Genomic DNA, 57,671 nt, shown 5'->3' with positions numbered 1-57,671 from the left:
CAAGCGCGATGCGACCGTGCTGGTCGCCGATTTCGGCGGCGGCACCAGCGACTTTTCGATCATGCGTTTCGAGCAGGTTGCCGGCCAGTTGAAGGCCGACCCCCTCGCCCATTCCGGCATCGGCATTGCCGGCGACGCCTTCGACTATTCGATCGTCGACCGCATCGTCTCGCCGCGCCTGGGCAAGGGCGGACTTTTCCGTTCCTTCGACAAGGAATTGGCGATCCCCAATCACTATTATGCCAACCTCGCCCGCTGGCATCAGCTCGCCATGATGAAGACCAATGGCGATCTCAAGGGCTTGCAGGACCTGGCCAAGGTCGCGGTGGAACCGGAAAAGCTCGAGAAATTCATCGAGATCGTCGAGTTCGATATGGGCTTTTCGCTCTACAGCGCGGTGTCCAGGGCCAAGATCGCCCTTTCCAGCCAGGACGAGACCGAGTTCCGCTTCGCCGGTGGCGACATCGAGATCTCGGCCGCGCTCAAGCGCCGCGATTTCGAGCGCTGGATCGCGGGAGATGTCGCCCGCATCGAGGCGAGCCTCGACGAAGGCCTGAAGCGCGCCAACACCAGGGCGGAGGAGATCGAGCGCGTCTTCCTCACCGGCGGCACTTCCTTCGTGCCCGCCATCCGCAAGCTCTTCGCCGAGCGCTTCGGCGAGGAGCGCCTGGTCTCAACGGACCAGTTCGAGTCGATCGCCTATGGCCTGGCCTTGATCGGCCAGGATGCGCAGAAGGAGCGCTGGGAAGTGAGGAAGGCGGCGTGACCCGACGTGCCGGTCTTCAGATCGGCACGGAGACACTGCGTGAGCAGGTCTATGGTTGACCTCGGCCTTGCTGCGCTTTCACGAATTGCTCCAGGTGGGGGAAATGCCATTTTACCATCATGGCCCCTTCCCAATTCTCGCCAGCGCGGGCCAATGCAAACAGCGTCGTTGCCCCGTCGACGGTGCAGTTGTCGCCGACCATCGTCACCCCAGGCAATAATGTCCCGGCGACAGGCCTGCGGATGACAGAGTCTGAGTAGCGGCGTTCGATAGGTCCGGGAACGCCGCATTGAAGGATCCAGGCCTTCACCGCCGTGATTTGACCGCGCTCGTCCTTGGAAAGTGGACGCAGACCAACATAGAGATATTTGGGGTTGCGCCTCAGATCGGCCATTTCGCGAGAACCCGCAGCCTCTCCAGGCTCCACCAGTAATCTTGCTTGAGCGACCAAAATACCACCATCGGCAATCTGATACCGAAAAGAGGGATTGGGGTGCCTGCTTCCGGGTTCTTCGACGATGAAATCCAGGCGCCTTCCGGCGATGCGGAAGATCCCTTGGCAGTCATGGCCCGAAAGAGTTCCGTTATGCAGCTGTCTGCAATTGTCGCCGCCAATCCAGATACCATCGCGCAGCCGCACGGAATTGGCATCGCCGGCCTTCGCATAGAGAGGCTTGTCGGTAATGACTTGATTGCCGCAACTGCCCAGCCCGATCAGCATCACAAGCATGCCCAGATAGAATCCGAACCGGTTCAGATCGGATCGACGTCTGGATGGCAACGCTGCATTTCCCACGACTGTCATTCCACGGTGGGAGCTCCGAAAGTAGGTCGACGCCAGACGATTCGATAGCGATGGCATGCAATCTCAATCCGCTTAGTCGAAAGCGGCTGCGGTCGCATGTGCCTGGGTTTTCGTCTGCCGGCGCGCCCAAATCGCGAAGAAAGGCAAGACGACGAGGAAGAAGGCAAAATAACAAGCGGCCAGTCCCCAGCTCATCCAGATGATGGGCTCTTCAGGCGGCTGGCCACCGAGCCAACCAAGGCCAAGCCAGCAGGTGATCAGCAATGCGCAGGCCAGTTGGAACCAGTGCCGCAAGGGGCGCAGGCGATTGCCGGCCGAGACGAGCCAGGGCACGGGCAATATCACGGCCATCGCCACCACCATGGCGAGCAATCCGGCAAGCTTATCGGGCGGGCTGCGCAGGATGGCGTAAAAGGGCAGGAAACTCCAAGGTGGCAGGATAGCGTAAGCGTCCGGCGAGGTTGCATTCCTCGCAGGCGCCGTCACCATTTCAATCACAAGCGCAGAGGCGGCTCCCAACGCCAAGGCAAGTGTCGCGATTGCGAGGCAGCCCGCACGCCCCTCCTTGCGCCGGCGCCATTGCCCCATTTCGTCGCGATTATGCATCAGCGCACCGTCAAGCATCAGCAGCAAGACCGGAAGCAAGATGATCGACACACGAAGCCCCAATCCAATATCGGAGGCGAAGAAAGCGACAAGCGTATCGAGCAGCGCCGCCCGCCATTCCGGGCTCACCGGCAATTGCGATACCAGATTGGCAAGAACCGTCGCGCTCCACCCCGCCATTTGGCCCCAGGGCAGGACGTAGGCGAGGATATCGGCGGCCAGAGCGCCGATCCAGGCGAAGCTCATGAGGAACCAGACGATGCGACGCTTCCTGTCGAAGATGCCGTCATAGATCGACACCCAGACATGAATGTAGAAACAGAGGAACAGACCACCCTGCCCTACCGGAAAACCGCGCAGTATCGCCACAAGGCTCTGGCTTCCTATGGCCAGGAAGAGCAACAGCCCGACGGCTCGCGCGACGATTGCCGGTGAACGGGACAATGCCATCGGCGTCTCCATGCTCGCCTCGGGGTCAAGGATGGCCTCCTGCCGAGCTTGATCGGCAGACCGCGAAAATACAACCTTCCGTCATTGCCTGACGTCGTGCCGGCAGTCCAGATGCTGCTTTCGCGATCGACGGCCAGGATTCAGCCAAGAGATCTCGGTCAGCGCTAGATTGCGTGCCTCCCAAAACGGCAAGAGGCGGGTCAGAAGACCCGCCCCCAAATGACTCGCAGCATCATGCGCAGAGGCAGATCGAGAGATCGGCCTGCGCGTTTTTAGCCCTTACCTCGAGAACTTCTTGTACTGAATGCGCTTGGGAATGGTGGAATCGATGCCGAGGCGGCGCTTCTTGTCTTCCTCGTAAGCCTCGAAGTTGCCTTCGAACCATTCGACATGGCTGTCGCCCTCGAAGGCGAGGATGTGGGTGGCGAGGCGGTCGAGGAAGAAGCGATCATGCGAGATGATCACGGCGCAGCCGGCATAGTTCTCCAGCGCCTCTTCCAGGGCCCGCAGCGTTTCCACGTCGAGGTCGTTGGTCGGTTCGTCGAGGAAGAGCACGTTGGAGCCTTCCTTCAGCATCTTGGCGAGCTGCACGCGGTTGCGTTCGCCGCCCGAGAGCACGCCGACCTTCTTTTGCTGGTCGCCGCCCTTGAAGTTGAAGGCGGAGGTGTAGCCGCGCGAATTCACCTCGCGCTTGCCGAGATAGAGGATCTCGTTGCCGCCAGAGATTTCCTGCCAGACCGTCTTGTTCGGGTCGAGCGCATCGCGCGACTGGTCGACATAGCCCGGCTGCACGGTGTCGCCGAAGGTGATGGTGCCCGCATCGGGCTTTTCCAGGCCGAGCAGCATGCGGAACAAGGTGGTCTTGCCGGCGCCGTTCGGGCCGATCACGCCGACGATGCCACCCGGCGGCAGGGAGAAGGAGAGATCGTCGATCAGGAGGCGATCGCCGAAGGCCTTGGAGATGCCCTCGACCTCGATGACCTTGCCACCCAGGCGCGGCCCGGTCTGGATCATGATCTGGGCCGTGGTCGGGCCCTTCTCGTTAGCCTTGGCGAGCAGATCCTCATAGGCGTTGATACGGGCCTTGGACTTGGCCTGGCGTGCCTTCGGGCTGGCGGCGATCCACTCCTGCTCGGCGGCGAGCTGTTTCTGGCGGCTCTCCTCCTCGCTCGATTCCTGGGCGAGGCGCTTCTGTTTCTGCACCAGCCAGGTCGAGTAATTGCCCTCATAGGGAATGCCGCGGCCGCGATCGAGCTCGAGGATCCAGCCGGTGACATTGTCGAGGAAGTAGCGGTCATGGGTGACGATCAGGATCGCGCCCGGATAGGTGCGCAGATGGCCTTCCAGCCACGCCACCGTCTCCGCGTCGAGATGGTTGGTCGGCTCGTCCAGCAGCAGCAGCTCGGGCTGTTCGAGCAACAGGCGGCAGAGCGCCACGCGGCGGCGTTCACCGCCGGAGAGATTGTCGACCGCGGCATCGTCGGGTGGGCAGATCAGCGCATCCATGGCCTGGTCGACCTGGCTGTCGAGATCCCACAGGTTCTTGGCGTCGATCTCGTCCTGCAGGCGGCTCATCTCATCCGCCGTCTCGTCCGAGTAATTCATGGCGAGTTCGTTGTAGCGGTCGAGCACGGCCTTCTTGGCCGCGACGCCGTCCATGACGTTCTCGCGAACGGTCTTGCTGGGATCAAGCTGCGGCTCCTGCGGCAGATAGCCCACGCGCGCGCCTTCGGCCACCCAACCGTCGCCGGTGAAGTCCTTGTCGATGCCGGCCATGATGCGCAGCAAGGTCGACTTACCCGAGCCGTTCACGCCGAGCACGCCGATCTTGGCGTCCGGGTAGAAGGACAGATGGATGTTGTCGAGGACCTTCTTGCCACCCGGATAGGTCTTGTTCAGACCCTGCATGTGGTAGACGAATTGATACGCGGCCATTGCTGCCTGCTCAAGCTTTCGTGGAAAGGGGATTTGGGGCGGTGTGTAGCCGAGCAGGCGCAACGGGGCAAGGGCGCAACTCCAAGCGCTGCCCTATTTTGCCGGTCTGCCCTGCCCGCGAATGGACTATCGCCAGAAGCGGAACAGGTAATAACCCAGCGCCACATAATTCGGATAAATGTCGAACAAGGCAGCGAGCCTGTAGACCGCGTTCCAGATGGCCCCGCTGACCTGGGTGGTGAACAACAGGAACAGGAAGCCCATCATCGCCAGGGGTGCGATGGCATTGGCCTGAGCCTGCATCTCATAGGGCAGATAGGGCCGGATGATCGCAAAGCCGTCGAAGCCGGGAACCGGCAGGAGGTTGAGCACCACGGCCGAGGCCTGCAGGGCAGCGAGGAATGCCACGCCCGCCCAAAGCTGTGGCGAGCCCATCGTCTCCGGCAGGCCGATGAGGAAGGGCAGCCCCAAAGCGATCAGGCAGACGAGATTGGCCATCGGCCCGGCCAGGGCCACGAAGGCATCCCAGTGTCGGTTCTTGAGCACGGCCCGGTTGATGTAGACGGCCCCGCCCGGCAGGCCGATGCCGCCCAGGATGAGGAAGAGCAGCGGAAAGCCGAAGCTGGTCAACGGGTCGGCATAGGCGAGCGGATTGAGGCTCAGATAGCCCTTTTCCACCACCGAACGGTCCCCGCCCCAATAGGCGGCGAGTGCATGGGCCCCTTCGTGCAGGCATAACGAGATCAGCCAGCCCGACACCACGAAGGCGAACACGGCAATGCCTGAATCGAACCAGCCGGTCGCCAGGCTGATGGCCGTCACCAGGAAGACGGCGAGGATTGGGAGGAAATTGGCGCTCAGGCGCCAGGGCATCGCCGCAACTCTGGACAAGGGGAACTCGTTCTCGAAAAAGGTTGCCCTATTGTGGGAAGTTGCGCCTCGTTTCGCAAGGGCAGCAAAGGCACTCAGATGCGCAGCCCCGCCCCGACGCGCCGCAAGATCCAGTAGAACAACGCCGTCGCCGCCGCGCCGATGAGAATCGCGAACCAGAAGCCCCCTTCCGTCTCGAGAAAAGGCAGATCCTTGGTGTTCATGCCGAAGATGCCGGCAACCAGGCTGCCAGGCAGCAGCAGCGCCGTCAGGATCGAGAGGGCACGCAGCGAGCGGTTGGTCTCTTCGGCCAGCCGGGCGCCCACCTCATCCTGCAGGAGCTTGGCCCGCTCCTGCAAAGTAAGGATGTCGTGGTCGAGCGATTCCAGCCGGTCGGCCAGGCGCTCGGCTGCTATAGGCAGGGCCGGCTTGTCAGCCTCGTCCGAACGTTCCTCCCAGTCGCGCAACACATGGCCAAGTGAGGAAAGCTGGCGGTGGACCCGGACCGTCATGCGGCGGACCTCGATCAGCCTGACCCGCTCGGTGGCGGCCATGTCCTCCACGACGCGGTCTTCGGCGGTATCGAGCTCGTCGGTCATGCCGGCCACGCGGCGGGCGACGGAATCGCAGAAACGGTCGATGATCGTCTCGATCAGGCGTCCGGCGGCAGGCAGGTTGAGGCCCTTCTGCACGGCGCGATGGATCTCCTCCACCGAGCGCAGCGGGTGCCGGCGCCCCGAAATCACCAGCCTCTCGTTGAGCGCGAAGCGCAGACGGCCAAGATGGTCGCTCTCCCCGCCAAGCTCGCTGTGGAAATCGGTGATGACGCCGAAGATGACATGGTCGATCGTGTGCAGGCCAAGCGGTTCGTCCTTGGCCAGGAACAGGGCCCGCACCTCTTCGGGAAGGTCTTCGAAGGAAGACAGCCAATCCCGGGCGAGCCGATCGGTCAGGCTGAAATGCAGCCAGAGCCAACCATCCTCCGCCGCCAGCGCTGCAGGGACGTCACGCGGATCGATCGCTTCGGGCTCGTAGCCCTCACGAAAGCGATAGGCCCAAATCAGGCCGGCGATCGCCGCCGGCACGAAATTGACGCCCGGCAGTTGGTGCTGCTGAATACTGTCCATGGCGCCTCCGCCAAGCGGCCCAGGCCTCCCCCACCCGAGGCCCGAATGCCGCATAGCTTCAAGTTCAGGCAACGCCCCGCCCCTGGGATAGCCGCCTGGAATGACGGGGCTAGATCAACCATGTGACAGTGGGATGACAGCCGCACGGGAGCTGTCATGCAGGGCTCGCGGCCTGCTCCAGCAAAGCGGACAGACCCGGCTCCTCGACCAGGAGAGCGGCATCCCCGGGCGTGAACCAGCGCACTTCGCGTTCGTTCATCTCACGCCAGACCGGCAGATGGCCGGTGACGTCGAGACGATAGACGAAGACGCGGACGAGATCGAAATGCAGATCGCGACGCTTCCAGTAAAGATATTCGCCAACCGGTTCCTTGCCGATCTTGCCGAGCAGCCCGGCTTCTTCCTCGGCCTCTATGGCGGCCGCCCGGCAGTCCTTGTGGTTCCTCATCGGCCATCCCTTGGGGATGGTCCAGCGCCGCGTCTCCCGCGTGGTCACCAGGCAAACCTCTATCTTGCTGCGCTGGATCCGCAAGGGCAATGCGCCGACCTGGCGAAGCTCCGTGGCTGTGACGGGCGACTTGAGAGGATATTTGTCGACTCTGGCCATGTAACGTGAGGAAACCCTAACACTGCACTCGGCAACACTATTCATACCGCGAATATATCAAATATTCCTTAGCATTCGTGTGCCTTTGCACACCAACTTTGTTCTACCCCTTTCGAACAAGCGCATCTCTTCAAATAGACGACAAGCTTGCGGGCAGCTTTCCATCCCTTCGCAGGAGGTCAGACATTCTGGCATGACAAGACACCACATACGTCTCTATGTTGTTATTTTTTTGTCGTATGCAACCCCCTTTCCTGCAGTGGTCTCGCTTTGTTGCATTGCAATACAGACTTCGAGAGATGCACGAATATCCGGCCCACTCTCCCTTGAGACATGTGCGTCATGTTGATGCAACTTTTTGGGATTCATTGTGAATAACCATCATATTACCGAACAGTACAGGGTCGAATGCGGCGGCATTGTGTTGAAACTCCTCATCGCTTCGCTTATGGCGAGTGGACTGGGTGGCTTTCGATTCGGGCGAGATGTGCACAAACGCACGTCGTGCGTGATCATGGCCGGCTAGGGGTTCGCCGCCGGTACATTCTCACCTGTGCCACGGCACCATGAAGTTTTGGGCGACCCAAAACCGACCTTCCACGGTGAGGAAAGGAAGCCCTATGAGAAAAATGTTGCTTGCCGCCGCTTTCAGCTCTCTCGCTCTCGCCCTCGCCTCCTGTGGCGGTGGCAGCTCGAGCTGCACGGTCGAGGCTATTACCCAGAAGGGCAAAGACCTGACGGAAGCCATGACCAACGCCATGAAGGATCCGGCCAAGGCTCAGGCGAACGCGCAGACCTGGGCTCAGAAGGCGCAGGAGCTGCTTACCAAGGCCCAGGCTGCCCAGTCCGCTGGCGGCAAGCCGACCGACGAACTCTGCAAGGCCTATGACGAGCTGATCGCGGCCGTCAAGAAGTAAGCCTTCGCCGGTCAGACCGGTTCGATATGGCTCCGGGGTCCGCCTCGGAGCCCTTTTTATTGGTCAGATGAAAACGTCTGGCTGCCTGTCGGCCCAAGCGATAGCTTGGTGACGGGAGGTTCGCCATGCTCACTGATATTTTCGACCTGACGGGACGGATCGGCCTCGTTACCGGCTCCAGCCAGGGAATCGGCCTGGCCATTGCCCGCGGACTTGCCGGCGCCGGTGCGACCGTCGTTCTCAACGGCCGCAACCAGGCCAAACTCGATGCCGCCGCCCGCCAACTCAGCGAAGAAGGCCTCGTCGTGGAGACGGCCGCCTTCGACGTCACCGATCGCGCCGGCGTGGAAACGACGATCTCGGCCATCGAAGCCCGCCATGGCCGCCTCGACATCCTGGTCAACAATGCCGGCATCCAGCGCCGGGCGGCCTTCGTGGATTTTTCGCTCGATACCTTCCGCGACGTGCAATCCACCAATGTCGAGGGTGTCTTCCTGGTGGCGCAAGCCGTGGCTCGCGGCATGATCGAGCGGCGTTCGGGCAAGATCATCAACATCTGCTCGGTGATGAGCGAACTCGGCCGCGCCAATATCGTGCCCTATGTCACAGCCAAGGGCGCCGTGCGCATGATGACCAAGGCCCTGTGCGCCGAACTCGCCCGGCACAACATCCAGGTCAACGGCATCGGTCCGGGCTATATCGAAACCGAGCTCAACACGGCGCTGATGCAGGACACCGCCTTCTCCGCCTGGGTCGAGGCCCGCACACCTGCCGGACGCTGGGGCAAGGTCGAGGAGCTGGCCGGAGCCGCCATCTTCCTCGCCGGCAATGCCTCCAATTTCGTCAATGGCCACATCCTCTATGTCGATGGCGGCCTCACGGCCTGCGTCTGACGACCCTTGCGGCCTCGTCGCCCCGACAGCACTGCGACATGCGCTATTTTCCGGGCTGGGAAGAGACTGGTGCGGCCTGCGACGCTGCGGCCTGCCATGCTGCGAGCAGGACTTTGAAGTTGGCCGCCGCTGCCGCCGCCTCGCGGCCGATCTGCGGCGTCACCGTCCGAAACTCCAGCCGCGCCCGCAAGCCCCCTTCGAGGCCAAGCGTGCCGACGCAATAATGCTGGCCCGTGACCGGCAGGCTGTCGACGTCGCAGGAAACCAGGAAGGGCGTAGCGGATTTGGCATCGCGTTCGAGCCAGATTCCGCCGGGATAGATGTCGTAATCGCCGTCCGGCTGGGTGGGAGGCGGCGTGCCGGCCTTGGTCAACCGGTCCTTCCAGGCCTTGAAATTGTCGAGGTCCGGAGCCTGCGTCTGGAACATGCTGTCGCCCTTAAAGGAAGCGGGTTCATAGAGCCCGATGGTGACCAGCGAACGCGGCGCCCCGCTCGGCCGTTCTTCGCCGCGACACAGGAGGAGTGTGGCGGTATCCCCGCCGTCCTTGCAAAACTCCGCCCGCCAGCTTGCTGCCACGCCGAAGGGCTTGTCCATCGCTTCAAGCGTGAGCACCAACGCCTTGGCCGTCACCTCGGGCTGCGAACAGGCTTTCTCCAATCCGGCCTTGGTAGAGAAATTGACCTCCTCGTCGGCTTTCTCTCCCGTCACCAGCGTCAGGGCCGGCGGTCCGGAAACGCGCAGGCCCGACTTGCCGATCTTTACGCCAATCCCCTTGCGCAGGCAGTCGGCATAGGGGGTGGGTTGCGCCGCGGGGATCGGTGCGGGAGCCTGGCCCGCCTTTAGCGCGGGCGCAGGCTGCGGGTTTGTCGTCTCCGCACCCGCCATCGCCGCTTCCGCCACGGCGGAATGCGGGCCCGGGCTATGCAGCACAAAACCGCCCACAGCCAACACCAGCCCGATCGTGCCAAGAGCCGCCAGGCCGATACGTTCGCGCGCTTCCATCGTCTCTCCTGAACCGAACGCCCCGCCGGGCTAGCTCATTACACCCCGCGCAATAAGGCAAAAGTGGGAGAAATGCCACCAAGGCGGCATCGCCACTCCCCATTGACGGTCGAAAGCGTAAACATCGCGTGGGAATATGGTGGAATGGGCGTTGCCAACCGCGCGGCAGCTTCTCAAATTCACCCGATGCGGCTTTTCCCCGGGCCGCGTCCGTTCGAGGATCCCGCACCGCCATGACGCTCAAGCGCCTCGTCCTCCTGCCGCTGCAGGTCCTCCTTGCGATCCTGGTGATCATCGACGAACTGGCCCGGCCGATCTACGGGCCGCTGATCCGTCGTTTTGCCGCCCTGCGCCTTGTCGAAATCGGGGAGCGCGCCGTCGCGGCCTTGCCGCGTTTCGTCATCCTCATTCTGCTGGCCGTGCCCCTCGCCGTCGCAGAACCCTTGAAGATCTACGGCCTTCTGCTCCTGGGCCAGGGCCGGTTGGTCCGAGGCCTGCTCATCCTCGCCGTCGCCTATCTCGCCAGCTTCCTGTTGATCGAGCGTATCTATGCTGCCGGCAAGCCCAAGCTGATGACCATAAGATGGTTCGCCTGGCTCATGGGGCTGATCGACTGGGTTCGCCGGACGCTGCTCGACTGGCTGAAACGAACGCCCGTCTGGGTGGCGGTGACCGCCGCCCGCAATTTTGCGGCCCGCGTCGTCGCCGTATTCCGGGCTGCCGTCTCGCAGAGGCGCGGGTAGTCTTCCGGCCAACCGGGCGAAAGAGATTCGCATTAACTTTGCCTGTTCACTCTTCGACAGGCCCGCCCTGGCGGTGCCATACGGCCTTGTCGACGAAAGGGGTCGTCAGTCGGCCTCTATTGCCGCCACCGCAACCTCCAACCCGGCCGGCCCCGGCGCACCATTCAGAGAAGACAGGGTTATTTACCCGCTTTGGAATAACTCTAAAAATAATTCCAGAATTGCACAATTTAGAATTACTATGAACTATAATTTAGAATTGCTCTTATCTTTGATCCGCAACGGTTTTCTGCGTCACAGCCCCTTGTTCATCAGAATTGAACGCGTGTAATAGCTTGCCGATTGTTAATCTTGCATCGGCTGTGGGGGCGCGCAGGAACGACACAATGCTCGTACCATTTCTCATCATGCTCAGGGAGGGCATCGAGGCAGCGCTGATCGTCGGCATTGTTGCGAGCTATCTGCGTGTCACCGGGCGAAGCGCCTGGATGCCGGCCGTGTGGTGCGGCATCATCCTGGCCGTCGGCCTCTCCTTCTCCGTGTTCGTCGCGCTACGCGTCGCCAGCGCCGAATTTCCCCAGCGCACCCAGGAGCTGTTCGAGGCCGTCGTCGGCCTGATCGCGGTCTGCCTGTTGACCGCCATGGTGTTCTGGATGGTGCGAGCCTCGCGCAGCATCAAAACCGAACTGCAGCACTCCGTCGATGCCGCCCTGGCTTCATCAGACCATCAGGGCCTTGCGCTGGTCGGCATGGTCTTCCTGGCGGTCGCGCGCGAGGGACTGGAGTCCGCCTTCTTCCTGCTGGCGACCTTCGAACAGAATGTCGGCTATGGCGCGCCGGTCGGCGCCGCGCTCGGCCTGGTCTGCGCAGCCGTCTTCGGCGTGGCGCTCTATTATGGCGGCGCCCGCCTCAACCTGCGCCTGTTCTTCCGCTGGACCAGCGTCCTGATCATCTTCGTGGCGGCCGGCCTGGTGGCAACCGCGGTCCGCTCGCTGCACGAGGCCGGCCTGTGGAACCATCTGCAGGGCATTGCCTTCGACATCTCCGGCATCCTGCCCGGCGACAGTGCGCTCGGCACCGTGCTCGGCGGCTTGTTCGGCTATCACGACACGCCGACCCATGGCGAAGTGATCGCCTATCTCCTCTATCTCATCCCGGCGCTGTTGCTCTTCCTGATGGCGCCAACCTCCACCTCCCCATCCAAATCGAAGGCCGCACGATCGTGACAGCCCCGCGTATCAATTATCCGGCTGTCGGGGCCGGCATGCTCGCACTCATCGTGGCGGTGGGCGTCGGCACCTATTTCCTGGTCGCCAAGCAACCCGGCGCCGACGGGCCCAAGAGCGGCGATACCGTCGCCATCGCCGTCACGGCGACAGCCTGTGAGCCGAACGAACTGACAGTGCCTGAAGGGCGCACCACCTTCGCCATCACCAACAAGAGCAACCGGGTGATGGAATGGGAAATCCTGCAGGGCGTGATGGTGGTGGAAGAGCGCGAGAACATCGCGCCGGGCTTCACCCAGAAGCTGACCGCCAGGCTCGAGCCGGGCGACTACGAGATCGCCTGCGGCCTGCTCACCAATCCCAGGGGCAAGCTCAAGGTTACCGCGCTCGCCAATGCCCCCAAGGAGGTCAAGCCGAGCCTGACGCAGTTGATCGGGCCGCTGGCCGAGTACAAGGTCTATGTCACCCTGGAGGTCGATGACCTCGTCGAAGCGACCAAGGCCTTTACCGACGCGATCAAGGCCGGCGACCTCGCCAAGGCCCGTGAACTCTATGCGCCGACCCGTCAATCCTATGAGCGCATCGAGCCCGTTGCCGAACTGTTTTCCGATCTCGACAAGTCGATCGACGCCCGCGCCGATGTTTTCGAGAAGCTGGAGGCAGATCCGGCCTTTACCGGCTTCCATCGCCTCGAATACGGCCTGTTCAAGCAGGGCAGTACCGAGGGACTCGCGCCCTTCGCCGACAAATTGCAAGCCGATATCACCGAGTTGCAGAACCGGGTCTCGACCCTGGTCGTACCGCCTTCCAAGATGGTCGGCGGCGCAGCCGTGCTGATCGAGGAAGTCGCCTCCAACAAGATCTCCGGGGAGGAAGACCGCTACAGCCGTACGGATCTGTGGGATTTCCAGGCCAATATCGACGGAGCCCGCAAGATCGTCGAGCTGCTCGCCCCCCTGACCACCAAGGCAGATGCGGCGCGCCAGAAGAGCATCGACGACAATTTCGCCGCCGTGAATGCCATCCTTGCCAAATACCGCACGCCCGATGGCGGCTTCAAATCCTATGACGCCTTGAGCCAGGACGATCGTGTGGCCCTGCAAAAACCGGTGACGACGCTGGCCGAAAGCCTGTCGACGCTGCGCGGCACGCTGGGCCTCGACTGAAGGGGACAAACCAATGACCGACAAGACCCCCTACCCGCCCCAATCCGACACCGACGCCCCGCGTTCTCCGGGCCGGCGCTCGATGCTGCTGGGCCTTGGCGCCGCCGGCGGCGGCGCGTTGCTGGCCACCCTGCCGGGCCAGCAGGCGGCCGCGGAGGAAGCCGGTTCCACCGGCCATCTCAGCGACCGCGTGACCTATCTCGGCACCCACCAGGCCGGCGTCACCACCGATCGCCCCCCGATGGGACTGGTGGTGGCCTTCAACATCCTCGCCACCAAACGCGGCGATCTCGAACGCCTGTTCCGCGTCCTCACCGATCGCATCGCTTTCCTCACCCAGGGCGGCACGCCGCCGGCGATCGATCCCAAGTTCCCCCCCCCCGATTCGGGACTGATGGGCCCCGTGGTCTCCCCGGACAATCTCACCATCACCGTGGGCGTGGGCGCCTCGCTGTTCGACCAGCGCTTCGGGCTCGCCGACAAGAAGCCGCGGCAGTTGATCAAGATGCCGCAATTCCCCAACGACGCGCTGTCGGCCGAACTCTGCCACGGCGATCTGATGATCCAGATCTGCTCCAACACCACCGACAGCAACCTGCATGCCCTGCGCGATATCGTGAAGAACACGCCGGATCTGCTGATGGTGCGCTGGAAGCAGGAAGGCTTCGTGCCGCCGCCGCGCGCCACCGGTGAAACCCAATCGGCACCGCGCAACCTGCTCGGCTTCAAGGACGGCACGGCCAATCCCGACCACAAGGACGAGGCCGAGATGAATCGCCTGGTCTGGGTGCAGCATGGCGCCGCCGAGCCCGCTTGGGCGACCGGCGGCAGCTACGGCGTGGTGCGCATCATCCGCAATTTCGTGGAGCGCTGGGACCGCACGCCGCTCGGCGAGCAGGAAGCCATCATGGGCCGGCACAAGCCAAACGGCGCTCCGCTCGGCATGAAGGTCGAAGCCGACATTCCCAGCTACCACGACGACCCGGAAGGCAAGCGCACGCCTTTGGACGCCCATATCCGCCTTGCCAATCCGCGTACGGCGGACTCAGGCAAGAATCTGATCCTGCGTCGTCCCTTCAACTATTCCAACGGCATCACCAAGTCGGGCCAGCTCGACATGGGCCTGCTCTTCATCTGCTTCCAGTCCGATCTGGATGCCGGCTTTGCCACGGTCCAGCAACGCCTGAACGGCGAACCGCTGGAGGAATACATCAAGCCGGTCGGCGGCGGCTATTTCTTCATCCTGCCCGGCATTACCGACAAGACAGCATTTCTCGGCCAGTCCCTGCTGGCGGAGACCGCCTGAACGATCCTTCAACCTTGAACTGAAGAGAGAGAGAACCCCATGACACATCTCAAATGGCGCATGCTGCTGGGCGCCGCGATCATCGGTCTTGCCACGACCGCCAGCGCCAACGCGCCGGCCGTCTCCCCGCTGGATCTGGTCCAGCCTGTGGCCGACTACAAGGTCTACATCAGCAAGGGTGTCAAGAAACTGGTGGAGGACACCGCCAAGTTCACGGCCGCGGTCAAGGCCGGCGATCTGAAGAAGGCCCAGGCCCTCTACGCCCCTACCCGCTTTCACTACGAAATGATCGAGCCGGTCGCCGAACTCTTCTCCGATCTCGACGGCAGCATCGATTCCCGCGCCGACGACCATGAGAAGAAGGAGGCCGATGACGGCTTCACCGGCTTCCATCGCCTCGAATACGGGCTGTTCGAAAAGAAGAGCACCGAGGGTCTCGCTACCTTCGCCGACAAGCTGAACACCGATGTCGCCGAACTGCAGAAGCGCATCGCCGGCCTCACCATTCCGCCCGAGAAGATGGTGGGCGGTGCCGCTGCGCTGATCGAGGAAGTCGGCGCCACCAAGATTACCGGTGAGGAAGATCGCTACAGCCACACCGACCTGTGGGACTTCAAGGCCAATATCGATGGCGCCCGGAAGATCGTCGATCTCCTGCATCCGCTCACGGTAAAGGCTGACAAGGACTTGTCGAAGAAGATCGGCACGAATTTCGAGACGGTCGAGAAGATCCTGGCCAAGTACAAGACCAAGGATGGCTACGAGACCTATGACAAGCTGACGCCGGAAGATCGCACGGCCCTGCAGGGCCCGATCACCACGCTGGCGGAAGATCTTTCCAAGCTGCGCGGTACGCTCGGCTTGAACTGAGATCCAGGGCGGAATGCACTGTCGGGTGGCGGGCCTTCGGGCCTGCCCTTCGCTCGCCGCCAGGTCCGACCGCGGGCCATGGCAGGCTCTCTATTTGTCGATCAGTTCGATCGAGCGGGTCAATGTGACCTTGCGGTCGCCGACATTGTCCTTGAGCAGCACGTCGATGCGATAAGGCCCCGGCTTGTCGTTCGGCTCGAAATGAACGGACAGGGTCGAGCGGCTGTCGACCACGTTGAAGCGGCCGCCAACCTTCTCCTTGAGCGCCGTCACGCCCTGCTGCGCCGAACGGGGATCGACCGAACCGTCGGGCCCGGTCACCTTGATATCGTAGCTCACATCCGCGGAAAGATCCTCCTGCAGGGCCATGCCGGAAAACAGCACGGTCACGCCGATGGTATCGCCGTGGCGCGCCTGCGGCATCGCGCCGGTCAGGGCCGTCGCCTCCGGAGCGCCACCATTCGTCGTTGGCTTATCCGGCAGTTTGAGCATGGCGATGCTGCCTGAAAAATCACCGTCCCGGTCGGGTGCGGGCCTGAAGGTCTGGCTTCTGACCGCCAGCAGGGCATCGAGCGCCTGCTTGTAAGGGCCGGAGGCCTCTGCGGCCCGGCGCCGCAGATAGCGTTCCAACACCTCATGCTGGCGCAGATTATAGGCGAGGCCTTGCGCAGCATTGATGCGGATCGACTTGTCGAGCTCGTTGCTGCCGGTCAATGCCCTGCCCGGATCGAGCGCGTCGACCAAGGTTGCGAGGAAACCTGGATTGCCGGTTGCAAAGAAGGCTCCCCATTTGAGATCCATCTCCACCGGCCGGCTTGGTGCCAGCGTGTAGAGATTGCCGGGCTTGTCCCTGAGAAAGCCGGGCTCCTCATGGAAAAGCGACGCGATCAGATCGGCATTGCCCGATTGCCACAGGGCGAAGATGAGAACCGACTTGCTGTCGACCGGATAGTCGCTGCCGGTGCCGATCCAGCCTTCCACGCGCGCCCGATTCTGCAGGAACAGCATGGAGAAAAAGCCGGCCAGTGTCGCACGCGAAAGACCGGTGCCAGCAATCGTTTGCGAGTTCCTCATGGCAGCGAGCATGTCGGGCACCGCCGCAGGATCCTTGCGCACGTAAAAGAAGACGATGCTCTCGGCGAGCTTGAAAGCGGCTGCGCTCGGCAGGGCTTTGGCCGGTGGCGGAGAAGTCGGCTGGGGCGGCAATGCCGGCGGCGGTGGTGGTGAAGGCGATGCATCCTGCGCCGCAGCCGGAGCAAGGCAAAGGCTCATCAGGACGGAGGCCAGCAGCAAGGTGCGTATCAACGGAATTGCCATCCCAGCGGCGCCGCGGAATTGGGCGCCTGTTCCAGACCAACTTACGGTACAAGACGGCAAAATTGCGCTCGCCCCGGGACAAAATACCTCTGCAATACAGCTCTTCAGTCGGTCGCCGATCGCAGCGCCGGATAGAGCCCGCGCCAACGGGCCAGGGCCTCGACATAGGCCTGCGCCAGCACGGGGTCGGGCTCGATCGTCTCGACACGGTGGGGCGGTGTGCAGACCGCGAGAGGGTCCTCGCCGGTAACGGCCAGACGCGCCAGGCGCGCCGCCCCGAAAGCCCCGCCGGTTTCACCATCGGCCAGGCGATAGACCGGAAAGCCCAGCACATTGGCGAGGATCTCGAGCCAGAAGCGCGAGCGCGAGCCGCCACCGATCACGTCGGCGCCGGCAATTTCGGTTCCCGCCGCTGCCAGGGCATCGCGACAATCGGCGAAGGCGAAGGCGACGCCCTCCAGCACGGCCTGCACCATCGCCTCGCGTCCATTCTCATGGGCAAGGCCGGTGAAGGCGCCGCGGATGACGGTGTCGTCATGCGGCGTGCGCTCGCCGGACAGGTAAGGCAGGAACTGCACCGCCGACGGTGCCCCCGGCTTGTCGCCGAGCGGGGCCAGCAGGGCGCTCTCCTTGGTCTGCAGCACGCCGGCGATCCAGGCGAGACTCGAGGCGGCCGAGAGAATCACGCCCATCTGGTGCCAGGTCTTCGGCACGGCATGGCAGAAGGCATGCACGGCATGGGCAGGATTGGGCAGGAAGCGATCGGTCGTCGCCCACAGCACGCCCGAAGTGCCGAGCGAGAGAAAGGCCGAACCCGGCCTGATGGCGCCGAGACCCACCGCGCCGGCGGCATTGTCCCCGGCACCGCCGGCAAACAGAGGCGCTTTGGCCATGCCCCAGCGCGCCACGAGATCGGCCCGCAGGCGACCGGCCGGCTCGGACCCCTCGACCAGGCGCGGCATGGCCTGGCGCGACAGGCCGGTGGCGGCAAGCGCCGCATCCGACCAGTCCCGCCGGCCGACATCCAGCCAGAGCGAGCCCGCCGCATCCGACATTTCCTCGATCGCCTCACCGGTCAGGGCCAGGCGCACATAGGCCTTGGGCAACAGGACAAGGCGCGTCGCGGCGAAAATCGCCGGCTCGTGGCGGGCGACCCACAGCAATTTGGGAGCCGTGAAACCCGGCATCGCCTTGTTTCCGGTCACCGCACGCAGATCAGGCCATTTGGCCTCTAGTTCCGCACATTCGGCATGCGATCGGCCATCGTTCCACAAGATCGCGGGCCGGAGTGGCTGGTGGTCGGCCCCGAGCAGCACGGCGCCATGCATCTGGCCCGACAGGCCGATGCCCTCGACGGCGGCGATCTCCGTGGGGTGCGTCGCCTTCAGGGCATCGACGGCCGATATGACCGCCTCCACCCAGGCTTGCGGCGCCTGTTCCGAGAAACCGGGATGTGGCCGCTGCACCGTGAGCGCGACGTCGTGACTGGCGACGACGCGCTGCTCGCCATCCGCGAGCAGCGCCTTGACCGAAGACGTGCCGATATCAAGCCCTAGAAACACGCATTCCTCCGAAGAATTGTTCGAATCGATCATGCGTCAGGCTGGAAAGCCGGGGCAAGCCCCCTCCTATCGAAAGTGCGCGAGCATGCCGCCACATGGCAGCGAACCGCGAGTTTCACGGCCGTGTCACTGCGCCTGCCCTATGCAAGGGGCTCGTGGACCCCGACTTCCATCAGGGGCTGTAGACGGCGACGCCATTCGCCGTCCTGGCCAGGGCACCTACGCCCTACAGCCCCTGATGCTTTTTTTGTCGGAGCACGCCGGGTGGAGACGATACCGATCTTCGTCCCAGGCAGCGTCGGCGGTTCCTTCCGATTCAGCGGCTGATGTTCGCCCTCGACATGGGCCTGGTCTCAACCAGCGAGCCTGAAGGCCGCCTGCAGAGCTGGCGCGGATTGCATCGACCGCAGAGGTCTGTTCTGACAACGCCTGCAGTGAGGCAAACGACATTCCAGAGCAAGCAGCCTGGAACAACAATCTTATGAAATATTCGTAAATAACAATACAAATCTTCTACAATCAAAGAAATAACTCAAAAGCTTTACTGGCGCAATGTGCGCGTAATGTTCGCCCGTAAGATGATACATGTCTTTCAGGTGCTTGAGTCGAAACAGGAGAGATGGACCGAGTCGCTATTGGCTGTTCCCTTCTCTGGAGCAAAGCGCTCCTACCATTGGCTTCGATGCGTCCTTTCGATCCTTGCCAATGTCGCTGCGTCGCAAGACGCCATGATCTCGGCAAACCGCCGTCGCCGCCGAAAGACGACCCGAATGGAGCCCCTCCTTCAGGGAGGGCGTGGCTCCGGATCTGACAATCCGCGCACCGGCTCGCCGTGGCACTTGCCCCGCAGCAGTCGGCGCGTGCAGTGGAGTAGACACGTGCGTACGCAATTGCTCACCTCTCTCGCGGCAGGCCTGCTGGCCTTTGCCGCAGCCGGCTGCGGCCCCGCCCAGGCCGAGGACTATTATGATACTTCCTCACGCTATACGCCGCCCCCTTCCCGATCCTTCAGCGGCTCCTATGTCGGCGTGCATGCCGGCGCAGCATCCGCCAAATCGGCCAACCCCTTCGCCAAGGGCAACAGCCTCCAATTGGGCGTGCAGGGGGGTTACGACATGCGCCTCGGCCCGGCCGTCATCGGCGGCGAGGTCGAAGGCTCCAATCTCGGCGGCGCCGAGCGGCGGGCGCGGGGCGGCAAGATCAAGGAAAAATGGCGGGCCGCGCTGAAAGGGCGGGCCGGCATCGCCCTCGATCGCACCTTGCTCTACGGCACGGCCGGCTTCGCCTTCAACAAATTCGAGGGCACCGGCGGCGTCCGCGTCAGGGATGGTTGGAAGACAGGCTATCTGATGGGCGCCGGCGTCGAACAGGCCTTCTCCGATACGGTCTCCTTCAAGGTCGAATACAACTATGTCCGCACCCCTGGCCTGAAGACACGCTCGTCCTTCGGACACGCCAAGGAAGACATCGGCAGCCACGCTTTGAAAGCGGGCCTCAACTACCGATTCTAGCGATCGCTGTTGGGGTCCCCGACCGGATCCGGCGCCAAGCCGGATCCGGTCGGCCCTCGTAATGTCGGCGCAATCTTCAGCTTCTAGAGCCAAATACAGTCTGGAATCACCAATGTCCTTTCGTCGCGCTTTCGCAGTCGTGCTCGCCGCAGGCTCTCTCCTGCTGGCGGGTTGCGCTTCCGCCGTCATGAAGAACTATGTCGGTGGCCCAGTTGAAACGGTGATGCTGGATTATGGACCGCCGACCAGCATGCTCGATCTCGGCCCCGGCCAACGCGCCTACCAGTGGCGCAAGGTCTCAACCAATGTGGTGCCGGGCAGCGCCAGGAGCGAAGTCCGCCGGACCCGGCGAGGCACCGATGTCGAAACCACCGAAACGCCCGGCTATGTCGAGCGACAGGAATGCTTCTATACCTTCTACGCCCGCGCTGCTGGCGAGCGCTGGCTCATCACAAATTTCCGCAAGCCAAGCCTGGAATGCGAGTGATCCGGCCTCATTGCTGAGACTGGCACGAACCGAAGACGGACGAAGGCTCCCATGCGCATCCTGCTGATCGAGGACGAACCGGAAATGGCGTCCGTACTCAAGACGGCCTTGGAACGCCAGGACGTCGTGGTCGACCATGCCTCGAACCTGGCCGATGGCGAGGCAATGGCCCGCATCGGTTCCTACGACGCCATCGTGCTCGATCGACGCCTGCCTGACGGCGAAGGCCTGACCCTGATCCCGCGCCTGCGCGCCCTGCATGTCGAGGCGCCGGTCATCGCCCTCACCGCCATGAGCGGCCTGCAGGACCGGATCTCCGGGCTCGACGCCGGTGCCGACGATTATATGGGCAAGCCCTTCGCCACTGAGGAACTGGTCGCTCGCCTGCGCGCCCTGCACCGCCGCCCCTATACGTTGCGGGCCGACCAGGCCGTCGTCGGCCGCCTCACCTATGACTTCCGCCATCGCGAGGCGTTGATAGACGATCAGGCGCTCGACCTGCCACGGCGCGAGCGCCTCGTCCTGGAAACGCTGATCCGCCGGCCGGGGCGCACCATCATGCGCAGCACTCTGGAAGAGGCCGTCTACGCCCTCGACGACGAGATCGGCTCCAACGCGCTCGACGCGCATATTTCGCGCCTGCGCCGCAAGCTGGACGACCTTGCCGCCGGCATCGAGATCCGCGCCATCCGCAATCTCGGCTATCTCCTGCGGGCCGCCTCATGAAGCAGGCGCGGGCCCGCTCCCTGCAATGGATCCTGGTGCGGCGGCTGATCTTGCTGCAGGCAGCCATGCTCGTCTTCTTCATCGTCCTGTTCATCACCGCGCTCTCGGTCGCCAATCCCCAGCTCATGGTCGACAACGAGGCGGCCGTAGCCGCCATCACCGGCGCGATCGACCGCGATAAGGACGACAAGCTCATCGTCAGCGACACCAAGGAACTGGCCGACTTCCGCACCGAATATCCCTATGTCTGGTACATCATCCGCGACCAGTCGGGGCAAAGCCTGCGCGTGGGCTCTGTCCCTGCCGACTATGATCACGATCTCGGGGACCTGCTGCGGGCTGTCGATCACGCCAACATTGGCTTTGCCGGCAAGGGCGACGGACAGGAGATGCGGCCGGAGGCCTATGTCCAGAAGGCCGATACCAGAGCCGGCCCCGTACAGATCGTCACCTCCACCCTGCATTCGCGCGCCGAGGCCGACGGCTTCATCATCAACGTGACAGCCACCGTCGACATGGCCCGCAATCCCGACGGCAGTGCCAATTGGGCCCGGGTCCTCCCGGGCATCGTCGTGGGCCTTGCCATCTTCCTGGTGCCGATCATCGTCGTGATGGGGGTGACCACGCTGGTGACGACACCCGCCGTGGTGCGCCGCTCCCTGGCCGGCCTGGTCGGCACCGCCAATGAGGCCGCGCGCATCGATGTCAGCACGCGTGCCATGCAGCTGCCGGTCGAGAACGTGCCCCAGGAGATCGTGCCGCTTGTGCATGCCTTCAACCAGGCATTGGCCCGCCTCGCCCAGGGCTTCGACCGGCACAACCGCTTCCTGACCGATGCCGCCCATGAACTGCGCACGCCCATCGCCATCCTGCGCACGCGGGCCGAGTTGCTGAAGGAAGAGCCCCAGAGCCTGCGGCTGAGGCAGGACATCGAACGCCTCTCGCATCTGGCCCAGCAGTTGCTCGACCATCAATTGCTCGATCGCCCCGCCAACCATCGGCAGGTGGTCGACCTTGCCGACCTGGCGGGCCGCGTCGCCGCCGATTTTGCGCCGCTTGCCATCGAGGCCGGTTACGACCTCGCCTTCGAACCGCCGCGCGGCACGGTCGAGGTCGAAGCCAATGTGCTGCAGATCGAGCAGGCTCTTGCCAACATCATCCGCAATGCGATCGAACATGGCGGCGGCCATGGCACCATCACGGTGGCGGTCGACGCGGCCGGCGGCTTGGAGGTACGCGACGAAGGGCCCGGCATCCCGGCCGAGGAGCACAGAAACGTATTCGAGCCCTTCTACCGCCTGCACCCGCTTTCGCGCGGGGCCGGGCTCGGGCTGAACCTCGCCCGCCAGATCGCGCAGCTGCATGGCGGCACCATCGCGATCGTCAACGGCCCCTGGAAAGGCGCTCACGTGCGTATCGAGCTCCCCCTGCTCCGCGCGGCGGCCTGAAGATCGTCAGCCGCTCAAGCCCGGATGCGGCACTCGAGACCTGACATTAGCGCCTATCCTCGCTGGCGACGACGCCGAGTACCGGCAGGACCAGGCGCGGCAGCTCATGCGCCACGGTCTTCACGAACATGTTCTCGATCTTCATGGCCTGGATAGGCTTCATCGCTTCCGCGCCATAGATCTTCGCGATCTCGTCGATGCTCTGGTAGATCTTGGTACTGGCCGCCTGCACCGTCCTGTCCATATAGCGCAACTGCCCGATCGCTGTGCGATAGGCATAAAAGGCATGGTAGTTCGTCGAGCCAAAGCGTTCGAATTCCACGATGACCATCGCCACGCCGCCATCGTGGCCCACCATACGCGCCACGTCCTGCTCCGCCTTGACGATACGGATGGCGCCGCAACGGGCACCGAGCTGCGTCAGGATCCTCTCCATTCCCTGCATGGAAAGGCCGCCAAGCGCGCTGATGTCGATGCCGGCGGCCTTGGCGAGGTCATCCACCGTAACGAAGAGCTTGCCGTCGACCTTGGCACCGATTTGCGTGAGGGCCTTGGCCGAAGCAACCCAGGCGCAGATGCCGGCATTCGGATTGATGTCGACAATGAGCCTGGCCATGATGGCCCCCTTGACGGACCGGACCATCTGCGCCGCTTTGCCCACCGGCAGGATCGCGATGAGCCGCAGCCCATCCTGCCCGGCGCCGGCCACCGTGCCCTTGGCGAGCCCGTCCCCGAGCCGGAGCACATCGACAAAACCGGCACCGAACGTCATCAGGGCCTTGGTACCGGCTCCCACGATCATCGCGCCTTGGCTGTAGTTGGAATCCTCGACCCATTTGTCCAGGATCGCTTCGGATTCCTTCTGCTGCTGGCTCCACCAATCTGCGAGCTCAGTGAACTTCCACATGGAACCTCCGTGCAAGATCGCTTGCGCGCGAGGCCTCGCCGCCGCGCCGATCCCCTTGGGGTATAGGAGCGGGCATATTGGCCGACAGTTCCCTGGAGAACCCAGGGGAGGGAATCGTGCGGAAGCCGGCGCCGGTGTCAGCCGAAACGATGCGACAGCAATAGCCCGCGGTGTCGGCCCAATTCCGAAGCGGGCCCGACGCGGGAGCGACGCAGCGCTTCACAAAGCGGAAAAACTCGGGAAACACCCCTCCGCTATGGTGTCATCCTTCACACGGGAAGGTGCCGGACCTTGACCATCGCAGCCATGCTCTTCGTCATGCTGGCATTGTTGGGCCTCATCTATGTCACCTTCGACATCTGAAGAGGCCATTAGTCCAGCACGGCCAGACAGCCGACGATCCCCATGAGAATGGCCGCAGACAGCATCAATACGGTCTCGGCCAGATCGCCCCGGCCGGCGAGGCGCTCCGGCCGGACTGGTCCGGCAGACCCGGCGATGGTCTCGTCGCATGGCGGCAAGCCCGTCTGCCGCAGCGGCTCGCCACAACCGAGACCGAGCAGCAGATCGGCGGCCGTCGTGTGGAGGTGAGCCGAAAGGCGTGTAGCCATGGCTGGCCGCAGGTCGCGTTGCCCGCAGGCCCAGGCATCGATATCGCCCGCATTCACGCCGGCACGGCGGGCAAGCACCGTGGCGTCCACCCCGGCTGTCACCATGGCCGCCGCCAATCCGTTCGGGTGCGGCATATGATCGAGATTCAGCGTGATTGCATCGAACATCACGCACCTGTTTTCGGCGAGGCGTGAACGAGACGGGTGTTCGCCGGCAAGTGGAGCCGGCAGCCGTCCAGACATTCGACAAATGTAGGATATTGATGCGGTCCGCAAAGGCCGAACAGCGCTTCGGCGGCGATGGGGTAGGAACACATGGCCTGTCTTCCACGACGACACCTTCCGGTATAGGGCGCGAATCGCCCGAAACCTTCGACGTCTCCCTATCGCCTGCGCATATTGCGCGGACATTGCGTCCCTCGTCGGCCTGGTGGCTGCTCCGCGCAATACTGGCCGCGCGTGCCTCCTCCACACCGCACAAACAAAAATCCTCCGACCCGTGAAGGTCGGAGGATGCTTGTTGGCAAGTCCGGCAGACGGCTCAGATCAGGCCGTACTGCTTGGCCTTGTTGCGCAGGAAGGGCAGGCCCTCGGCCAGGATTTCCTCACGGCTGTTGGCGACAGGACGCCAGACCGACAGGGCCGAAGCGAGTTGCGGCGGCATATGGATGAAGCTCTCCATGGCCATGCCGCCCTTGAAGCCGATGCCGGCCAGACCCGCGAACACCTCGTCCCAGGCGATCGTGCCGGAACCGGGGACACCGCGATCGCTTTCGGACAGGTGGATATATTTGAGATGCTCGCCGGCCTTGAGGATGCCGTTGGCCTGCCCCTTCTCCTCGATGTTCATGTGGTAGGTATCGAGGTGGAGGAAGACGTTGGGCGCGCCGATGCGCTCGATGACGCGGACCACCTGCTCGGTGGTATTCATCATGTGGTTCTCGTAGCGGTTGACCGCCTCGAGACCGAGTTCCAGGCCGAGCGTGCGGGCATGGGCCGCCGCCTTGTCCATTACCTTGACGACCGCGTCATATTCGGCCTCGGTCGGCGGATTGCCGGTGCGCTCGCCGATCGAACCATAGACGACGCCGGACAGGGCCTTGGCGCCGATCTCGGCGGTCTTGTCCAGCGCCAAAGTGAGGAATTCCAGCGCCTTGTCCGGATTGTTGGTGGGTCGGGAATCATTGGGCAGGCCGAGCGAGCAGACGGCATCGACGCCATGCTTTTCCAGGAGTGCCCGGGTGTGGCCGGTATCGGCCTTGGCCGGTTCAAGCAGGGCGATCTCGACGAAGGCCAGCCCATATCGAGCAGCCTCCGCGATCGACAGTTCCGCCGCTTCGCGGGTCCAGCTATGCGACCACAGGCTGGTGTGAATGCCGAAGCCCTTCATGGCAATATCCTCAATGTGTTGGCTTTTGGGTGAAGAGGGACTGAAGGAACTCGCGAGCCCAGACCCAGCGCAGGATCATGACCGCGAGCAGGAAGGCGCCCCACATCGCCGTAGCGAGATGCTGGTTGGCGCCGAGGAGATTGAGGCCGGAGGCGATGACCTGCAGGATGACCAGGGCGATCACCACCGGGATCACCCGCCCGAACCCGCCGAAGGGATCGACGCGCCCGAGGAAGCAGGCAAGCACGGTGATCAGCAGATAGGCCTCGCCATGGCCGACGCGCACCGAATTGAAGCGGGCGAGCATCACCACGCCGGCAATGCCGCACATCACGCCTGAAAGCGTGTAGATCAGCGTCACGGACCGGCGGGTATCGATGCCGGAATAACGCGTCGCCTCGATGTTGGAGCCGATCATGCGGGTGGAGAATCCGAGGCGGGCCCGCGTCATCACCACATGCCAGAGCAGGGCCGCCGCCGCGAGGATCCAGAGCGGCACGGGAATGCCGATCAACGTGCCGTGGCCGATCTCGCGCACGAAATCGGGAAAGCCCGAAATGTCCCCGCCATGGGTGAGAAACTCCCCGAGGCCGCGCAGAAAGATCATCATCGAGAGCGAGACGAGGATGGGATGGGCGCCGGTATAGGCGATGATGACGCCCATCAGCCAGCCGGCCGCCGCACCGGTCACCAATGCCGCGGCCACCCCGAGGACGAAGGCACCGACACCGGCATCGACACCGCCATAGGATTGCAGCACCCAAGCCATGGCGAGGCCGGCGATGTTGGCCGTGAACGTCGCCGCCAGGTTGAAGCCGCCGGAGATGATCGGCATCAACATGGCGAGGGTCAGCAGGCCGAGTTCAGGCAGCTGGAAGGCGATGGAGGCGAAGGTCGTGGCAGAGAAGAAGCGGTCGCTGCTGAAACTCAGCACCGCCACGACCAGGACGAGAAAGCCGATCAGGCCGGCAATGTCACTGCTCAGCAGCTTTGCGAAACCGGACTTGCCGGCGGACTTTGAGGTCGATGTCGGTGTCATCAGGCCGTCCTCCGGGCAGTCGGCGCGCGCCGGGATCCAGCTTTCACGGAACCGATCAGCCGGGCGACGCCGTCGCTCGACAAAGTGATGGCGATCAGGATGATGGCGCCGATGATCATCTTGAAGGCATAGGGGGTGATACCGAGCAGGTTCAGGCCGTTCTCGGTGATGGCGACCAGGAAGATGCCGAGGATGGCCCCGAGCAGCGTGCCCCTGCCCCCGCCGAGGCGCGCTCCGCCGAGCACGACGGCGGCGAGAACGTCGAGTTCGCGGCCATAGAGCGCGTTCGGCACGACTTCCTGTGCGTAATGGGCCTGCATCAGCCCGGCAATGCCGGCCATCAGGCCGAGCCAGCCGAAGGCGAGATAATGCATGGCACCGATATTGATGCCCACGCGCCGCGCCGCCTCGGGATTGTCACCCATGGCGTAGAGTTGGCGGCCCGGCGTGGTCCTGCGCAGCAACAGCCAAGTGGCGAACACGCAAAGCGCCGTGACGGCGACGGGAAGCGTCAATTCAGCAGAGCCGTCGCCCGTCTCAACGCTGAACAGTACGATACGATCCGTCAGCCAGTCCGGCAGGTCGTAAAGCGAGACGCCGCCGGTGAGGAACATCAGCGTGCCGAAGAAGAGGTTGAAGGTCGCGATCGTCACCACGATCGAGACGATGCGGAAATGATAGATCAGCGCGGCGTTGAAAGCGCCGAGCAGGAAGCCGAAGCCGCCAGCGACCATCAGGCCGACCGCCCAATTGCCGCCACCCAGATGCATCACCGTCAACGCGGTGAGATACTGCACGACCGAGGCACCGACGGCGAAGGAGATGTCGATGCCGCCGGCGATCAGCACCACCAGCAGACCGGCGGCGAAGATCACGTTCACCGCCGAGGTATTCATCAGGTCGAACAGGTTCGACAGGGTGAAGAAGGTGTCGGTGGTGAGGGAAAGGCCCGCGACAAGGGCCAGGACCACCAGGATGAGCCAGCGCTCGGTGGCGCCGATCGGCCAGTTGCGCCTGTCAGGCATGCACATCCTCCTCGATCTTGTCGATGGACACTTCGCCCGGAATGTATTCGTCGATGATGCGACCCTCGCGCATGTGCAGGATGCGATCCGCGTTGAAATAGACTTCGGTGATCTCGTCGGAAATCAGCAGGATGGCCATGCCTTCCTGCGCCAGCCGGTGGATGATGGCGAAGATGCCGGCGCGGGCACCGACATCGACGCCGACCGTGGGCGAATCCAGGATCAGGAGCTTGGGCTTGGTGGCCAGCCATTTCGCCAGCACCACGCGCTGCTGGTTGCCCCCGGAGAGGGTCGACACCGCATTGTCGGGATCGGAGACCTTGATGGCGAGCGCCTTGACCCAGTCGTCGACCAGCGACTTGCGTCGCCCCGGTGAGATCAGCCGGAAGAGATCGAGCAGCCTGTCCAGCACGGTGATGGCCGTATTGTCGCCGATCGACTGCGGCTGGACCAGGCCGAGCTGCAGGCGGTCTTCCGAGACATAGGCGATACCGGCATCGATGGCAGCCCGGTTGGAGGCAAGCGACAGGGCCTTGCCCTCGAGACGCATGCTGCCCGAACCCGGCCGGGTCAGGCCGAAGAGCGAGAGGGCGAGTTCGGTGCGCCCTGCCCCCAGTCGTCCCGTCAAGCCCAGCACCTCCCCGCGCCGGATTGTCAGGCTGATATCCTCGTAGTCGCCCGGCCGCGTCAGTTTCTCCACCTGCAAGACCACAGGCGAAGCGGAATGATCGCGCGCCTGCACGGCCTGGTCGAAGGTCTTGCCGGTCATCAGCTCGGTCAGGCGGGTCTGTGTCATGCCGGCGGTGGGGTAGGTGCCGACATAATGGCCGTCGCGCAGCACGGTGACGCGGGTGCAGACATCGAGCACCTCGGCCAGGCGATGGCTGACGAAGACCACGGCGATGCCGTCGGCCGACAGGCGCCGCACAATTACCAGGAGCGCGTCGGTTTCAGCCTGGCTGAGCGACGCGGTAGGCTCGTCCATGAAGACCAGCCTGGCGTCGGCGACCAGAGCGCGGGCGATCGCCACGATCTGGCGTTGGGCGATCGAAAGCGTGCGCACGGGCGCATCGAGATCGAGTTCGACACCCAGCCGGTCCAGGATGCGCCGCGCATCCGCCTTCATGGCCGCATAGTTGACCAGGCGCGGGGCGCCGCCGAGATTGCGTTCGAAGGCAATGTTCTCGGCCACCGCCATTTCGGGAAAGAGTGCCAGGTCCTGCCAGATGACTTGGATGCCCAGAGCCCGGGCTCGCGCCGGACTGAGGCCATCTATGGTGCGCCCATCGAACAGCATCTCGCCGCCCGCTTCGGGGCGATAGACGCCGCTGATCAGCTTGATCAGCGTGCTCTTGCCGCAGCCATTCTCGCCGGCAAGACACAGGACCTCTCCGGGGAGCACCTCGAAAGAAACGTTTTCGAGCGCACGCACGCCCCCGAAGCGCTTGGAGATGTTGCGCAGGAAAAGCAGCGGCGTCGCAGGCGTATCGGTGATTGCGGCTGTGGCGGCCATGACGGTCTCCCGGCCAGGAGGGAAGGAATGAAACGAAACGCCGGCGCGCCGAGCCGGCGCCCCCAAATAATGGAGCGCGCCGGCAACGCCCGGTCGGTTCGCCAGGGCGGGAACCTCGCCGGCTCCCGCCTCTTCTCGCGGGGCCTACAGGCCCATCTTGGCGAGCTCGTCGATGGTATCCTTGTTGAGGGATACGAGCTGGTCGACGATGAGATTGTGCCCGTCGGGATGGACGACGCCCAGTCCTTCGATCGTGGTGCCGTCCTTGATCTCCTGCCCCTTGGCCACCATGGTGCCCAGGGTGACGAAGACCTCGCCGGCCAGCATCGGATTCCACATGAAACCGCCGGTCAGCGTGCCGTCCTTGACGAGTTTGCGGCCCTGCCCGGGAGAGAACGGGCCGAGCACCTTGATCTGCCCCTTCTTGCCCTTCTCGGCCACGGCGCGGGCGGCGCCGATCGGTCCCTGGCTGCCGAAGGCCAGGAAGCCCTTGAGGCCGGGATGGGCACGGATGAGATCGAGAGCCGTCGAGCGTGAGGCATCGACGTCCTCGGCGACGCCGTAGCGGTCGCCGACCAGCTTCATCTCCGGTGCGTTCTGCTTGATATAAGCGATGGCCGCATCGGCCCAGGCATTGTGCAGCGGCACGGTGAGCGAGCCGACGAACACGGCATATTCGCCCTTGCCGCCGAGCGCCTCGACCAGCTGCTTGCCATAGGCATCGCCGAAGCCCTTCACCGAAGCCAGCTCGAAATCCCAATCGGCCTGCTTCTGCTTGGGCGATTCATGCGTGATCACCTTGATGCCGGCCTTGCGGGCCCGCTCCAGCACCGGCTCGAGCACCTCGGCATCGTTGGGCACCACGCCGATCACGTCCACGCCCTTGGCGATCAGATCCTCGATGGCACGCACCTGCAGGGCCGGATCGGCGCTGGTGGGCCCGACCATGAAAGCCTCGACGCCGAGTTCGGCCGATTTCTTCTTGATCCCGGCTTCCATGGCATTGAACCAGGGAATCCCACCGATCTTCACCACCACGCCGATGACGGGCTTGTCCTTGGAAGCGTAAGCCGAACCGAGCACGCCCGGCAGCAGCAGCGAGCCGGCACCCAGGGCAGACGCAAGAAATGTACGGCGATCGAGCCTCGCCGCGCGAATGGAATCAGAATTCGACGCCATGGAACAGTTCCTCCCTCATTGTTCTGGCTGCCGCGGCTCCGAAATCCCCCGGCAGTTCACCTGAGCTAAATCCATTCAGCATTTGTTGTCAAGGTAGCTAAAAGGATTTAGCATTGAGTTGATGATCGAGTCTCCAATTCGATCCGCAAGACAAAAGAGGGGACGATGGCGCGCTCACCCAGCGGACGCAGGTCCACCATCTATGATATCGCCGCCGCGACCAAGGCCTCCCCTTCCACGGTCAGTCTGGTGCTCAATGGCAGCTGGACGCGCTACCGTATCAAGGAGGACACCGCCAAGCGCGTGCTGAAGGCCGCCCAGGACCTCGGCTATGCCGTCAACATGAAGGCCCGGGGCCTGCGCCTGTCACGCTCCGGCCTCGCCGGCATGATCATCCCCCATTACCGCAACCGCTTCTTCGCGGGCTTGGCCGAGGCCTTCGAAACCGATACGCGCCAGCGTGGCCTGTGCCCGATCGTGGTGAGCACCCAGCGCGACGAAGCGATCGAGGCCAGCGTTACCGCCACCCTGCTCTCCCAACAGGTCGAGTTCCTCTTCATCGCCGGCGTGCGCAACACACAGCCCCTCAATGCGCTCTGCCGCGCCGCCGGCATTCCCTGCGTCAATCTCGACCTGCCCGGCAGCGACGCGCCTTCGGTGGTTACCGACAACTATGGCGGCGCCCGCGCCCTCACGGAAAAGCTGATCGCCAAGCTGCGCAAACGCCGGACGGCGCCGCGCGACCTGCTGTTTCTCGGCGGCATCGCCGGCGAGCATGCCACCGACCGCCGCATCGAAGGCTTTCGCGATGCCGTGGCCGCCAATGGCCAGGAGGTGATGCCGGAGGTCTCCTGCTGCGGCTATCGCCCCTCATCGGCACGCGAGGCGCTCGCCGCCCGCTTCCAGGCGCTCGGCCGCATGCCGGACGGCCTGTTCATCAATTCCATCACAGCCTTCGAAGGGCTGGTGCAATTCTCCCTGCAGGTACCGCGCCAGGCCATGCGCGAGGTCAGCACGGTATGTTCCGACTGGGATCCCTTTGCGGCCCATCTGCCTTTCGACGTGACGATGACGCGCCAGAACGTCGAGGCCATCATCGCCGAAGGCTATGCTCTGGTGGACAATTACGTTCCCGGCGAGAATCCGATGGTGGTGGTACCGCCCGAATTCGCGCCGAGTTCGGAGCGGGAGAGCAATTGGCGCTGAGGAAAGCGCCGACGACACGCCCCAACCTCGCGGCAATCTACCATCTTGATCGCAACGCTTCCCCGGCCTGAACTGGGGATGCCAGAACGAAGAATGGATATAGCCGGGGACGGAACATCAGGATGAAGAAACTCAAGCTCTCGTCGGCCCAGATGGTCGCGGCTGCCCGCGCCCGCATCGAGGAAATCGAGACCAAGGATGCGATCGCCATGGTCGGCGACCCCAATGTGGTCATCGTCGACATCCGCGATCCCCGGGAGAGGCAGCGTTCAGGCTATATTCCCGGCAGCTTCCATGCCCCCCGCGGCATGGTGGAGTTCTGGGTCGATCCCGCAAGCCCCTATTTCAAGGCCATCTTCGGAGAGGACAGGAAGTTCGTCTTTCATTGCGCCTCCGGGTGGCGCTCGGCCCTGACCGTGGCAACGCTGCAGGACATGGGCTTTGCCGCGGCGCATCTCAAGGACGGTTTCTCGTCCTGGGAAAAGGCGGGCGGGCCTATCGAGTTTCCCGAGACCCGCGACGGCAAATGAAGCAGGCCGGCTCCGCGCGCTCAGGCCAAAACAGCCAGAATTGACCAACGCCTGACCTGAAAAACCGAGAGCGCCGAACGCCGAAAAAACATTTTTTTCAATGACATGGCAGGAATACTGGAATCGGCCTCACACCCGTTTCCTTATGCAATCCTGATTTGTTGGGGCAGCGCCGACCCCCTACCCTCACGGTCATTGTCGATATCAATCTGTCTGTCGCACATGACCGTACCCTATCTGCGCGAGGCGGGCTCGGCGGATCTTCCCGCCCTGGTCGATCTCGAAAACGCGGCCTTCGCCGGCGATCGCATCAGCCGTCGCGATTGGCGCCATCTGCTGACCAGCCCTTCCGCCCTCGTCATCGTCAGCGACGATACCGAGGGCCTCACGGGCTGCAGCGTCGTCCTCACCAATCGCCGCACGGCCGTCGCGCGGCTCTATTCCCTTGCCGTGGCGCCACGTGCCCGTCGGCAGGGCATTGCCCAGGCACTGCTCCAACAGGCCATGGCCAGCAGCGCCGGGATCGGCGCCCATCTGCTGCGCCTGGAGACGCGCAGCGACAATCTGCCCGCCCAAGCCCTGTTCAGCCGCCTCGGCTTTCGCCCCTTCCGCCGTGTGGCGAACTACTACGAAGACGGGGCCGAAGCCATTCGCTTCCAGCGCCTGATCGACCGCGACTGCCTCAGGCAAAGTGCGTTGCAGTAGATGCGCCTGCAACCTTAAGCCCTTGCCTGGACATATCTTTCATCCTCTTGAAACTGCCGGCGAAAGACGGGCCAGATGGCCGCAACGCCGGGCACCGACCTTCCCTTCGTGAAAGCAACCAATGCCCGCTCAACTGATCATTGTCGAAAAATCCAGTGATTTTCGCTGGTCCGTCCCCGGTGTCCGGGTGATCACCGCGCAGGACTTCATCGCGGAAGGACCAGGCCTGCTGCAGCGGCCCCGCCGTATCATCAATCTGTGCCGCAGCTATGCCTATCTCAGCATCGGCTACTACGTGTCCCTGCTCGCCGAAGCGCGCGGCGAACGGGTGACGCCGAGCATGGAGGCGATCACCGACCTGCAGGTCAAGGCAGTGCAGACCCAGAAGCTTGCCGGCTTGGAGCGCTGCCTCGGCCCGCTCGCCTCCGTACCCCGGGCGGTGAATGCGATGCGCATCCAGGTGTTTTTCGGTCAGGTCGAGGATCGCGGTGTCGAAGATCGGGGGCTGGCGGAGTTCGCGAGCCGCAGCTTCGAACTGTTCCGCTGCCCCCTGCTGGCGATCGACCTCGAACGCCTTGAAGGCGGCGCCGGCTGGAAGATTGCCGCCCTGCATCCGCTCGACCCGCGCGATGTCGACCCGGCCCGCGACAGCCTGTTTCTCGACGGCCTCGCCCGCTTCTGCCGGCGCCCCTGGCGTCACGTCCCTTCGGCCAGTGGCCCGCGCATGGACCTGGCAATCCTGCACGATCCCAAGGATCCCCTGCCGCCCTCCAAGCTGAAGACCCTCCAGGCCATGGTGCGGATCGGCCAGGACATGGATATTGCCGTGGAGCTGATCGAGAAGAAGGACTATCCGCGCCTCACTCAGTTCGACGCCCTGTTCATTCGCGAGACCACCGCGATCGCGCACCACACCTTCCGTTTCGCCCGCAAGGCCGCCAGCGAGGGCATGCCGGTGATCGACGACCCCGGCTCGATCCTGCGCTGCACCAACAAAGCCTTCCTGTCGGCACTCCTCGGCGGCAACGGCATCGCCACGCCCCGCACGCTTTTCCTCACCCGCCGCACACTGGCGGGCTTCGAAACGCAGCTGACCTATCCCGCAGTGCTGAAAGTGCCTGACGGAGCCTTCAGCCTCAGCGTGAAGAAGGCCGAGAACTGGCAGCAATTTCAGGAGATTGCCGCGGCCATGTTCAAGCAGTCCGGCCTCATCCTGGTGCAGGACTATGTCTACACGCCCTTCGACTGGCGCATCGGCATTCTCGCCGGCGAGGTGATCTTCGCTGCCAAATATTTCATGTCCTCAGGCCATTGGCAGATCATCCAGCACGGCGAGGCCGGAGCCTACACCGAGGGCCGCACCCAGGCCGTACCGGTCGAGGAGGTGCCGCGCGAAGTGATCGAACCGGCGGTGCGGGCGGCAGGACTGATCGGCACCGGCCTCTATGGGGTTGATCTCAAGCAGACCAAATCGGGGGTCGTGGTCATCGAGGTCAACGACAATCCCAATATCGATCTCGGCCTGGAGGATGCCGCCGCCGGCGAGGGGCTCTACCGCAAACTGCTCTCTCACTTCCAGGCCCTGGTCGATGCCCGCCATCGTCCGCCCGCGCCTGCGCTTCCCTCCGGGGCTATCCACCGCCCTCGACTGGTGCATGATCTGCGCGACACCGGCTCCTGAGGCGATGAATATTGGGGGCGTTTGCGGTTCGCGCGCCTCCGATCACTACAAGAGATGCACCACCCCTTCATGAAGGGCGATGATGAGCACGGCAAGCATGGTGCTCACCGCCAGGAGGGCGGCAAGGCTCGTCAATGCTCCCTGCAGAAAGACCGAAACGGCATTGGCTCGAAACGACACGGCAATTCTCCTGATGGAGAATGCAGTATCGGGCCTGGATGCTTCTGCCCTCGGTCCGCCATGTAAAGTTTCGTTGCGAATGCCGGGACCGCCGTCAGGGCGAAGCGTCGAGCGCCTTCAGATGTCGTAGCTGACATAATAGAGGCAGCAGGCCGAGGCCAAAGCGAACAGCAACGCGTAGAACATGACACGACCCTTCGTAACGAGGGCTGGATCATGCCCGGCAAACCTTTCCAGGACGTGTCTGAGCGATGGCCGGATCGTGTTAAAGTGTTTCCTGATGAGCCAAGTTTCAAAGACCTGCGCATCACTTTGAAAATATGGAAAAAAAGAGATTAACAGCGTCACGATTTCGCCGCGATGGGACCATCCGTTTTCGAGACCGGGTCTCAAATCCGCACCGGCCGGAAAAGCCCTCGAAAAAACGCCTTCACGGTCTCCGGTCCAATGACCGTGCTCCTCCGAAGAGGCCTTCTCAACCGCTGACGATCAGGTCGTTCTGCAGCTTCAGCTGCCCTTTGAAGAGCATCACCGTCAACACGTCGTCGAGCCGCTCCTTCAGCACGGAACTGGTCGCCGCAAAGCCGAACAAGCGGGCAGCCGCCACGATCAGTGCATCGCGGGGCGCCCCGTAATTGGTGGCAATCACGGCAAGGAAGGCCGCTTCGACTTCTTCATTGGGCAGCATGTCGGGACGTCGCAGGCCGGCGCTTTCCACCGCGGAGCGGTCACGCAGGACCACCGGCGCTTCCGGCAGCCTGTAGAAAGGCCCGCCGACGATCTTGCCGGTCACGCGGGCGACGTCGATGCCGTCCTGCACCGCTTCGCGCACCCGGTTGCCAGCCCTCGCCAAACCGAAGGAATCGCGGATGCGCGCCACGATTTCCTGTTCATGCACCGGCCCCTCGATTTCGACCACGCCGACGACATAGGCCGCCATGCGTGCCGTCGGCACCTCGTGCAGTTCTGCCGTGCCCGTCATGCTAAGGCGCGCCTCGACATAGGGACAGGTAGGCGAAGACGGGGCAGGCTCCTCGGGCGTGGCCAGCGGCTCGTCGATCGGCAGCGGTAACGGCTCTTCTTCCGCCGCACTTTCCGGCTCGGCCGACACGGCGAGCTCCTCGTCCCGTTTGCGCCAGACAGCCTTCGCCCGTTCGATCGCGGCTTCGACCTTGCCGAGTTCCTCCCGGGGACGCAGATACCAGTCCGTCGACCAGATGCGATGGACCACCCAGCCCTGCCCTTCCAGCACATACTGGCGCAGCCGGTCGCGGTCGCGGGCCGAGCGGGAGGCATGATATTGCGCCCCATCGCATTCAATGCCGAGCAGGAAACGCTGCGGCCGATCGGGATCCACCACCGCGAGGTCGACGAAAAAACCGGAACTGCCGATCTGGTGTGCGATCTTGTGCCCGCGCGCGCGTAGCTGGTCGGCGACCTGCTCCTCGAACAGGGAATCGGGTGCCCTGCCGGTTTCGACGGGAGTGCCGAGCCGGCCGGTCTCGGCATAGTCGAGAAACAATTTGAGCGCCGCAACGCCGCGCGCATCGGCGCGCGCCAGATCGATATCCTCGCCGCGAATGGAGGAGAACACCTCGCAGCGATATTTGGCGCGCGAGATCAGCACGTTGAGCCGCCTCTCGCCGCCGTCCAGATTGAGCGGGCCGAAGCTCATGGCAAGATAGCCCTCGGTGCTGCGGCCATAGCCCACCGAAATGAAGATGACGTCGCGCTCGTCGCCCTGGATGTTCTCCAGGTTCTTGACGAAGAAAGGTTCGTTGCCTTCCCGATTGAAGAAGATCTCGGTGGCGGGGCTCTCTCGCCGCAGCAGTTCGAGTTCCTTGAGGATGGCCTGGCGCTGCGCCACCGAGAAGGTGGCCACGCCGAGCGAGAGCGAGGCGCGATGGCGGGCATGCGCCATGATCGCCTGTGCCACGGCCCGGGCCTCCTCGGCATTGGTGCGGCTATTGCCGCGATCGTAGACGGCCTTGGGAAGATAACGGAAGATCAGGCCCATCGTCTCGCCGCCGCCCGTCGCGCCGTTGGGAAGCCGGCCGCCGGCATGCGGGCTCGGCACCACCAACAGGCGATTGTCGTAGAATTCGCGATTGGACACGGTGATCAGCGACTGGTGGCGGGAGCGATAGTGCCAGTTGAGCTGGCGATAGGGCATGCCCTTGGCGAGGCAGAGATCGAGCACGCTTTCGGCATCGCTCGCCTTGAAGGTCTCCTCGTCGCCCTCCTCCTCAGGTACTTCGCCGGTCAGCTTGGCGAAGAAGCGTGTCGGCGGCAATTGGCGCTCGTCGCCCACCACGACGAATTGAGACGCGCGCGCCACCGCGCCGAGGGCATCGACCGGTTCGACCTGCGAGGCTTCGTCGATGACGAGCAGGTCGAAGCTGAGCGCCCCGGGCTTGAGAAACTGGCTGATGGAGAGCGGGCTCATCATCATCACCGGCTTCAACTGCTGGATGGCCGGGCCGGCCCTGTCGAGCAATTGCCGGATGGGCAGATGGTTGCGCTTCTTGGCGAACTCGCCATTGAGCACGCCGAGCGGCCCGATGCCACCAGCCGCGACCGGACGTTCACGCAGATGTTTGAGCGCCACGCTCTCGCGCGCCAGGGCGATGCGCCCCTTGTCCAAAGCTCGGAATTGCTCGACCGTGCGATTCTGCAATTCGCCGTCGAAGCGCTTGAGATCGGGGTGCCGGGCAAAGAGATCTTCGCGCAAGGCCTCGTAATAGGCACGCTCGAAGGTCGCCACCAAGCGGTCCCCGGGGATGCGGCCACCGAACAAGCCGTCGACGAGAGCACCAAGCCCTGCCGCCCGCGCCACCCCGCAGCGATGGGTAAACGCTATCCAACGCGTGATGCTTTCGAGATTGGCCAGCCAGAGGCGCAGTTGCTTCGCCAGAACCGCGACCTCCAGATCCGCGCAATCGGCGATGCCGTGGCCTCCCTCCAGGTCGTAATCGAGGAAATCGCTGAGCGTCTTCAGATCCTCGAACAGGCGTGGCACGCTCTGTACGATCACCGCCCCCATGGCGCCGAGCTCGCGGCCGCCCGGCCGGGCAGCCAGCCGATCCAGGAAATCGGGAGCGAGCGCAGGATGACGGTGGTCGCGCCACCAGTCGGTAATCGCCTGCAGGCGCTCCCAGTCGGATTTCTCGCCGGCCCAGAGCGTACCGAAGGCGCGGGCGCCCATGTCCTTCTGGCTCTCGAAACGGCGCCGAAGCTCCTGTGCGGAGATCATGCCGTCGAGAAGCTGGAGCCGCCTGGCGAGGTCACCGGGCATCTCGGTGGCCAGCAGGGCCTTGAACTGGGCCTTGGCACTGCGATAGCGACCCGAAAAGAAGCGCAGGAAGGATGCACCATGCACGGCGAAGGCCTCTCGGACCGGCCGCAGATCCGCCGTCCAGGCCTCGGCGCGATAGACCTGCGCCATCGTGTCGACGACCTTGCGATAGGCCTTACCGAGAGCGACAAGCTCGCCGAGCGCGCCGGCATCCTCGCGCCACACGGGCTGGGCCAGCAGGCGCCGATCGGCATGGGCGGGCAGCGACACCGCCGCGCAGGTGGCGCGCCAGACGGCGTCGAGGTCGCGGATCGTCACCACTTCGAGGGCAAAATCCCTGATGACGCCGGCTGCCGCCTCCTCCACCGCCTCCAGATCGGCCTCGACGCTACGCATCAGGCCGGCGAGCCGTTCGAGCTCGGCGGGATCGATGGCATCGCGCCTGACCCCGCGCCAGATGCTGGCAGAGGGCTCCCCGACCGTACCGAGGCGTTCGGCGAGTTCGGCCATCAGCTCCTTGTTGGCGCGCGCCTGCTCGGCGCTCCATCGGCTGGCGCTATCAAGGGCAAAGCCGGGCAGGCCGCCGGCCTCGCGCAAGGCGACGAGCTGGCCCAGCAACCGGTAAGGCGTAAGTCCGCTCGGCCTCATCGGCTCGTGCAGCATCGCCGCGTGCCGGTTGAGACCGCTCTGGGTCTCGGCGAGGCGCCCGGTAACGCCGGGATCCTGGACCGGCGTCTTCAGCGCAAGTTCACGCGTTCGCCGCAATTCCTCCAGGAGCAGGCGCTTATTGGCCTTGGTCGAGTGCAGTTCGAGCGTCATCGGCCCGAGCCCGACCTGGCGCAACCGCCGATGCACCACGTCCAGCGCCGCCATCTTCTCGGCTGCGAACAGCACCTTCCTGCCCTGCAGGGCCGCTCCGGCAATGATATTGGCGATGGTCTGGCTCTTGCCGGTGCCCGGTGGGCCCTTGATCACCAGATGGCGCCCGCGCAGCACTTCCTCGATGGCGACGGCCTGCGATGAATCGGCGTCCAGCACGTGGTTGAGTGCCGGCGGCGGTATTACGGGATCGATCGGCTGGCCATCGAGGACGATCGGCTCGAAGGCCTCGAAGCCTTCCCCCAGCAGCGCGGCCACCGGTCCATGTTCGTGGATGGCGCTACCTTCGGGCCAATTGTCCGGATCGAGGTCGCGATACATCAGGAATTTGGCGAAGGAGAAGAAGCCGAGCACCATCGCGTCCGGCAACACCTCCCAGCGCGCCTTGCCCGAGACGGTCCTGGCGATCTCGGCGACATAGGCTGAAATGTCGACCTCGTCCTCGTCGGGGAAGTCTTCGATCACCATGCTAAAATCGCCGCGCAGCTTGGCCTGGATCGACAGATTGGGCGAGGCCGGCTCGTCCCGTATGCGCAAAGTGAAGCGCTCGGCGGCGCTGGAACGGTCGAGACGCACCGGCAGGAGCACCAGCGGCGCATGGCGAGCGATGTCGGATTTGTCGTCCTCGTACCAGCGCAGCAGGCCGAAGGCTAGGTAGAGGATGTTGACGCCCTGCTCTTCCTCGATGGTGCGGGCATCGTACCAGATGTCGAACAGGCGCTTCTGCAGGGCTTCGGCGGCCAGGCGGGTCTGCAGCCGGTTGGGCGCCGGCGCTTCGCGGCTCGGCGCGGCCTCCGGCGGTGCCTGTGCTGAAGGGGCTGTGCCTTCGATGGCCAGTTCGCCTTGCACCGCCTCCTGCGGCTCTTGTCCGGGCAGGAAAGTCAGTGCCTTGCCAGCCGCCAGCAGACCATAGGTTTCGGCCGCCTGAGCTTCGACGATCTCGATGGTACGCACGCCCTTGGTGCGCATCGGCAGGTTGATCAGCCGATTGCGCAGGCCAAGGTCGAGCAAAGCCTGCCGCTGTTCCAGCAGACGCTTGCGCACCGGATTGTCAGGCATCGATTCGAACCCCTCCATGCGAAGTCTATACTGGCGGGGGTCCAATTTTCCAGCGTGACACCGCTGGCCGGCACAAAATACCTCACCATATGGAAAACGGCGCGACACCGGGGTGCCGCGCCGATTCCGAGCCTGTTTGCCGGACGATCAGGACGGAATATTGTCGAGATCACGATCCTTGGTTTCCGGCACGAACAGCATGCCGATCACGAAGGTCAGCGCCGCAACCACGATCGGATACCACAGGCCGTAATAGAGATCGCCGCTGGCCGCCACCATGGCGAAGATCACGAAGGGCACCAGGCCGCCGAACCAGCCATTGCCGATATGATAGGGCAAGGACATGCCGGTATAGCGGATGCGGGTGGGATAGAGCTCCACCAGGGCGGCTGCCATCGGGCCATAGACCAGCGTGACGAGGACGATCAGCACGATCAGCATCACCACAAGCATGGGCTTGTTGATCGCGGAGGGATCGGCCGGCGCCATCGCATAGGTTGTGGCGGTCTTGTCGGTGCCATCCGGGTTCTTGACGACGGCGCCGCTGGCATCCTTCACGGGCGCCGCCTTTTCCGAGACCGGATATTGATGGTCCTTCAAGGCCTTGTAGAGCGCTGTCGTGAACTCGGCTTTCTTGGCCTTGGCAGCGGCGGCATCGAGGCCTGTCGCGACATAGGACGGGATTACGGTGTCGCCGATCTTCACCGAAGCCGGCGTCCCCGGTGCGGCCGCCTCATTGGTGTAGGACACCGAACTCGAGGCCAGGAAATTCTTGGCCACGTCGCAGGACGAAGTGAACTTGGCGGTACCGATCGGATCGAACTGCACCGAGCAATCGGCCGGGTCGGCGACGACGCTGACGGCCGACTTGGCGAGTGCGGCCTCGAGCGCCGGGTTGGCGTAGTGGGTGATGGCCTTGAAGATCGGCTGGTAGAACACCGCTGCCAGGAGGAAGCCCAGCAGCATGATCCATTTGCGGCCGATCTTGTCGGAGAGCCACCCGAAGAACACGTAGAGCGGCAGGCTGATCGCCAGGGCGACGCCCAGCAGAAGCGAGGCAGTGGTGAGATCCACGCGCAGGGTCTTGGTCAAATAGAGCAAGGCGTAGAACTGCCCGGAATACCAGACGACAGCCTCGCCGGCGACCATGCCGAACAGAGCGATCAGGCCGATCTTGAGGTTGGACCACTTCAGGAAGGCCTCGCTCAGGGGCGCCTTGGAGGTCGCCCCCTCCGCCTTCATCTTGACGAAGGACGGACTTTCGGCGAGCTGCATGCGGATCCAGACTGAGACCAGCAAGAGGATGATCGAGATCCAGAAGGGAATGCGCCAACCCCAGTCGCTGAAGGCGGCATCGCTCATATATTGCCGGATCAGCAGGATGATGATCAACGAGAGCAAGAGGCCACCGGTCGCCGTCGCCTGGATCCAGCCGGTATAAAGGCCGCGCTTGCCGGCCGGTGCGTGCTCGGCCACATAGGTTGCGGCCCCGCCATATTCACCGCCGAGAGCCAGGCCCTGCACGATACGCAGCCCGATCAGGATGGTCGGCGCGATGGCGCCGACGCCGAGATTTTGCTCACACCAGGCATAGCTGGGCAACAGGCCGACCAGGAAGGTCGAGGCGCCCATCAACGTGATGGTGACGAGGAAGGTGTATTTGCGTCCGACCAGATCGCCCACGCGGCCGAAGACGAGAGCCCCGAAAGGCCGGACGATGAAGCCTGCGGCCCAGGCCAGCAGCGTGGCAAGGAAACTTGCAGTCTCGCTGAGCGAAGAAAAGAAATGGGCGGCGATATAGGTCGCCAATGAGCCATAAATGAAGAAATCGTACCATTCGAAGGCCGTGCCCAGAGAAGACGCGAAGATAACCTTCTTGTCTTCCCTGCTCATCGGCGCCGAAGGGTCCACACTTGCCGTACTGACTGACATCGATGCTCTCCCCGCCGGCCGGGCACAGCCCAGCGCACCCGTGCCGGATGTCGTGTTTCCTCATCGGCCGTTGACCGGTCCGTTGTCGGCTTTGACGCCGGTGGACGATGCCTGAAGCGCGGAATCCTCAGACGATCGTCACGCTGTTCAATCAAGCTTCGGCACGCGCCGGCGACTCTGTCCGGAAAAACCACGGGCCTAAATTCGGACGGTTTCATAGATACTTGGCAGCGTCAAATCGTGATTCGAGTTATACTTAGCAACGTTAAGGCGTTCGGCTGTGCAGACCGGACATCATGTTCGCCACTTCCCTGCTACACCGATGCCGCCAACCGATTGCGTGTTACCGGCATGACTGTCGAAGTCGGTTGCGATGCCTTATGATCATCCACAACCTTTGGTTGAGATCTTTCCGGACGTCGAAAGGAAACCGCCATGCGGATGGCCTGGTTGACCTGCCTGTTCCTGGCAATCGGCCTTTCGACCGGAACGCCGGCCGGGGCGCAGATCAAGCTCGGCGTGGCTGGCCCGATGACGGGTCCGAACGCCGTCTTCGGCGAGCAGATGCGAAAGGGCGCCGAGGCGGCCGCCAAGGCCATCAATGCCAAGGGCGGTATCGCCGGCCAGCGGGTGGAAATCGTCATCGCCGACGACGTTTCAGACCCGAGGCAAGGCGTGGCGGCCGCCAACAAGCTTGCGTCTCAGGGCGTCAGGCTGGTGGTGGGTCACTTCAACTCGGGCGTCACCATTCCGGCCTCCGAGATCTATGCCGAGCGCGGCATGCTCATGATCTCGCCCTCCGCCACCAATCCGAAGGTCACCGAGCGCGGCCTGTGGAACGTCTTCCGCGTCACGGGCCGCGACGATCGCCAGGGCAGCGTCTGGGCCGACTATGCCGCCAGGAATTTCAAGGGCAAGAGGGTGGCCATCCTGCACGACAAGACCACCTATGGCCAGGGTCTGGCGAACAGCGCCCGCGATGCCTTCGCGCAGGCGGGGTTCAAGCCGGTGCTGGAGGCTGGTGTCGATGTCGGCGAGAAGGACTATTCCGCCATCGTCGACCGGCTGGGCAAGGCTCGAACCGACCTCCTGCTCTGGGGTGGCCTCTACACCGAGGCGGCTCTCATTCTCAGGCAGCTGCGCGAACGGGGCCTCAAGACGGTGCTGTTTTCCGGCGACGGCCTGATCGGCAGTGACTTTCCCGCCATTGGCGGCGATGCCGTGATCGGCACGCTGATGACCTTTCCTCCCCCACCCGGCCAAAACCCTGCGGCTGCCGACATCATCCGCGCCGCCCCCGACTTGGCGGAAGGATATGGTCTCTACACCTACGCCGCGGTCCAGGTTTTCCAGCAGGCTGCCGCACAGGCCCGAACGCTGGATCCAAGGCGCATGGCGGAAGCCATGCATGGCGGCCAGCCCTTCCGCACGGTGCTCGGCGACATCGCCTTCGACGCCAAGGGCGATCGCACCACGCCCGACCTGATCGTCTATCGCTGGCAGAAGGGCACCGACGGCACCATCACCTATCAGCCGGCAGAACCACAGGCACCGATTGTGGCGGTGTCCGACACCCCGCCGGACAATGCCGGCGGCGCGATCGAAACGGCCCAGGATACGTCGAAACCGGCTCCCGCGGTCGACACGGCTCCCGTTGCCACGACTATCCCTGTCGCCAAGACCGTCCCCGTCGCCAAGTCAGCCCCCGTCGTCGATACAACCGGCCCGGCGCCTCGTCGCGTCGCCTTGGTCATCGGCAATTCCGCCTATCGTTCGGTATCCCAGCTGCCAAACACGCTGCGCGATGCCGATCTCATCGGGCAGGCACTGCGCCAAACCGGGGTGGACGACGTCACGGTTGTGCATGACCTCGATCGCGCCGGCATGATCGCCGCACTGAGAGCCTTTGCGCGCAAGGCCGACCAATCGGACTGGGCCGTCATCTACTATGCCGGCCACGGCATCGAGGTGGACAACAAGAACTATCTGATCCCGCTGGACGCCGTGCTCGAATCCGACCGCGATGTTCCCGATGAAGCCGTTCCGCTGGAGCGGGTGATGAGCACGCTCGACGGGGCACGCAAGCTCAAGCTCGTGGTGCTCGATGCCTGCCGCAACAATCCGTTCATCGCGCAGATGAGGCGCAGCGTGGCGAGCCGTTCGATCGATCGCGGCCTATCGCGCGTGGAACCGGCCGGCGCCACGCTGGTGGTTTATTCCGCCAAGGAGGGCACCACGGCCGCCGATGGCGATCAGGCCAACAGCCCGTTCGCCCTTTCGCTTGCCAAGCGCCTGGTCGAGCCGGGCGTGGAGATCAACAAGATCTTCCGCTTCGTGCGCCAGGACGTGCTCGACATCACCGGCAACCGCCAGGAACCCTATGTCTACGGCTCGCTGCCGCCGGCGGATTTCTTCTTCGTCGCACCGCAATGAGGCCTTGAATGAGGCCTTGGCCGGGACAGCGAAGCTCATGTGGCCCCCACCGAGCTCGCCATTCCACGGAAGCGGATCATGGCTGCGCCTGTTCCGGCCGGCCGAGGCCTACCTCCTCAAGATAGCGTTGCAGCACTGCCATCTCCGCGGAAGCAAGGATGGCGGCAACATAGCCATCGGGCCTTACAAGCACCCAATCACCCGGCCTGAGAGCATAGATATCGCCGACATGGCCAGCATGGTCGACGATGTCGCCCCCTTCGCCGATGTGGTGGATATGCAGCCCGCAGCGTGGCGGCAAGGCGGCCCGGTTCGCCTCATACGCGAGCAGCGTCCAGTGCGGGCCCCTGAACAGGTCGAACAGGCGCATGGACTGCCCCGCCGCGCCCCGGACCGGCGCGTCCGGAGCCCGATCTCCCGCTAGCACGCCACCATCTCGTGTTGGCCGCCCGATCGCCAGCGACGACTTGGGATAACCGATATCGAGCTGCTGGGTCTCGCGGCCACGCTGTATCTCGCCACGCTTGAGATCATCCAGCAGTTTGGTGGCAAGTCCCAGCATGGACGCCGCGACGGGCCGGCGCTCCTCTTCATAGGTGTCGAGCAGTCGATCGCGGGCGCCACCCAGAACGGCAGCCAGTTTCCAGCCGAGATTATAGGTGTCCTGCACACTGGTATTGAGCCCCTGCCCGCCTGTCGGCGGGTGGGTATGGGCCGCATCCCCGACCAGGACGACGCGCCCGACGCGATATCGATCGGCGAGCCGCGCATTCATGCCGTAAGCCGAAGCCCAGGAGACTGAAATCACGTGGATGTCGTTTCGGCCGGTGCGTTGCGCCACCATGGTATTCAGCCCCTCGGCGGAAAGGTCGACCTCACCGTCAAGCGGAACCGGCCCCTGGATCTGGAAGAGGTCGGTTCCCGCAAGCGGACAAAGCGCGATCTGCCGCTGCATGTCCTTGTCCCCGAAACGATGCCAGATGTCCCGGCTCAGACCGGCCAGGGCCACGTCGGCGACGATGGCGCGAACGCCGAGCGTCCTGCCGGGAAAGCCCAACTCAAGCGCCTGACGCACGAAACTGCGGCCACCGTCGGCACCGACAAGCCAGCGCACCCGAACATTCTCTTCGCCCGCCACACCGACGATCCGCACTGCCACGCCAGCCTCGTCCTGTTCGAAGCCGACCAGTTCGGACCCGAATTCAGGGCGATGTCCCAGTTCTGCGAGACGATCCCGCAGAATGCTCTCGGTCAGAAACTGCGGCAGCATCAACGGGGTACGATATGGTTCGGCCGGTATCGGTGCCTGCTGCTCCATGATCTCGGAATCGCTGTGACCGCCGTCATCGTGATAGTGGCGTTGCCGGGGATAGGGACCTCCCGCCGCAGCAATCCGATCGAGAACCCCCAGATCCTCGAAGATCTCCAGCGTTCTCGGCTGGATGCCCTTGCCGCGCGACCCGTGGAACGGCTTGTCCCTTTTCTCGATCAACCGGAAGGATACGCCCCGCCGCGCAAGGTCGATCGCCAGCGTCAACCCGGCCGCCCCCGCCCCGCAAATGAGAACATCAACTGCAGATTGCCCTGTCATGATCGTCTCCATATGTGTAATATGCACATAATAGGAGTCCGAACATGCCGTCAATCAATAATGTGCAAAATACACATATGAGCACCTTGCTGCGCGAGCTTCATGGGGCGCTGATCGATATCGTCAGCGTGATGAACCGCCCCCAACGCGATGAGGCGATGGTGCGGGCGGCCGGCATCTCTCTCGATCGCGCTCTTTTTCCGCTGCTGGTCATGGTGGAACGCCTCGGTCCCATCGGCGTGGTGGAATTGGCCGATCGCGTGGGGCGCGACTACACGACGGTCAGCCGGCAGGTGGCAAAACTCGAGAGCCTCGGCCTGGTGGATCGTCAGGGCAGTGCTGCCGATCGTCGTATTCGCGAGGCGACCATTACGGCCAAGGGCAAGGCCATGACCGATCTGGTCGATGCTGCCCGCGAGAAGATGGGCCGTAGAATCTTTGCCGAATGGGGCCAGGATGATGTTCAGGAACTCGTTCGGCTCATGCGTAAATTCGCGGACGGCATCAACGCCACCTCCCCTGAATAACCAGCGGGACACCTGCCGCGTGAAGCCCGAATTGGCTTGACCACCCACGCCAAGTCCGTGCTGGATTCGCTCGCGTCACATCCATTACATCGAGGCTGGCTAGCGGCCCCAACATCGTGTGCTGCCCATCGAGGACCCGATCATGCGCTACATCGCCTTGCTGCGCGCCATCAATGTCGGAGGAAACTCCACGGTCAAGATGGCCGAACTGCGCGCCCTCGGCGAAAGCCTCGGCTTTACCGGGGTTGCAACCCTGCTCCAGAGCGGCAATCTGATCTTCGAGGCGAGCGAGGCCGCCACGCAAGCCTTGGAGGCGCGTTGGGAGCAGGCCGTTGCCGAGACCTTCGGGGTGCCGGCCGCCTTCATGATCCGCACCCTGCCCGAATGGCAGGCCTTGATCGATGCCAATCCCTTCATGGCCGAAGCCAAGGCCGATCCTGCCCATTTGCTGGCGCTTGCCTGCAAGCAGGACATCCCGCAAGCAGCGGTCGAGACCCTGAGGGCAGCGATTACAGGTCCTGAGCGCATTGCCGCCGGCGAGCGCTACCTCTACGCGCACTATCCGGACGGTATCGGCCGCTCCAAGCTCACAACCAAGCTGATCGAGCGCCATCTGGGCACGCTGGTGACCGGCCGAAACTGGAACACGGTGCTGAATATTCGGAGCATGTCCGGAGCCACGCCCCAGAGAGCATCGTGATCTCGTGCCAGCAGACACTTTAGATGTCTTGGACCTCTGATAGGTGGTATAAAACTCCACCGTAGATCTGACGCTCTAGTAAATCTTTTCGTCCCGGCTCGGAACCCGGCTTGATCGCGACGTGAGCTGCACATTCTCAAGAGCGATTTGAACTTTCGCCTGCACTCTCAATAGAGAATTCCGCCAACTCTTATCCAGATCACAAAAATACAAGATACTTTTCAACAAATAAATTAAGAGGTATATTAGAAAAACTGACATAGAAAGCAATAAAGGAGGGCGCCATGGGAGAGACTGCTATACATCCGGCAGCAATAAAACACCTGCCTTCTTTCATAACCGCGCCAGGACAGACAGATATACTGTTCAATTTCGTATTGATATTCCTGGTGGTCGTGGTATTCGCCGTCGGCACCTTCTATCTGCGCCTGCACGCCTTGCCTGAGCAGATCGCCCATGAGACCCAGAAAGTCCAACTGCAAATCGTGGCGGTCCTCGGACTGATCTCGCTGTTCACCCACAATCATCTGTTCTGGATCGCGGCACTGCTGCTGGCCATGATCGAGATTCCCGACTTCCTGTCGCCGCTGGCGTCGATGGCGCGTTCACTCAAGACCATGGCGCAGCGGGGAGCGTCACATACCGCCCCATCCGCCCTCCCATCATCGACCACGGACAGTGCCAATCCGGAGCAGAGCCGCTCGCCGACAACGAGCAGCAATGGCGGGGGGCCTGACCATGCTTGAATTTCTGCTTTGCTCATTGGTGACGATCCTGCCGGACTATCTCTATCGCCGTTATGGACAAGGCAAGAGGATCGGGCGCGAGATCACGCTCTATTCGATGTGGTTCGAGTTGCGCCGGGGAATCACGGCTTGCCTGATCCTGACCGTCTCCTTGATCACCATGATCTTCTATTTCCACCCCTCGACCACCAATGCCTCGACCGCCTTCCGCACGGTGACAATCTTGCCTGAAACAGGCGGGCGTGTTGCCGAGGTCTATGTAAGCCGCTTCCAGAAGGTCAAAGCGGGCGACCCCCTCTTTCGCCTCGACAGCACGGCCCAGGAGGCCGCACTGGAGGTAGCGGACAAGCGTGTGGCCGAGATCGATGCCCAGATGACGGTTTCGACCACCGAACTCGCTGCCGCCGACGGTCAGATCCAGACAGCTGAAGCCACGTTACAGCAGGCTCAGGACGATCTAGGCCGCCAACTCGAGCTGCAGCAACGCAATGCCAGCACGGTGGCACAGCGTGAGATCGATCGACTGCGCCAGCTTGTGGAGGGGAACCGCGGCGCCGTGGCCGCAGCTGTCGCCAACAAGCAGAGCCTGCAGACCAAGATTTCGACGCTGCTGCCCGCCCAAAAGGAAAGCGCTCAAGCTGCGGCCAAGCAGGCTCGGGTCGAACTGGACAAGACCGTGGTACGTGCCGGGGTTGCCGGTACGGTTCAGCAATTCACGCTCCGGGTTGGCGAGGTGGTGAATCCGCTGCTGCGCCCCGCCGGCGTGATGGTGCCCGAAAATGCCGGGCGTACGACCCTGATCGCCGGCTTTGGCCAGATCGAAGCCCAGGTCATCAAGCCAGGCATGATCGCCGAGGCGACCTGCATCGGCAAACCCTTCACCATCATCCCGATGGTCATCACCGATGTGCAGGATGTCATCGCCTCAGGGCAGGTGCGAGCCTCAGACCAGTTGGTCGATGCTCAGCAACTTGCGCGTCAGGGTACGATCACGGCTGTGCTGGAGCCACTTTATCCGGGACAACTCAATGGGGTGCCACCTGGCAGCAACTGCATCGCCAACGCCTACAGCAACAACCATGACGAGATCGAGGCGCCGGAGACTGGCACCGGCCGCAAGATCTTCCTGCATGCGGTCGATGCGACGGGCCTGGTCCATGCCATGATTTTGCGGATCCAGGCCGTCCTGCTGCCAGTGCAGACACTGGTGCTGGGTGGGCATTGAGGAGCGCGCAGGAGCCCCCCAAAGCCGAACGGCTCCCCCTCGCAACATCGCGAAACCCTGCACGCATCGAAGGAGCTTTGAGCGCGGGCCGGTCGTCAAATCGTTGCGGCAGGCCCGGGCCGGTCATGCCGCTGCAATGGACGCCTGCCCCTTCGGCGCCTACCTTGACGAAATCCGCCCGGGTAATCTCAGGGCGCTTCACTTCAGAGCAGGGTTCGGAACCATGTCGGCGGACGTCTATGAGTGGCTGAGTGCTGCCGCATTGCGGATCACCAGCGTGCGCTTTTCGCTGATTGCCCCCCAGGCGCTGGCGCCGGCCTTCCTATTGATGGCGGTCGCCTCCTTCCTGACGCTTCTGATGAGCCGGCTTTGGCGCGTCAGCGATCGCCTGCGTGAACTCGAGGAAAAGACCCTGGCACATCTCGACGGGGAGGATCGCGCGCTCCTGGCCACGTGGCTGACCCGGCGAGGACGCCTGCTCTATCATGGCATTCGTTCGATCGTTGCCGCCGGCATCTGCGTGGCAACGGTTATCCTGATCGTGTTCTTCAACGCCCTGATCGGCATGCAGCGCGAGTGGGGAGCCTCTCTCCTGTTCATGATGGCGATCATGCTGTTTGCCCACGCGCTGATATGCCTTTTCCGCGAACTCAATATCGCCATCAAGGATTTCGACAGGCGATACGGGCACTCCGGAACTTTCAGCGCGTCAAGCCGAGAATCCAAAATGTGAGGCGGGGTGGAGTTGCCGACCCATGGTACCGCCCTATGCAAGCCACCAACCATCCGGCCGGTGTGCCGGATGGCGATGATACCAACCCACGGAATACGTGGCTCGTCATCCCCGGCCGAGCATAGCGAGGGGAAGGGGATCCAGGGGCTAGCGACCACAGACTTTACAGCATCGAACCTGATTTCTGAATCAGGCTCGATGCTGTAATTCCTTGTTGCCGCATCTTTTTTACCGAAAACCGGTACCCACTTTTCGGTGCGATGCTCTAGCCCTGGATTTTCTTCCCGCCGCCTTCGGCGGCGCCGGGAATGACAGCGTTCTACCTACACACTCCGGTCAAGATTTATGAGGGTCGATATTACGTCGACATTGCCGCTTTCATGCGGATTCGCGAGAACAGCTTCCTACCAGCCGAGTTCGCGCAGATAGGCGGCGCGGGCACCGACACCCGTGTGGGTGAAGTCCGTGAAGACCCCGTCGATGCCCAGGCGGAAGAACTTTAGATATTCCAGGCTCGGATCGCCATGATAGTCGGCGGCCAGGTATTTCTTCTCGTTCCGGAAAGTGAAGACATGCACGAACAGGCCGGCCTTGTGCGCATCGGTGACGAGGCTGGTCGCTTCCTGGGTCGAGGCCTCAGGCGTCGAGCCCTTATAGGGCGTGCCGTCGGCATTGCTGTCCTTCCAGGGCGAGATCCTGAGCGAGACGATCTGGGGCTTCCAGGGTCCGATGCCGTCGGCATAGGTCTTGATCTCCGCCAGTCCCTCCGGGCTCAGCATGGCGTCGAACCAGCGCGCATCGCCCGAAACCGTCCAGTCGAAGGGGCGCGAATTGGTGATGTCGTCATAGAGAACCTTGCCGGTCTTGAAGTCGATGCCATCCCCGTCGATGAGCTGGACCTGCCGGGTCTCCAGACCGTGCTCGCGCATATATTGCAGGCTGGTCGGCTCGAAGCTCTGCACAAGGATGGGGGCTTCCTTAGTATTGAGGCCATTCTCCTTGATGATCTTGATCAGGGCATCCTCGAGCGGGCGGCTGCCCGGCGCGCCACAGCCATTGGCAATGGCCTGCGCATTGTTCCAGGTTGGGTTCTTGGTTTCCGGGTAGACGGCGATCGAGCGGCCGGTTTCCTTGCTCTTGGCCTTGGCGATGTCGATGACCTCCTGGAAGCTGAGCACCGGGAACTTGCCGTTGAACACCTTCGGCCGCTCATTGGCCGCGTCATAGGTGGTGCCGGCGATCCAGTTCTTCAGCTCGGCCATGGTGAAATCGGCGATCGACCAGTCATTGGTATGGTCTTCGCCATCGACGACCAGAGACTTCAGCACCGATTTGGGATTGGCCGGATCGGTCAGGTCGGTGAGATATTCGGCAGGCCCGCTGGTCGGCGTCTGGGCCCATTTCACCTTGACCATGACTCCCGGCACCGTGCGCTTGCGCGCTGCGACGTCGGCATTGGTCTTGGCCACCTCGGCGACGTTGGTGTTGTCGCTCAGCCAGGGGTTGTGGCGTGCCACCAGCACGCAATCCTTGGTCAGGTGTAGATCCTCTTCGAGCGCGTCCGTGCCGAGGGCCGCGGCAAGGTCATAGGAGGCCTCGGTCTCCTCGGGTACCAAGCCCGGCACGCCGCGATGCCCGATCACCAGCGGCGGCTTGCCGTCGAGGGTGAGGAAGGGCTTGGCCCCGGCCGGTGCTGCATCGGATTGAGCAGAAACCACCGACGGTGCGGCAAGCCCCAGGACGGCAGTACCAAGCAAAGCCACACCGACGCGTATATTCCATCGCGCGCAACCATATCTCATGACCGGATCTCCAACCCTTCGCTCGCATGATCTGTGAATGCCCAACCCCCGGCCTTCTTGTCCCAGTTTTCTGACAACGGCATGACCTGCGAAACGGATCGGCGCGCCGGGCACAGTCTTCCCTTCTCGAGGCATGCGTTTTTGAGCCGAGGATGAGAATCAGAGAAGAGCTCAGCCGGATCTGCACCCGAGCGATCAAAAAAGTATCACCACAACCCGTGAAACGTGGTGGCACGTAGTTTCCTCAACGGGTTAGCTTCCTGGCACTGGAGAGCCGGTGGCTCAACAGCAAGAGCGGCAAGGTCATGCCGGCCGCATTTGGGGGAGACGGTCATGCCCAGGCATCCGATAGCGGTCCTGGAGAGGCGCTGCGAGCATCGTCGCCGATCCATGTCATCCCGGCTCGAAAGGGCATCGCGCCCGGCAGATAACGCGCCGGCGCTCCCTGACACCCCGCTTGTTCCATTCGACTACGCCGCCGCTGCAAACGGAGCCTGACACGCTGATCAAAAAATAGCAGCGCCTTGGCACCTTGCGGCCAGCCAATGCGTTGTACCGCCAAGCTCCATCCCGGAACGCGGCGGGTGCAAGACCAATCCCGGCCGCGCAACGTCACGTCGATCATTCGTACAATCATAATATCCAAGGGAGAAAGCCCGAATGAAACTCACCGCCTTGAAATCCACCGGCGCGGCCGTCCTGGCCTTGTCCCTGCTGGGCAGCGCCTCGGCTTTGGCCCAGGATGCGGCCGTCAAGGACGCCACCATCGCGTTCCTCATGCCCGACCAGGGCTCCACCCGCTATGAAGAACACGATCATCCCGGCTTTGTCGCCCAGATGAAGAAGCTGTGCGAGAGCTGCAAGGTGCTCTACCAGAACGCCGATGCCAGCATCTCCAAGCAGCAGCAGCAATTCAACTCGGTGATCACCCAGGGCGCCAAGGTCATCGTGCTCGATCCGGTCGACTCGGCCGCCGCGGCTTCCATGGTCAAGCAGGCGCAGAGCCAGGGCATCAAGGTCATCGCTTATGACCGCCCCATTCCCGACGCCAAGGCCGATTTCTACGTCTCCTTCGACAACAAGGCGATCGGCAAGGCCATTGCCGAGTCCCTGGTCGAGCATCTGAAGGCGACCAAGGCGCCGACCGAGGACACCGGCGTGCTGCAGATCAACGGCTCGCCGACCGACGCGGCCGCCCGCCTGATCCGCGATGGCATCCATGAGGGCCTCAAGGATAGCGGCTACAAGACCCTGGCCGAATTCGACACGCCGAACTGGCTGCCCTCCAACGCCCAGCAATGGGCCAGCGGCCAGATCTCGCGCTTCAGCAAGAAGATCGTCGGCGTGGTCGCCGCCAATGACGGCACCGGCGGCGGCGCCATCGCGGCCTTCAAGGCCGCCGGCGTCGACCCCGTGCCGCCCGTCACCGGCAATGACGCCACCCTCGCCGCCCTGCAGCTGATCATCGCCGGCGACCAGTACAACACCATCTCCAAGCCGAGCGAGATCGTCGCCGCCGCCGCCGCCGACGTCGCCGTCGAGCTCCTCGCCGGCAAGACGCCCAAGGCGGAGGCCACCTTGTTCGACACGCCCTCCAAGCTGTTCGTGCCGGCCATCGTGACCTCCAAGAACCTGAAGGCGGAGATCATCGACAAGAAGATCGCCACGGCCGACCAGCTCTGCGGCGGCCGCTATGCCGAAGGCTGCAAGAAGCTCGGCATCACCCAGTAAGCAGATTGGGGATCCCCAGGCCGCCTTCAAGCGCGGCCTGGGGATCATAGCTGCCATCGCCTGTTATCAGCTGTAGACTTCATTCGAGGCCGTGCGGCGCCACATTATGCTGCCGGCCTCGCGCTTGAGGCATTGCCGCACCATTCCTGCAGCCAGGCATTCCCGATCCATCCATGAAAGGACTCCGGCATGACTGACCTTTCTCCCGGTTCCGCATCGGCCAGTGCGCCCACGGGCGAGCTCATCCTGAGCCTGCGCAACGTCTCCAAGCATTTCGGCGCCGTATCCGCCCTGACCGATATCGAGCTCGATGTTCATGCCGGCGAGGTCGTGGCGCTGGTCGGTGACAACGGCGCCGGCAAGTCGACCCTGGTCAAGGTCCTGGCCGGCGTCCACCAGCCCAGCTCGGGCACCATCACCTTCCACGGCAAGCCGGTGACGCTTTCGACGCCGAGCGACGCCCTCAATCTCGGCATCGCCACCGTCTTCCAGGATCTCGCTTTGTGCGAGAACCTCGACTCGGTCGCCAACATCTTCCTCGGCCGCGAACTCGAACCCTACCGGCTCGACGAGGTCTCGATGGAAATCAAGGCCTGGAAGCTGCTGAACGAATTGTCGGCCCGCATTCCCAGCGTACGCGAACCGATCGCCTCCCTGTCGGGCGGCCAGCGCCAGACCGTCGCCATTGCTCGTTCGCTGCTGCTCGAGCCCAAGATCATCCTGCTCGACGAACCGACGGCCGCCCTTGGCGTCGCCCAGACCGCCGAGGTGCTCGACCTCATCGAGCGCGTGCGCGATCGCGGCCTCGGCGTGGTGATGATCAGCCACAATATGGACGACGTCCGCGCCGTGGCCGATCGCATCGTGGTGCTCCGGCTCGGGCGCAACAACGGGGTGTTCACGCCGGAGGATTCCCACCAGGATCTCATCAGCGCCATCACCGGCACCGCCGAGAATTCAGTATCCCGCCGCGCCACGCGGCTTCAGGGACAGAGCGCCACCGAGGGCACGCAGAGCCAGAGCCAGGAGAGCCGGCCATGAGCAGCAACATCGACCAAAGTCGCTCTGAAACGGGCACTGTCAAAACGCCGCTCGACCGCGCCGATGTCCGCGTGAAGCATGACGACAGCATCGGCGGCGCCATCAGCGCCTTCCTGGAACGCGTACGTTCGGGCGACCTCGGCTTCCTGCCGGTGATCGTCGGCCTGATCCTGATCTGCATCGTGTTCCAAAGCTTGAGCCCGGTCTTTCTCTCGGCCAACAATCTGGTCAACCTGCTGTTCGACTGCTCGACGGTCGGCGTGATCGCCCTCGGCATCGTCTGCATCCTGATGCTGGGCGAGATCGACCTGTCCGTCGGCTCGGTGAGCGGCCTGTCCTCCGCGTTGCTCGGCGTGCTCTGGGTCAATTTGAACTGGCCGGTCGTGCTGGCCATTCCCGCTGCGATCCTGGCCGGCATGGCCATCGGCGCCGTCTACGCCTTCCTGTTCAACCGCTTCGGTATGCCCAGCTTCGTGGCCACTTTGGCGGGCCTGCTCGCCGTGCTCGGCCTGCAGCTCTATCTGCTCGGCTCGACCGGCTCCATCAACCTGCCCTATGGCTCCGGAGTGGTGGATTTCGGCCAGACCATGGTGATGCCCCACATCATCTCCTACGCCCTCGCCGCCATTGCCGGCGCGGTGATCTTCTATTCCGACTTCCGCACTTCGGCGCGCCGCCGCGAGGCAGGGCTCTCCGCCCGCCCCTTCAGCTTCACCTTGATCCGCGCGGTTGCGATCACCATCGCGCTCGAGCTCATCGTGTTCTATCTCAACCAGGATCGCGGCGTGCCCTGGATGTTCACGCTGTTCGTCGCTTTGGTCGTGACGATGGACTATGCGCTGACCCGCACCAAATGGGGCCGCTCGATGAACGCAGTCGGCGGCAATCGCGAGGCGGCCCGGCGCGCCGGCATCAATGTGCGTTTCATCTATTCCTCGGCCTTCGTGATCTGCGCCGGGTTGGCAGCCACTGGTGGCATTCTCGCCGCCGCCCGCCTCGCCTCCGCCAGCCAGCAGGCCGGCACCGGCGAGGTCAATCTCAATGCCATCGCCTCGGCAGTCATCGGCGGCACCAGCCTGTTCGGCGGTCGGGGCAGTGCCTATTCCGCCCTGCTCGGCATCATCGTAATCCAGGCGATTTCGAGCGGGCTGACACTGCTCGATCTGTCATCCTCGCTGCGCTACATGATCACCGGCGGCGTGCTCGCCATCGCAGTGATCGTGGACTCCCTGGCCCGCAGATCCCGCGTCTCCCACGGCCGCGCCTGACCTGGCCCCAAGCCGGCAAGCCGTTACCGATCAAGGGCTTGCCGGCTCGTTTTCCCAAGACACTCAAAATTGTAGCGGGAGGCATGCATCCTCCCGGAAACCGATGGAGGAGACGCCATTCATGGAACAGAATTTCTCGGGTAAGGTCGCGGCCATCACCGGCGCGGCTTCGGGCATCGGCCTCGAATGCGCAAAGGCCCTCCTGGCGGCCGGCGCCCGTGTCGTCTTCGTCGACCGCGCCGAGGACGCTCTCAAGACGATCTGCGCGGAACTCGGCCCCAATGCCATTCCCGTGGTAACCAACCTGCTCGATCCGGCCAGCGTGTCGCGGATGATGCCGGAGATTCTCGACAAGGCAGGCCAGCTCGACATCTTCCACGCCAATGCCGGTTCCTATATCGGCGGGGAGGTCGCCGAGGGCGATCCCGACGCCTGGGACCGCATGCTCAACCTCAACATCAATGCCGCCTTCCGTACGGTGCGCGAAGTGCTGCCGCATATGGTGGAGCGCAAGACCGGCGACATCATCGTCACCTCGTCGGTAGCCGGCATGATCCCGGTGGTGTGGGAGCCGATCTACACCGCTTCCAAGCATGCGGTGCAGGCCTTCGTCCACACGGTCAGGCGGCAGGTCGCCAAGCACGGCATTCGCGTCGGCGCCGTGCAGCCCGGTCCCGTGGTCACCGCCCTGATCAGCGACTGGCCCAAGGCCAAGCTCGACGCGGCCCTGGCAGCCGGCGACCTCATGCAGCCGACCGAAGTGGCCGCGGCGGTGATGTTCATGCTCAGCCGCCCCCGCAACGTCACCATCCGCGATCTGGTGATCCTGCCCCAGGCCAATGATCTGTGAAAGATCGCCGGGAATGGGCGCTGCTTCCTGAACCGTAGCGTAGCTACTCTCGAGCAGAGCACGTATTCTCGCCCAGGCCCGATGCTCCCCGGATAGCAATCAGGCCCGCTGGCGCACCATATCCAGGAACTTCGACAGGCTGGGGCTTGGTTCGTCCGCGCGGCGCGCGAGATAGAGCGGCGCGGTCAGCCGCGTCGTACCATCGAGGTGCCGATAGACGATGCCGTTCGTTTCAAGCTTCGCCATCGACGCTGGCACGATCGATATGCCGAGGCCAGCCGAAACCAGGCTCAATGTCGAGACCATCCTCGGCGTTTCCTGGCCTACCATCGGGCTGAAACCGGCGGCACGGCAGGCCGCGATGATGTCGTCATAGAGGCCCGGGCCGGAGGGGCGGCGATTGAGCACGAAGGTCTCGTTTGCCAGCGCAGCGAGCGACAGGCGTTGCCGCCGCAGGGAGGCTGCGGCAAGCGGATGGTGGTCCGGCAAGGCAACAAGCATTTCCTCGACATGGAGGGGTTCGACGATGAGCCCGTCAGGCCTCGCGGCAGGAGCACGAACGAAGGCCGCGTCCAGCCGATCGGCGCGCAGCAGTTCGATGAGATCGCCCGTGCTGCCCTCCTCTAGCGAGAGGGCGATGCCGGGCGCCGCCTCGCGCAATCCGCGCACGACGGCAGAGACCAGTGGATGGAAGGCGGCTGAGGTCGTGTAGCCGACCGCAAGCCTGCCCTGTTCGCCGCGCGCCGCCCGCCTCGCCGCCTCCAGGGCCGCATCGACATCCTGCAGGACGAGCCGGGCCCGCTCGACCAGCACCCGCCCCGGCTCGGTCAATCGGACACCGCGGGGCAGGCGCTGGAACAGGGGCGCGCCGACCGCACGCTCCAGCACGCGGATCTGCTGGCTGAGCGGCGGCTGCTGGATTCCGAGCCGCTCGGCCGCCCGTGTCACATGCCCCTCATCGGCGACGGCCACGGCATAGCGAAGATGGCGCAGTTCGATCATGCCATACTCATTAGATATGGATACTGCCTTTATCATATATTGGACATGATGAATCGGGAAGCCTAGCCTCAGCCCAAATTCTCAAAGCCAGGCCGACACCATCATGGACGCAGCAAGCCCTTCCCTTCCGCTGGAGAGGAAATCCCCCGATATCGCCGACCTCTTCGGCGGCTTCCTCACTCTGGGCCTGATCGGCTTCGGCGGTGTGCTACCGCTGGCGCGCCGCATGGTGGTGGAAGAACGCGGCTGGCTGAGTGCGCAGGAATTCGCCGACCTGCTGGGCCTGTGCCAATTCCTGCCGGGCGGCAACATCATCAACATGTCGGTTGCCATCGGCCTGCGCTTCCGCGGTGTCGCCGGCGCCTGCGCCGCCCTCCTCGGTCTGATCGCCGCCCCGACAGCCATCGTCATCGGTCTTGGCGTGCTCTATGACCGCTTCCACGCCGACCCGCATATCCAGCACCTCTTTGCAGGGCTTTCGGCGGCTGCGGCGGGGCTTCTCATTTCGATGGCGATCAAGGTCGCGCGTCCGCTACGGCGCGATCCCGCC

At 63.6% G+C, this 57,671-nt stretch carries 49 protein-coding genes (1 of these 49 running past the window's edge); 27 read left to right on the top strand and 22 right to left on the bottom strand.

Annotation, left to right across the window (positions count from 1 at the left end):
• Positions 1-766, top strand: partial view of an Hsp70 family protein gene (locus BA190_RS02415; protein ID WP_068282037.1) — the 3' portion only. The gene continues 572 nt to the left of window position 1, outside the view; 766 of the gene's 1,338 nt are visible here — the last part of the coding sequence; the start codon falls outside the window, past its left edge; its stop codon occupies positions 764-766.
• Between the two features lie 49 nt (positions 767-815).
• Here BA190_RS02415 and BA190_RS02410 read toward each other — a convergent pair whose 3' ends face one another.
• The 6 genes from BA190_RS02410 to BA190_RS02385 all read right to left on the bottom strand — a co-directional run bounded on the left by BA190_RS02410 (position 816) and on the right by BA190_RS02385 (position 7,166).
• Positions 816-1,562 carry a hypothetical protein gene (locus BA190_RS02410; protein WP_210185273.1) on the bottom strand — a complete coding sequence of 249 codons (747 nt, stop codon included), beginning with the start codon at positions 1,560-1,562 and terminating at the stop codon, positions 816-818.
• A gap of 81 nt (positions 1,563-1,643) precedes the next feature.
• Entirely contained in the window at positions 1,644-2,627 is a 984-nt protein-coding gene (locus BA190_RS02405; protein ID WP_068282033.1) for a cytochrome b N-terminal domain-containing protein, read from the bottom strand.
• A gap of 279 nt (positions 2,628-2,906) precedes the next feature.
• Positions 2,907-4,562 (bottom strand): energy-dependent translational throttle protein EttA, encoded by a 1,656-nt coding sequence (gene ettA / locus BA190_RS02400; protein WP_068282032.1) that lies wholly within the window; start codon positions 4,560-4,562, stop codon positions 2,907-2,909.
• A 126-nt stretch (positions 4,563-4,688) separates the two neighbouring features.
• Positions 4,689-5,453, bottom strand: coding sequence for a site-2 protease family protein (locus BA190_RS02395; protein WP_156771333.1), 765 nt, complete (start codon positions 5,451-5,453; stop codon positions 4,689-4,691).
• A gap of 74 nt (positions 5,454-5,527) precedes the next feature.
• A complete protein-coding gene (locus tag BA190_RS02390; protein WP_068282028.1) occupies positions 5,528-6,559 on the bottom strand; it encodes a transporter in 1,032 nt (343 codons plus the stop codon).
• A 154-nt stretch (positions 6,560-6,713) separates the two neighbouring features.
• Positions 6,714-7,166: an NUDIX hydrolase gene (locus BA190_RS02385; protein WP_068282026.1), complete on the bottom strand. Its 453-nt coding sequence runs from the start codon at positions 7,164-7,166 to the stop codon at positions 6,714-6,716.
• A gap of 620 nt (positions 7,167-7,786) precedes the next feature.
• Here BA190_RS02385 and BA190_RS02380 point away from each other — a divergent pair.
• A complete protein-coding gene (locus BA190_RS02380; RefSeq protein ID WP_156771331.1) occupies positions 7,787-8,083 on the top strand; it encodes a hypothetical protein in 297 nt (98 codons plus the stop codon).
• Between the two features lie 125 nt (positions 8,084-8,208).
• Positions 8,209-8,976: a glucose 1-dehydrogenase gene (locus tag BA190_RS02375; protein ID WP_068282023.1), complete on the top strand. Its 768-nt coding sequence runs from the start codon at positions 8,209-8,211 to the stop codon at positions 8,974-8,976.
• Positions 8,977-9,019: 43 nt separating this feature from the next.
• Here the strand turns inward: BA190_RS02375 and BA190_RS02370 are convergent, their stop codons facing one another.
• Complete coding sequence (locus BA190_RS02370; protein ID WP_068282020.1) at positions 9,020-9,979, bottom strand: hypothetical protein; 960 nt, start codon at positions 9,977-9,979, stop codon at positions 9,020-9,022.
• Positions 9,980-10,212: 233 nt separating this feature from the next.
• Between BA190_RS02370 and BA190_RS02365 the strand changes: the two genes are divergently transcribed.
• From BA190_RS02365 to efeO (BA190_RS02345), 5 genes are all read left to right on the top strand, one after another.
• Entirely contained in the window at positions 10,213-10,722 is a 510-nt protein-coding gene (locus BA190_RS02365) for a hypothetical protein (protein ID WP_068282018.1), read from the top strand.
• A gap of 386 nt (positions 10,723-11,108) precedes the next feature.
• Entirely contained in the window at positions 11,109-11,948 is an 840-nt protein-coding gene (efeU, locus tag BA190_RS02360; protein WP_068282013.1) for an iron uptake transporter permease EfeU, read from the top strand.
• Complete coding sequence (efeO, locus tag BA190_RS02355; protein WP_305773771.1) at positions 11,945-13,114, top strand: iron uptake system protein EfeO; 1,170 nt, start codon at positions 11,945-11,947, stop codon at positions 13,112-13,114. Before efeU ends, efeO (BA190_RS02355) begins: the two co-directional genes overlap by 4 nt.
• 13 nt (positions 13,115-13,127) lie before the next feature.
• Positions 13,128-14,420: an iron uptake transporter deferrochelatase/peroxidase subunit gene (gene efeB, locus BA190_RS02350; protein ID WP_068282011.1), complete on the top strand. Its 1,293-nt coding sequence runs from the start codon at positions 13,128-13,130 to the stop codon at positions 14,418-14,420.
• 39 nt (positions 14,421-14,459) lie between these two features.
• The gene (gene efeO, locus BA190_RS02345) at positions 14,460-15,290 is read left to right on the top strand and encodes an iron uptake system protein EfeO (RefSeq protein WP_068282009.1); all 831 of its coding nucleotides are present in this window, start codon (positions 14,460-14,462) and stop codon (positions 15,288-15,290) included.
• 90 nt (positions 15,291-15,380) lie between these two features.
• Here efeO (BA190_RS02345) and BA190_RS02340 read toward each other — a convergent pair whose 3' ends face one another.
• Complete coding sequence (locus BA190_RS02340) at positions 15,381-16,607, bottom strand: hypothetical protein (protein ID WP_068282007.1); 1,227 nt, start codon at positions 16,605-16,607, stop codon at positions 15,381-15,383.
• 104 nt (positions 16,608-16,711) lie between these two features.
• Positions 16,712-18,169 carry a xylulokinase gene (gene xylB / locus BA190_RS02335; RefSeq protein WP_068282316.1) on the bottom strand — a complete coding sequence of 486 codons (1,458 nt, stop codon included), beginning with the start codon at positions 18,167-18,169 and terminating at the stop codon, positions 16,712-16,714.
• A gap of 878 nt (positions 18,170-19,047) precedes the next feature.
• On the opposite strand from xylB, the gene BA190_RS02330 reads away from it, so the two are divergent.
• From BA190_RS02330 to BA190_RS02315, 4 genes are all read left to right on the top strand, one after another.
• A complete protein-coding gene (locus BA190_RS02330; RefSeq protein ID WP_068282006.1) occupies positions 19,048-19,680 on the top strand; it encodes an outer membrane protein in 633 nt (210 codons plus the stop codon).
• Between the two features lie 112 nt (positions 19,681-19,792).
• Positions 19,793-20,167 carry a hypothetical protein gene (locus BA190_RS02325; protein WP_068282004.1) on the top strand — a complete coding sequence of 125 codons (375 nt, stop codon included), beginning with the start codon at positions 19,793-19,795 and terminating at the stop codon, positions 20,165-20,167.
• A 51-nt stretch (positions 20,168-20,218) separates the two neighbouring features.
• The gene (locus BA190_RS02320) at positions 20,219-20,893 is read left to right on the top strand and encodes a response regulator transcription factor (RefSeq protein WP_068282003.1); all 675 of its coding nucleotides are present in this window, start codon (positions 20,219-20,221) and stop codon (positions 20,891-20,893) included.
• Positions 20,890-22,341, top strand: a complete 1,452-nt coding sequence (locus tag BA190_RS02315) for a HAMP domain-containing sensor histidine kinase (RefSeq protein ID WP_068282001.1) — start codon at positions 20,890-20,892, stop codon at positions 22,339-22,341. Before BA190_RS02320 ends, BA190_RS02315 begins: the two co-directional genes overlap by 4 nt.
• 46 nt (positions 22,342-22,387) lie before the next feature.
• On the opposite strand, the gene BA190_RS02310 is transcribed toward BA190_RS02315, so the two are convergent.
• The 7 genes from BA190_RS02310 to BA190_RS02280 form a co-directional block, all read right to left on the bottom strand.
• Positions 22,388-23,248, bottom strand: a complete 861-nt coding sequence (locus tag BA190_RS02310) for a hypothetical protein (RefSeq protein ID WP_068281999.1) — start codon at positions 23,246-23,248, stop codon at positions 22,388-22,390.
• Between the two features lie 371 nt (positions 23,249-23,619).
• Complete coding sequence (locus BA190_RS02305; protein WP_156771329.1) at positions 23,620-24,030, bottom strand: hypothetical protein; 411 nt, start codon at positions 24,028-24,030, stop codon at positions 23,620-23,622.
• Positions 24,031-24,400: 370 nt separating this feature from the next.
• Positions 24,401-25,249, bottom strand: coding sequence for a sugar phosphate isomerase/epimerase (locus BA190_RS02300; protein ID WP_068281996.1), 849 nt, complete (start codon positions 25,247-25,249; stop codon positions 24,401-24,403).
• 10 nt (positions 25,250-25,259) lie between these two features.
• Positions 25,260-26,288 carry an ABC transporter permease gene (locus BA190_RS02295; protein WP_068281994.1) on the bottom strand — a complete coding sequence of 343 codons (1,029 nt, stop codon included), beginning with the start codon at positions 26,286-26,288 and terminating at the stop codon, positions 25,260-25,262.
• The gene (locus BA190_RS02290) at positions 26,288-27,313 is read right to left on the bottom strand and encodes an ABC transporter permease (RefSeq protein WP_068281992.1); all 1,026 of its coding nucleotides are present in this window, start codon (positions 27,311-27,313) and stop codon (positions 26,288-26,290) included. The genes BA190_RS02295 and BA190_RS02290 overlap by 1 nt, the downstream gene beginning before the upstream one ends.
• Entirely contained in the window at positions 27,306-28,826 is a 1,521-nt protein-coding gene (locus BA190_RS02285; RefSeq protein ID WP_068281990.1) for a sugar ABC transporter ATP-binding protein, read from the bottom strand. The genes BA190_RS02290 and BA190_RS02285 overlap by 8 nt, the downstream gene beginning before the upstream one ends.
• Before the next feature lie 144 nt (positions 28,827-28,970).
• Positions 28,971-30,005 (bottom strand): substrate-binding domain-containing protein, encoded by a 1,035-nt coding sequence (locus BA190_RS02280; protein WP_068281988.1) that lies wholly within the window; start codon positions 30,003-30,005, stop codon positions 28,971-28,973.
• Positions 30,006-30,170: 165 nt separating this feature from the next.
• On the opposite strand from BA190_RS02280, the gene BA190_RS02275 reads away from it, so the two are divergent.
• From BA190_RS02275 to BA190_RS02260, 4 genes are all read left to right on the top strand, one after another.
• Positions 30,171-31,211 carry a LacI family DNA-binding transcriptional regulator gene (locus tag BA190_RS02275; RefSeq protein WP_068281983.1) on the top strand — a complete coding sequence of 347 codons (1,041 nt, stop codon included), beginning with the start codon at positions 30,171-30,173 and terminating at the stop codon, positions 31,209-31,211.
• A 122-nt stretch (positions 31,212-31,333) separates the two neighbouring features.
• Positions 31,334-31,741, top strand: coding sequence for a rhodanese-like domain-containing protein (locus BA190_RS02270; RefSeq protein ID WP_068281982.1), 408 nt, complete (start codon positions 31,334-31,336; stop codon positions 31,739-31,741).
• 222 nt (positions 31,742-31,963) lie between these two features.
• Complete coding sequence (locus BA190_RS02265) at positions 31,964-32,446, top strand: GNAT family N-acetyltransferase (RefSeq protein ID WP_068281980.1); 483 nt, start codon at positions 31,964-31,966, stop codon at positions 32,444-32,446.
• Positions 32,447-32,567: 121 nt separating this feature from the next.
• A complete protein-coding gene (locus tag BA190_RS02260; RefSeq protein WP_068281978.1) occupies positions 32,568-34,127 on the top strand; it encodes a RimK family protein in 1,560 nt (519 codons plus the stop codon).
• A gap of 45 nt (positions 34,128-34,172) precedes the next feature.
• Here BA190_RS02260 and BA190_RS37035 read toward each other — a convergent pair whose 3' ends face one another.
• The 3 genes from BA190_RS37035 to BA190_RS02245 all read right to left on the bottom strand — a co-directional run bounded on the left by BA190_RS37035 (position 34,173) and on the right by BA190_RS02245 (position 41,472).
• Entirely contained in the window at positions 34,173-34,307 is a 135-nt protein-coding gene (locus BA190_RS37035; RefSeq protein WP_256390517.1) for a hypothetical protein, read from the bottom strand.
• A 475-nt stretch (positions 34,308-34,782) separates the two neighbouring features.
• Positions 34,783-39,540, bottom strand: coding sequence for a DUF3320 domain-containing protein (locus BA190_RS02250; protein ID WP_068282313.1), 4,758 nt, complete (start codon positions 39,538-39,540; stop codon positions 34,783-34,785).
• Between the two features lie 147 nt (positions 39,541-39,687).
• Positions 39,688-41,472, bottom strand: a complete 1,785-nt coding sequence (locus BA190_RS02245; protein WP_202908413.1) for an MFS transporter — start codon at positions 41,470-41,472, stop codon at positions 39,688-39,690.
• Positions 41,473-41,907: 435 nt separating this feature from the next.
• Between BA190_RS02245 and BA190_RS37160 the strand changes: the two genes are divergently transcribed.
• Complete coding sequence (locus BA190_RS37160) at positions 41,908-43,905, top strand: ABC transporter substrate-binding protein (protein WP_068281974.1); 1,998 nt, start codon at positions 41,908-41,910, stop codon at positions 43,903-43,905.
• 76 nt (positions 43,906-43,981) lie between these two features.
• Here the strand turns inward: BA190_RS37160 and BA190_RS02235 are convergent, their stop codons facing one another.
• Positions 43,982-45,496 carry an FAD-dependent oxidoreductase gene (locus BA190_RS02235; RefSeq protein WP_068282311.1) on the bottom strand — a complete coding sequence of 505 codons (1,515 nt, stop codon included), beginning with the start codon at positions 45,494-45,496 and terminating at the stop codon, positions 43,982-43,984.
• A gap of 44 nt (positions 45,497-45,540) precedes the next feature.
• Between BA190_RS02235 and BA190_RS02230 the strand changes: the two genes are divergently transcribed.
• From BA190_RS02230 to BA190_RS02210, 5 genes are all read left to right on the top strand, one after another.
• The gene (locus tag BA190_RS02230) at positions 45,541-46,023 is read left to right on the top strand and encodes a MarR family winged helix-turn-helix transcriptional regulator (RefSeq protein WP_068281973.1); all 483 of its coding nucleotides are present in this window, start codon (positions 45,541-45,543) and stop codon (positions 46,021-46,023) included.
• Positions 46,024-46,165: 142 nt separating this feature from the next.
• Entirely contained in the window at positions 46,166-46,723 is a 558-nt protein-coding gene (locus BA190_RS02225) for a DUF1697 domain-containing protein (protein WP_068282307.1), read from the top strand.
• 284 nt (positions 46,724-47,007) lie between these two features.
• Positions 47,008-47,469 (top strand): hypothetical protein, encoded by a 462-nt coding sequence (locus tag BA190_RS02220; protein WP_068281971.1) that lies wholly within the window; start codon positions 47,008-47,010, stop codon positions 47,467-47,469.
• Complete coding sequence (locus tag BA190_RS02215; protein WP_068282299.1) at positions 47,462-48,694, top strand: HlyD family secretion protein; 1,233 nt, start codon at positions 47,462-47,464, stop codon at positions 48,692-48,694. The genes BA190_RS02220 and BA190_RS02215 overlap by 8 nt, the downstream gene beginning before the upstream one ends.
• On the top strand, positions 48,684-49,427 hold the full coding sequence (locus BA190_RS02210) for a DUF2721 domain-containing protein (RefSeq protein WP_156771328.1): 744 nt from the start codon (positions 48,684-48,686) through the stop codon (positions 49,425-49,427). Before BA190_RS02215 ends, BA190_RS02210 begins: the two co-directional genes overlap by 11 nt.
• A 404-nt stretch (positions 49,428-49,831) precedes the next feature.
• On the opposite strand, the gene BA190_RS02205 is transcribed toward BA190_RS02210, so the two are convergent.
• Complete coding sequence (locus BA190_RS02205) at positions 49,832-51,229, bottom strand: glycerophosphodiester phosphodiesterase family protein (RefSeq protein ID WP_082979392.1); 1,398 nt, start codon at positions 51,227-51,229, stop codon at positions 49,832-49,834.
• Between the two features lie 660 nt (positions 51,230-51,889).
• Between BA190_RS02205 and BA190_RS02200 the strand changes: the two genes are divergently transcribed.
• From BA190_RS02200 to BA190_RS02185, 4 genes are all read left to right on the top strand, one after another.
• On the top strand, positions 51,890-52,960 hold the full coding sequence (locus tag BA190_RS02200) for a sugar ABC transporter substrate-binding protein (protein WP_068281967.1): 1,071 nt from the start codon (positions 51,890-51,892) through the stop codon (positions 52,958-52,960).
• A gap of 189 nt (positions 52,961-53,149) precedes the next feature.
• Complete coding sequence (locus BA190_RS02195; protein WP_068281965.1) at positions 53,150-54,001, top strand: ATP-binding cassette domain-containing protein; 852 nt, start codon at positions 53,150-53,152, stop codon at positions 53,999-54,001.
• On the top strand, positions 53,998-55,269 hold the full coding sequence (locus tag BA190_RS02190) for a sugar ABC transporter permease (protein ID WP_068281963.1): 1,272 nt from the start codon (positions 53,998-54,000) through the stop codon (positions 55,267-55,269). The genes BA190_RS02195 and BA190_RS02190 overlap by 4 nt, the downstream gene beginning before the upstream one ends.
• Before the next feature lie 121 nt (positions 55,270-55,390).
• The gene (locus tag BA190_RS02185; RefSeq protein ID WP_068281962.1) at positions 55,391-56,119 is read left to right on the top strand and encodes an SDR family oxidoreductase; all 729 of its coding nucleotides are present in this window, start codon (positions 55,391-55,393) and stop codon (positions 56,117-56,119) included.
• Between the two features lie 99 nt (positions 56,120-56,218).
• On the opposite strand, the gene BA190_RS02180 is transcribed toward BA190_RS02185, so the two are convergent.
• Positions 56,219-57,118 (bottom strand): LysR family transcriptional regulator, encoded by a 900-nt coding sequence (locus tag BA190_RS02180; protein WP_371260284.1) that lies wholly within the window; start codon positions 57,116-57,118, stop codon positions 56,219-56,221.
• Positions 57,119-57,224: 106 nt separating this feature from the next.
• On the opposite strand from BA190_RS02180, the gene BA190_RS02175 reads away from it, so the two are divergent.
• Positions 57,225-57,671 (top strand): chromate transporter (locus tag BA190_RS02175; RefSeq protein WP_068281960.1); only part of this gene is annotated, 447 nt, incomplete at its 3' end.

This window comes from Labrys sp. WJW, assembly GCF_001676615.1.
Taxonomy (GTDB): Bacteria; Pseudomonadota; Alphaproteobacteria; order Rhizobiales; family Labraceae; genus Labrys; species Labrys sedimenti.
The sequence above is the reverse complement of the archived record's forward strand: the minus strand, read 5'-3'. Positions and strand labels throughout refer to the sequence as shown.

Coding starts and splice junctions, on each gene's coding strand:
- BA190_RS02405 (WP_068282033.1), bottom strand. CDS start 2,627: ATGGCATTGTCCCGTTCACCGGCAATCGTCGCGCGAGCCGTCGGGCTG.
- ettA (WP_068282032.1), bottom strand. CDS start 4,562: ATGGCCGCGTATCAATTCGTCTACCACATGCAGGGTCTGAACAAGACC.
- BA190_RS02390 (WP_068282028.1), bottom strand. CDS start 6,559: ATGGACAGTATTCAGCAGCACCAACTGCCGGGCGTCAATTTCGTGCCG.
- BA190_RS02385 (WP_068282026.1), bottom strand. CDS start 7,166: ATGGCCAGAGTCGACAAATATCCTCTCAAGTCGCCCGTCACAGCCACG.
- BA190_RS02380 (WP_156771331.1), top strand. CDS start 7,787: ATGAGAAAAATGTTGCTTGCCGCCGCTTTCAGCTCTCTCGCTCTCGCC.
- BA190_RS02375 (WP_068282023.1), top strand. CDS start 8,209: ATGCTCACTGATATTTTCGACCTGACGGGACGGATCGGCCTCGTTACC.
- BA190_RS02370 (WP_068282020.1), bottom strand. CDS start 9,979: ATGGAAGCGCGCGAACGTATCGGCCTGGCGGCTCTTGGCACGATCGGG.
- BA190_RS02365 (WP_068282018.1), top strand. CDS start 10,213: ATGACGCTCAAGCGCCTCGTCCTCCTGCCGCTGCAGGTCCTCCTTGCG.
- efeU (WP_068282013.1), top strand. CDS start 11,109: ATGCTCGTACCATTTCTCATCATGCTCAGGGAGGGCATCGAGGCAGCG.
- efeB (WP_068282011.1), top strand. CDS start 13,128: ATGACCGACAAGACCCCCTACCCGCCCCAATCCGACACCGACGCCCCG.
- efeO (WP_068282009.1), top strand. CDS start 14,460: ATGACACATCTCAAATGGCGCATGCTGCTGGGCGCCGCGATCATCGGT.
- BA190_RS02340 (WP_068282007.1), bottom strand. CDS start 16,607: ATGGCAATTCCGTTGATACGCACCTTGCTGCTGGCCTCCGTCCTGATG.
- BA190_RS02325 (WP_068282004.1), top strand. CDS start 19,793: ATGTCCTTTCGTCGCGCTTTCGCAGTCGTGCTCGCCGCAGGCTCTCTC.
- BA190_RS02320 (WP_068282003.1), top strand. CDS start 20,219: ATGCGCATCCTGCTGATCGAGGACGAACCGGAAATGGCGTCCGTACTC.
- BA190_RS02315 (WP_068282001.1), top strand. CDS start 20,890: ATGAAGCAGGCGCGGGCCCGCTCCCTGCAATGGATCCTGGTGCGGCGG.
- BA190_RS02310 (WP_068281999.1), bottom strand. CDS start 23,248: ATGTGGAAGTTCACTGAGCTCGCAGATTGGTGGAGCCAGCAGCAGAAG.
- BA190_RS02300 (WP_068281996.1), bottom strand. CDS start 25,249: ATGAAGGGCTTCGGCATTCACACCAGCCTGTGGTCGCATAGCTGGACC.
- BA190_RS02295 (WP_068281994.1), bottom strand. CDS start 26,288: ATGACACCGACATCGACCTCAAAGTCCGCCGGCAAGTCCGGTTTCGCA.
- BA190_RS02290 (WP_068281992.1), bottom strand. CDS start 27,313: ATGCCTGACAGGCGCAACTGGCCGATCGGCGCCACCGAGCGCTGGCTC.
- BA190_RS02285 (WP_068281990.1), bottom strand. CDS start 28,826: ATGGCCGCCACAGCCGCAATCACCGATACGCCTGCGACGCCGCTGCTT.
- BA190_RS02280 (WP_068281988.1), bottom strand. CDS start 30,005: ATGGCGTCGAATTCTGATTCCATTCGCGCGGCGAGGCTCGATCGCCGT.
- BA190_RS02275 (WP_068281983.1), top strand. CDS start 30,171: ATGGCGCGCTCACCCAGCGGACGCAGGTCCACCATCTATGATATCGCC.
- BA190_RS02270 (WP_068281982.1), top strand. CDS start 31,334: ATGAAGAAACTCAAGCTCTCGTCGGCCCAGATGGTCGCGGCTGCCCGC.
- BA190_RS02265 (WP_068281980.1), top strand. CDS start 31,964: ATGACCGTACCCTATCTGCGCGAGGCGGGCTCGGCGGATCTTCCCGCC.
- BA190_RS02260 (WP_068281978.1), top strand. CDS start 32,568: ATGCCCGCTCAACTGATCATTGTCGAAAAATCCAGTGATTTTCGCTGG.
- BA190_RS02250 (WP_068282313.1), bottom strand. CDS start 39,540: ATGCCTGACAATCCGGTGCGCAAGCGTCTGCTGGAACAGCGGCAGGCT.
- BA190_RS02245 (WP_202908413.1), bottom strand. CDS start 41,472: ATGTCAGTCAGTACGGCAAGTGTGGACCCTTCGGCGCCGATGAGCAGG.
- BA190_RS37160 (WP_068281974.1), top strand. CDS start 41,908: ATGCGGATGGCCTGGTTGACCTGCCTGTTCCTGGCAATCGGCCTTTCG.
- BA190_RS02235 (WP_068282311.1), bottom strand. CDS start 45,496: ATGACAGGGCAATCTGCAGTTGATGTTCTCATTTGCGGGGCGGGGGCG.
- BA190_RS02230 (WP_068281973.1), top strand. CDS start 45,541: ATGCCGTCAATCAATAATGTGCAAAATACACATATGAGCACCTTGCTG.
- BA190_RS02225 (WP_068282307.1), top strand. CDS start 46,166: ATGCGCTACATCGCCTTGCTGCGCGCCATCAATGTCGGAGGAAACTCC.
- BA190_RS02220 (WP_068281971.1), top strand. CDS start 47,008: ATGGGAGAGACTGCTATACATCCGGCAGCAATAAAACACCTGCCTTCT.
- BA190_RS02215 (WP_068282299.1), top strand. CDS start 47,462: ATGCTTGAATTTCTGCTTTGCTCATTGGTGACGATCCTGCCGGACTAT.
- BA190_RS02205 (WP_082979392.1), bottom strand. CDS start 51,229: ATGAGATATGGTTGCGCGCGATGGAATATACGCGTCGGTGTGGCTTTG.
- BA190_RS02200 (WP_068281967.1), top strand. CDS start 51,890: ATGAAACTCACCGCCTTGAAATCCACCGGCGCGGCCGTCCTGGCCTTG.
- BA190_RS02195 (WP_068281965.1), top strand. CDS start 53,150: ATGACTGACCTTTCTCCCGGTTCCGCATCGGCCAGTGCGCCCACGGGC.
- BA190_RS02190 (WP_068281963.1), top strand. CDS start 53,998: ATGAGCAGCAACATCGACCAAAGTCGCTCTGAAACGGGCACTGTCAAA.
- BA190_RS02185 (WP_068281962.1), top strand. CDS start 55,391: ATGGAACAGAATTTCTCGGGTAAGGTCGCGGCCATCACCGGCGCGGCT.